Origin of the sequence: Marinobacter sp., from assembly GCF_048259445.1 — a bacterium.
Classification (GTDB): domain Bacteria; phylum Pseudomonadota; class Gammaproteobacteria; order Pseudomonadales; family Oleiphilaceae; genus Marinobacter.
The window spans coordinates 1-55997 of sequence record NZ_JBLXHQ010000002.1; the positions used below are offsets into that span (position 1 = coordinate 1).

The window sequence follows — 55997 nt, forward strand, 5'->3', positions numbered from 1 at the left end:
ACCCTACAGTGAAGAAGGCGCCAGCCGGGAGGTACGTTTCAGCGAGCGGGAACTCAACGGCATGCTGGCCAATAACACCGACCTGGCTCAGAGACTCGCCGTCGACCTTTCGGACAATCTGCTGAGCGCCCTCCTTCTGGTGCCTCTTGAAGAGGGCTTCCCTGTACTCGGCGGCAGAACCCTGCGAGTAAATGCCGGTGTGGAATTGTCCTTTGCCAACGGTCGCCCCCTGGTTAAGTTAAAGGGCGTCAGTCTCATGGGCGTGCCCATTCCGAATGCCTGGCTGGGTAACCTCAAAAATGTGGACCTGGTTAACGAGTTCGGCGCCAACCCGGGATTCTGGCAATCCTTTGCAGCGGGTGTGGATTATATCCAGGTTGAGGATGGCCGGTTGCTTGTCCGGCTTAAGGAATAAATAACCCAACAAGGAGACACCATGTCGTACACCAGCCGATATACACCCGAAACCCTGAGCCGTGATGAGCTGGACCAGAGCACGGGCCCAATGGTGATCGAATTCGGCACCAACTGGTGCGGGATCTGTCAGGGTGCTCAGGCGAACATCAAGGCAGCAATGGACAATCACCCAGACGTTCCGCATGTGAAGGCTGAGGATGGCAAAGGCCGCAGATTGGGGCGGACGTTTGGCGTTAAGCTCTGGCCGACCCTGATTTTTATGAAGGATGGTGAAGAAATAGCGCGGGTCGTCCGCCCGGAAGACAGCAGCGACATCGAAGATGCACTGCTAAAAATTCGCTGAGGCCAGCGCTGGCAGTTATCTCAATCGGTGCGCATCTCACGAACGCGCATTGGCATGGCATCGGTCCGGCGGAAAATTGCGTCGAGGTTTAGGCTGGATTCGCGGCTTTTGATCCCGCCGTCTTTTCCGATCAGCAGCACCCGCTCGTCAGAACGGACCTTTGCAAGCAGTTCGTTGACGTCATTCGCAACACCATCAGACACCCTTGCCTGATTTGAGACCAGACCGGACCCGGTGTTCACGAACCAGATAATGTCACGGTCATCGAGTTCGGCATGGGCATCTCTAAGGCTATCAACAGCACCCTCCGTTTCTGACGCTGCCTGAACCAGGATCACGCGGTTCTTCCATTGATAGTCGCCCAGATTGTTCATCTCCACTCCGTAAGCCGTTAGCGAAATAAGCACGAGCAGCATTGCCAAAAACCGTCGGCCATTGTTCAAATCAGATCCTCCGGAATGCATGAGAAAATAGATTTTCCCCGATTCTCCGTTGCATGCTTACCCTAACCGCCCGAAGAACGTCATGCGCGCCGGCTCCGAAAGCGATATACCAGGCTTGGTATTGTATGCAAGCACCACCAGCATGCGGGTACGGTTACCGACTACCGGAGTGACACGATGCATTGAGTTGCGTCCTCGAAACAATACGAGGGCGCCGGCGTCCATTGACAGTGTTTTCGTTGGCACCTCACCAGCGAGAATTTTTCCAGAAAGCTCGTAGTTCATATCGCCGCTATCGGCATCACGCACGTCCTTCACATATTCGAATGAACCTCCGCTTTCGGGGCTCTGAATCATTAACGTGATGGCGAAGGAAGAGTTGTCAAAATGCCAACCTAACTCCTGCCCCTCGCTCGCATAGTGGAGGTTAATGGATGACAAGGTATCGGCATATTCGTGTAGCTCTTCTTCACCAAGCACGGCGCACAAAAACTCACGAAACTCAGGTGCATCATAGAGCTCTTGTAGTGCTGACCCAGCCGGGATTTGATCCGTTGTGATACAACCTTTTGATGAAGAAACTTCCCGATTACGAGGATGGTCTGCCGGATATTCCGGATCAGATGTTGTCAGGTAAATATTGTGGCTATTGACCGTATAGAATGCGCGATGTTGGTTTTCTTCACCTTCGCGTTGAATAGACGCGATTGCCGCCGGCTTTAGAAAGTTGCGCATGACCAGCGCCCCATTTTCGTCCAGCGTGCGCTTACACTCAGTACGAAAAATGTCGTTATCTAAGGGATACTGCTCCAGATTGATTACCCCTGCTAATGATCCATTCATCCAAGATCTGCCTCGCAATTAATGTCTACCGGCGTTGTTCTAGAAAAGCCTGTGTCCATTATAAGGAAAATAAACCTGTCCCGGTTTTCGCTGTCACCGTAAAAACCGGGACAGGAAATCCAGCTGATCTTCGATGGACTGATCGAGAGCTTCGCCCCGATAGACATCAAAATGGCCGACCGGATAGTGCTTCACTTCCGCGTTCTGCATTCTCCCGGCCGCTTTGACCGCAGCACTCGGAGGTGCAACCGTATCGTGGTCGCAAATCAACACCAGTGCCGGGCAGACGACTTTACTGGCCAAACGGATAGGCCGGAAAAGAGGAATGGCATAACTCACACCCGCTGCGACGTAATTCGACGCGTTATCGGCCAGCAAAGGAACATACCCCTCCTGGCAGTCCTCAGCAGTCATCATGCCCAACTCGCCGGGGCGACCGGCCGACGCAATAAACCGGGGAGACATCCCCAGCCCACGACGAAGCCAGTCGACCGTTCCGTGCCAGGTCAGGCGCATCGCCTGCATGATGCCGGCATAACCGACAACCCCCAGCAAAGACGCCAAACCATCCATCATCGGGCATTGGGAGATGATGCATTGCACGTTTCCATCCTTTGCCGCGGCCGCAATCACAAGCCCGCCAGAAAACGACGTTCCCCACAGGCAAATTCGGCTACCATCGACACAATCGAGTTGCCGCGCAAAATTCAGTGCCGCCAGCCAATCTGCCACCTCCTTCCTAGGACTCAGCGTCTGCCGTGGCTGACCATCACTGTCACCGAAATGGCGGTAGTCAAAGGAAAAAACCGCGTAACCCGCATTACAGAAGGCTTCTTTAAACGGTGCCAGACCACTGGCGTGAGTCAACCCAAAACCATGGGCCATGACGACACACGGTAAACCTTTACTGTCGGCATCCGGCGTATAGAGAACACCGCGACAGGTCGTACCATCGCTCTGAAATTCCTTGGGCGTTTCGATCATTGTTTGGCTCTCATGCTTGAAGGTCGAGGGTCTCAGGATAGCTCATTGCTTCAAGATCTAACCCGCAGTTCAATAATCTCACCAACCACACCGTCTTCACTTACCTGCAACCGCCCCACAGTGATCCGTAGCGTAAATCGCCGGGGCCAGGCAGATAAGCGTTGCTATAGTGAAACAAACCCGCCTCATTCCCATAGTGGCGATATCCAGTGCAAACGTACAACCCATGGCAGGAGTTTCCCATGCCCACTTACACCGTCACGGTCGCGAACCTGTCTCTGTCGCCGCAGCAGAAATCACAGATCGCCGAGGCCATCACAGCGGCCCACAACGCCCAAACCGGCGCTCCACGGTTCTTTGCCCAGGTTCTGTTTTCTGCGGCCAATGAGGGCGACCACTTTGTGGGTGGCAGAGTGAACACTGCGCCTCAGGTGTATGTGCACGGCCTAGTGCGGAAGGGCAGAAGCATTGAGATTAAACAGGCCCTGATGAGCCAAATGCTTGAAGAAATCGCCCAAATAGTGGACATCACAGCTGAAGATGTCTGGATCTATCTGCAGGACATTCCGGCCACCCAGATGATCGAGTTTGGCCGGTTTTTGCCAGCGCCTGGAGAGGAAGCTGAATGGGAAAAGGGAATGAATCCGGAGAAGCGGGTCAACTTACCCAAATAGCCGCAATAATAGATCTGTACCGGTTTTGCAGAACAACCACCTTTACAGGATCAAGTCACCACCGGTCCTGCAGCCCGAGAAAACCGGGACAGATCTATTTTCATGAGAAAACCGGGACAGATCTATTTTCATTGGACAGCTACCAGATAAGCGGCCGCAAAGAATTCAACAAATCAAAGTCTAATTGCTGCCGCAAACTGGCCGCTTCCGGGGCGACAAGCAGCCAGCCAAGAGCGCCCAGATTAGCGAGAACCGCCAGCCAGAAAACGAACTGATAACTCACCTTTCGCGTTTTATGCCGAAACACCTGTTGCGCCATAAGTGCACCGGGCCAGCCACAGCAGAGTTCAAAGAAGTGCAGCCTGTTCTCGGGCGTACGCTGTGCTCCCCGTTGAGCCGCCCGCTTATCAAACCAGTACATCACAAATAACACCAGACTCACCCCACCATAAGCAGCCGGGATAGAAACAGGTATGTAACCTCGATGAAACAAGCCTGCCAGAGTGGTGAAAAACGCAAGCACAACAACAGCCGCCATCCAGACTCCCGGAGCAATACTGGCGCCAATCTTTGCTGCTCCCGCATACTGAAACCGCCCAGCCCTCATCCGGCCGTGATCATCCTTCGAGATGCTGTAAGTCACCTTGCGATCAGAAACAGGCCGCCCCCGGCCTGCATAACTGCTGATATGAGCAAAAACCCGCTCACCACCATCTTCCGGAGTAATAAATCCAAAACCCTTGGCATCATCCCAAACAGTGAGAAATCCTTTCTGATTCAATTCACTTCTCCTTGCAGGGCCTTATACCGGTCACACGCCTTATCCCTGTCCCTCAAAAGTCGCTGATCCTTATTTCCGATAGCGGCAGCAATAAGGGCGTTGCATTCCTGCCCTGCCAGAAACAGTTCAGAGGGCGGTTGGTGAATATTCGGAGTAACTATCCCTGAGGGGGACGCTTGCGTAACCGGACTCGAATCTATTTTGAGTTCGCTTTCTGGTTGACGTGGAGTGCGCTGCGATACGCCTTCGCCCCGTTGCTCAACGTTGCTTTTAGTGCCAGTTACCACCGCACTTGATACAAAATCCGAATACGCGTTCAATACAATCGTACCGGCGCCCAGCATCAATACTATAAGAACCAGAGGTCTGAGAAGCCCAGGTCCCCGGCTACGGGGCACACTACCACTACGCTCGGCCACCAACCCCCTCACGTAGCGGGCATGCGCCTGGTCGGTGGCGAATGATGCCTTTAGTCGGCCGGACGCGATCTTTTCTCTGACCTCTTCCACTTCCTGCTGGGTTAGAGCAGGATCCGTTTTCGACTTGATATAACGGACATACCCCAGACCTTGCGTGACATTTTCCGGCATGGGCGTTTTGAATGTGCTGCCCCCCACAAACACCACCAATGAATGTATCTGGTGATCGCCCAACCCAAGCAGGGTCTGCAGAGTTTTCACATGCTTGTAGTTCTGATGCAGCGGATTCTGGAATTTGTGATTGGAACGGTAAATCTTCTGAGTCCAGGAACGTTGATGAGAGCCACCGAAGATCCAGCCCTTCATGTTTTTGGTCTCGACAACGAATACGCCAAACTCCGAAACCAGAACATGGTCGATCTGCGTGGTGCCATCTTCGGTGGGGAGGGTCACATTCTTGATGAGATGGTAGCGGGATTTATCCAGGTACCTCCGCGCAGAGACGTTGACCAGGAACTCCCCAAACTTACCCTTTAGCCAGGGGGATCTGAGCAGGCCGGCAATGATGAATAAAGCTAACAGATAATAAAGTAGAGCAATAAGGGGCTGGAAAGCCGGGCTCAAATCCATTTCTCAGACATCCTAGTTGTGCAATCCTGAACCAACCCAGCGTGGAACATAAGCCAGTCTTCGGCTCGATGCCTTAGGATTTTTGTAACGGATTACAAGCTCTGCCCAAGCTGGCAAACAAATCTGATCCGGTTTCCCTATTGCTCCTTCAACTTGCGATAATTCTCACAAGCCTTATCGCGTTCTCTCGCCAAGCTGGGGTCGCTATTGCCCATAGCGCCCACCGTCGCTGCATTACACGCCTGCCGCGCTTCATCTAGCGGATCAAGCGTTGGCGCGGAACCTATATTGGCAACCGTTGGTTTGAAAGAGACAGCTGCATTGCAGTACATATTCTGGATTTTCGCTTGTTGCCAGTCGTCTGACCTCGACGTTCTCAATTGCGAACACAGCGCATTGAACAGCCGGGCAGCCGTAGTAGTGCATCTGGAAAACTGACTGAGGTTTTGCTGATGGTTGGCACAAACACTCTCAGAGCGCACCTTCCAAAGCTGATGCTGGAACGAAACCGATACCCCCTCGTATTCGATAACCACGGGAGTAACCTGAAGGTTTCTGGTTTCATTGAAATGATTCGATACCGTCGATTGCACGGTGTTGAGGTAAGCGGAAAACACGAAACTCACCGGGTCCAAAATTCCATACTCCAAAATAAACCATGGTTGAGGGCCGAATAATCAGGCCAAGTATTCGACACCGGTATCAGACACCTTGAGAAATTTGGCGTGCACCAGTTGGTTAAGGGCTTTTTGAATGGCCATTTCATTCCCCTGAAGGCGCAGTTGGGCGGCGATATGGTTACGAAGGCCAGTAACTTTTTGTGGACGCTTCTCTTTAGGCGTTGAAGACAGATTTTTGATCAACTTCTGAGTATCACCAGACGCCCCAGCAATTTTTACCTGCTTGCACACCCGTCCACTGGCCTTGATGTGGGCAATCAGCGGCGAAAAGCCCGAATCATTGCTAATCACCTCAAACGCAACATTCCGATCGGCCTGGGCATCGAATTTTCCGAGGTAGTAGGCAAGATGGAAATCAAGGTTATTCGCCTGAGTGGCCTTTAACTGAACGACCACTATATTGATCGGTTCATCGTACTTCGTGTCCGTGAAGTCCAGCTTGGGCTGCTTGGCACCAAGGAACACGATGACCCGCTCATACTCTGAGAGATTAACCTTTCCAAGATTTCCTACATTTTCGTAGTCGATGAAAGCCCATTTCATTACTCAACTTCCTATGTCGGTTCAAAAATAAATCTGTCCCTGTTTTCCTATGTTTCAACGGCATAAAGATTTCAGTTTAGAAAAATTACCTTCTACATCGGAAGTACTATGGACCGCCCGATGGCAATTGGCACAAACAACCGCTAGGTCCTCAAGCAATGTCTTCACTGGAGCAACCGCAGTGGCTAAAGGTATTCGATGATGGACTTCGAAAATTCGTTCGGCCATTTCATGGGGATAAGGTGGTGTGCCTTTCGTGCCGCAGAGCTCACAGCTCACATGGCCAAATTCATCAATGACGGCCTTAAATTTGGCCTTGGTCAAGAACCGACTTCGTTCACGCCGGAAATGCGCCCGCAGCTTTTTCTCTCCCTCTGTAGCATGAGCGCTAATCCGTGTTTTAGGATCGAGTCCCCAAAGCCTTTCCAGCTCTTGGTTGCCCTCCTCTGTAAGAGGAAAAACAGTGCCGCTTGGCATTTTCATAATCAGTGACTTAGATAGCTTTTCTGACGTCTTGGCGTTTTCACGCGTAACCATGCCCGCGGAGCCCGACAATCTGATCTCGTCAATATGAATTCCAGTCTGCGGATCTGTATAGTTTGGATTCCCTGACAGCCACAGTTCATCTCCAAGCGCATCGGGATGCTTTAGCTCGTCGACTGGCGCTGGCGCTTCAACGACGGTACCAACGGCAATTGCACCAGCGGCTCCTCCAGATCGCCATACATATGCCCTGTCACCAACTGCGATTCGATCAGCATATTTCGGCGTTCGCCAGTAGATTAGTTCTGGATAGGATTCCAGATATTCCTCTATGGCAAAGATTTTTGGATTACCTTGGAATATCCAACCCACACACGATCCTCCAGTATAATTCAACGCCCTGCCAAGAGCGTCCGATGGACGACCGATAGGGCGGGAACATGCTTAAGCGGCTTGTTAAGCATGAAGCTCCACAACGATACCTCCCATTCGCGCCTCGTCCGCATAACACTTGACACCCTCGATAAAGCAAATATGGCCTTCACGCTCCTCATTTGTATCTGCAAAGACAGACTTGAAACCACCATGCATACCAGTGTTGAAAAACTTCAAAGCGCGGCCACTTTCATCCGTCGCCTTGGCAACGCAGGAATCACAAACGTAATTCGGATATCGAGAAAAGAACGTGAGCTCAGCAGCGCAAATTGGGCAGGTGTATTCCGGCTCTCTCAATTGATCCTCCTTAGTGCTTAACGCCGCAATCACGCGCTCGTCGTGTGAATTTCTTTGCTATGCCGACTTCCTATACTGCTCGAGTGATGCCGCATTTTCTATATCAGTTTTGAACCACCTCAACATATTAAGAATCTCATCTGCTAACTCCCTGAAACCATCAGCCTCTACGTCGAGGTACTCGCCGTGGGCGATATAATTCCTACGCTTTAAAAGGCTTTCGTCGATCAAGTTAAACCTCGCTTCATAACCTTCGGTACCGAACCCGATCGAACTAAGGATATTCACGAAAACTTTTGAGCTAAGATTAAATTCTGTTCTGATGGCAGAATCTATTTTCATGTTTGCAGTCTGGCTCAGTTCATTCATAAGGAATTCGACAGCAGCGATCGAAGTTTCTGATGCCTTGGAGGAGTCAATATCATTGATCTTCTTCTTAAGACCAAAAACTACGAAACAACTTGCCAATTCAGAGTACTTCAGGGATTGCCCGTTGACGAACCGTAAATAGAATGTTGCAGAGTTTTTTATAAAACCTTCCCAGTGACCATACAGTAATGGGATTGCAGCCCTTACGGCTGTGGAGCTGGCTAGTTTCTCAGACCGCCTAACGAGCAACTTCAGGCTTGCGATTTCTTTGAACCTCCAAGACAGTTCCTGATCCAATAGGTTTTGTAGGTCGTTGATCGTTCTTATTTTGGTCATGGCCTAAAAAAGTCCTCGGCCATCGGCAATAGATTGGACAATCGTGATGTACCTCTTACACCCGCTCCAGAGTTCTTTTCAAAGATCGGATGTTCCCAAAGTTCCTGTGCTTTCTTTGCAATAGTATTTCGCCTTTCATCCGTCCCCATGGATTCGTAATCTGCAATATTTTGGGAAACTCCAAAGGCGATAGTTTCATACAAAGACATTAGAAATTTTCCGCCAAACGAGTTGCCATCCCACCTTTTAAAAGCATTTTCGCCTAGCGCATCATTAAGCAAGTCAAATGTCCCTTCAAAGCAGGATTGCTCTTTTCCCCAATCGATACTCTTGCTTTTGGATATTTCAATCAAAGCTTTGTCAAGATATTCGTGAACGTCTAACCCCTTCTCGTAGGGGCTGTTTCTGAAGGCGAAGAACCTTAAAACCAGTTCTAGTCCAGCCTACTTTTCCAAAGCGTTATTAGTCTGATTAGTTGTTGCAACGAAAGGTTCGTATCCAGAAAGCGCTTTAAGAAGCTTATAGAACTCCAAATTGACCATTACTGCCACACAATTGCGGACTTCTTGCTCAGACAGATGCGCTCCGCCCGTGTTTAGTCGTTGGAAGAGCTCGAACTTAGCGTTTTCATCGCTTTCTTTGAGGAGTATCTCGACTCGTAATCTCGCCCTCTTAATTTGGAGCTGCATCGGCTTATCTATGGCCTCGTCCCCTTCCGCCCAGACCTGCCAACGTTTGTTGGCGAGGCTCGGGAGAAAATTTGTGCCCTCCAGCGTACTGGGTTCCACGCTTTTCCCCTCAGGATCGATGAGTATTCCGACGAATTCCAATATCGTCGATAATCGCTGTAAACCATCAATCAGCTCCCAACCTCCATCCTCGCCTTGGAAAACGAATATCGGAGGAATTGGAATACCTAGCAAGATAGACTCAATGAACCGGGTCTTTCTAGTATCGTCCCACCGAAAGAGTCTCTGAAACTCGGGATTTATTTTTAGCTCGCTGTCTTTGTAGAGGTTGATCACCTCCCCCACAGACATATCGTATCCATCAGATACAATTTCTTTTCTTGCATTTTTAATCTCTGCTTCTAGCCCCATAGCTCCTCCCCGATTTTTCAGTTTTTTTGCGTAACATTGATTAGATAGCGCGCTTCGTGATTACCAAAAAACTGACCGTCGCGAAACCCGCATACCCCAACGTGCAAAAGTTTAAATTAAGCACTTAAAATCAGCCGACTAGAAACGAAGAAACCTTGCACGTCATGTAATAATTTGACGTCTTCATTATTGAAATAACGAAGCACTGACATCGCTTCCCCCCTTAACTCACCTGATTTTCTCCCGCAAAACCGGCTCGAAAAAACCCTAACGATCAAGCCTTCCGGATCGCCATTGAAGCAGCGCGCGTATAAGGTGATTGCCAGCAGAGTATGCATTATGAAAAATGAGAGATCGAATAAATGCGGTGTCAGTACTGATGTGTCCATCGGCCGTCATCCATAACAGTCAGAGCTTTTTCTTTGTTGTTCTACTACTGAAGATATACCATCTCAGCGCATTCTGTCTGCCCCTATTACAGAAACACATATTGTTATGCCAAAAAAAAGCTGTGCGGTCAGCCCGCACAGCTTCCTCTTTTGACTCTGTTTTCTAAATCAAAGCCATTACGCAGCAGCCAGAAAAGCTCCCGTAGCAGCAACCACACCACCCAGCACTCGGCCAAAGCGGTTATCGGTTTTCTGCATCAAAGCACCAAGCCCCCGGCCCACAAACGTAAGCGCCAGTGTGGCGATGGAGAACCCAGCCAGATAAGCCACTAGCGCGGCGCCTGCCGGCATTTCAGTGCCATGCGCAAATCCATGAAACACCATGAACGCTCCAACCAGTGAACCACCCACAGCGGTCGGCAGTTTGGCCATGGTGGCAATCAAAATCCCCACCAGCAGCACAGAGAAGGCAATGCCGGTTTCAACGCCCGGCAGGTTCAGTCCGCCCCAGGAAATGGCTGCGCCGAGGATCATGCCGCCGATGACGAACAGGGGTGTGCTGTTTTTCATGGTGGCGGACTGGCGCACGCTCCAGAAACCAATTGCGGCCATGGCCAACAGGTGGTCCAGGCCAAGCATGGGATGTAACAGGCCGCTGGCGAAGCCGGTGCCTGCGTCGTGGCCGGGGTGGGCAGAGGCGGCTGTTGCGGTAATCATCAGGCCGCTGGTGATGAGTAGTCGGGTGATTGCTTTCATGGTGTATCTCCAGGTTTTCAATTGGGTCTTTTTACTGAACCTTCAGGCGGTTTCAGCAAGCTTTGCAGGGCGTCGTTCCGGCAGCATTCCGCGTTCAAGGATGAAGCTGATGATGGTTTCCAGCCCTACCCCGTCGTACAGGTTGGTGAACACGAAGGGGCGTTCGCCACGCATTTTCTTACTGTCCCGCTCCATCACGTCGAGGGAGGCGTGCACCTGTTCGGCAATGTCGATCTTGTTGATGATCAGCAGGTCGGATTTGGTGATGCCGGGGCCGCCTTTGCGGGGGATCTTGTCGCCGGCGGATACGTCGATCACGTAAAGCGTGAGGTCGCTCAGTTCCGGGCTGAAGGTGGCCGAAAGGTTGTCGCCACCGGATTCCACCAGCACCAGTTCCAGGTTGGGGTGGCGGCTTTGCAGGTCGTCGATGGCTGCCAGGTTCATGGAGGCATCTTCGCGGATGGCGGTGTGCGGGCAACCGCCGGTTTCCACGCCTAGGATGCGGTCGGCTGGCAGGGCGTCGTGCTTCAGCAGGAAGTCGGCGTCTTCACGGGTGTAGATGTCGTTGGTGACTACGGCGATGTCGTAGTGGTCTTTCAGGGCCTTGCACAACTGGCGCAGCAAGGCGGTTTTGCCGGAGCCTACCGGGCCACCGACTCCAACTCTCAAACAATGTTTCATAGCTTTATCCTCTTTCGTAACACTCCGCGTCTGCGTCGATCATTAAGTCCTTCCGGGACACGCTGTAAATACATCCCTGTACGCTTGACTGCAGCATCCATGCTGCAGACAGTCCCGGAAGGACTTACTGACCGCCGCTCCTAAGTTCAGAGCAAATGTCTTTATGTTTCAGCTTCTGAAAAGCCGCGAATACTGGGTTTCGTGTAAGGCGCTGCCGAGAGCCAGGCCGGGCAGAATGGGGCCGAGTTCTTCATCATCCCGCTGCAGTGCAATTTCTACAGCAGTTACCAATAAGGGGCGCATGTGTTCGGTGACGCGCTGGGCGGCGGTGTGGCCAAGGGGCAGCGCTTTGCAGGCAACCGACAGCTGGTTTTCCAGCCAGGCCCAGGCAAAACCGAGCAGGGTCTGGCGCTCGGGTACATTCCGGTGATGGGCCACCCAGGCGAACATGGTGATGTAACCGGGCTCGCCTGGAATCAGGCTCGCATCCGGCAGCAGGCCAAGGTTGCGCAACAGGGTGACGAGCGCCGCGCCGAGGCGGGTGTCTTCGTCACTCAATTCTGCGGTTTCCCGGGTGGCGTGCAGCCAGTCGTTCCACTGGGCGATGGCTTCGGCGTCTCCGGCAGCCCAGGCACTTTGCAGGCGCACCAGCAAAGGCAACTCGCACCGGCTCAGGCCATCTTCCAGAACGCCTTCCAGCCATTTCTGTAAGCCGGCTTCGTTTTCTACCCAACCCAGCTCAAAGGCACTTTCCAGCCCTTGCGACCAGGCAAACGCCCCGATGGGCAGCGCGGGGCTGACCAGTTGCATCAGGCCCAGCAAGGCCAGGTCGCTCGATGCGGCAGCGGGGCTGTTAATGGGCGTGAGCATGGCCATGCCCATGATGGCCGGAAGCCCGCCCGGCCTGCGCGTAGGCGCCCGGTTCAGGATCAAAAGGCGCTGTATGGCGACTAAGCACGGCGCCCAGGTGCTCGGCCAGCTCTTCCAGCACGTGGTCTGGCGGAAAGCGAACCCAACCGCCCTGTTTATTCTCACCGATGGCGAGGGCAACGTGGCGGTTACCCAGGTGATAGCACAAACGCGCCAGCGGCAGGCCGGCTTTGATATGGGCGGTCACTACGGGCTCATCCGCTGCGCGGACACGGATAATCTCGCCGGTTCTGGCTTGCAGCAGGTCGCCATCGCGTAATACCGGGCCGCGATCCAGGAACAGGCCAACGTCCTGGCTGGTTTCCGTAGTGGCTCGCAACCGCCCCCGCATACGCAGTTCGTAGGGCAACGTCAGGTTGTCGTGGATTTCAGTGACGTCCACGTTTGTGATGCGTTTAATCAGTTCCAACATAAGGTTCTCCGGTTTCCGGCTCAGAACAGGTGGTAGCGCTGGGCCAGCGGCAGTTCAGTGGCCGGCTCGCAGGTCAGCAGTTCGCCGTCTGCATGCACTTCGTAGGTTTGCGGGTCTACGGTGATGTGCGGGCAGGCGTCGTTCAGTTTCATGTCGCTCTTGCGCACCTGCCGCACGTTCTTGCAGGCCGCCAGCGGGCTGTCCAGGCCCAGTTCTTTGCCAATGCCCGCATCCAGCGCGGCCTGGCTTACGAACGTCAGGCGCGTGGCACTGGCGGCTTTGCCGAAGGCGCCAAACATCAGCCGGTAATGCACCGGCTGTGGCGTGGGGATGGAGGCGTTGGGATCGCCCATGGGCGCAGCGGCAATCATGCCGCCTTTCAGGATCAGGGCGGGCTTTACGCCGAAAAACGCCGGGTTCCACAACACCAGGTCCGCCAGCTTGCCCACTTCTATCGAGCCCACTTCGTGGCCAATACCGTGGGTAATGGCGGGGTTGATGGTGTACTTGGCGATGTAGCGTTTGGCGCGGAAGTTGTCGGCACCCAGGCTTTCGTCCTCTGGCAGCAGGCCGCGCTGCTGTTTCATTTTATGGGCGGTTTGCCAGGTGCGGCACACCACTTCCCCCACCCGGCCCATGGCCTGGGAATCGGAGGCGATCATGGAGATCACGCCCAGGTCGTGCAGGATATCTTCAGCAGCAATGGTCTCGCGGCGAATGCGGGAGTCGGCGAAGGCGACGTCTTCAGGGATGTTCGGGTCCAGGTGGTGGCACACCATCAGCATGTCGAGGTGTTCGTCGATGGTGTTCACGGTGTAGGGTCGCGTGGGATTGGTAGACGACGGCAGTACGTAGGGTTTGGAGCAAGCAGTGATGATGTCCGGCGCGTGGCCGCCGCCTGCGCCTTCGGTGTGGTAGGTGTGGATGCAGCGGTCTTTGAACGCGGCAAGCGTGTCTTCCACGAAGCCGGATTCGTTCAGGGTGTCGGTGTGGATGGCGACCTGCACGTCGTATTTGTCGGCCACGGTGAGGCAGTTGTCGATGCTGGCCGGGGTGGTGCCCCAGTCTTCGTGCAGTTTCAGGCCGATGGCACCGGCTTTTATTTGAAGTTCCAGGGCCTCGGGCAGGCTGGCGTTGCCTTTACCCAGAAAGCCGATGTTCATGGGCAGGCTGTCCACCGCCTGCAGCATTTTACCCATGTGCCAGGCTCCTGGTGTACAGGTGGTGGCGTTGGTGCCGGTAGCCGGGCCGGTGCCGCCGCCTAGCATGGTAGTCACGCCGCTCATGAGGGCTTCTTCGACCTGTTGCGGGCAGATGAAGTGGATGTGGGAGTCGATACCTCCTGCAGTGAGGATTTTGCCTTCGCCGGCGATGATTTCGGTGCCGGGGCCGATCACGATAGTTACGTCTGGCTGGGTATCGGGGTTGCCGGCTTTGCCAATAGCGGCGATGCGGCCGTTTTGCAGGCCAACGTCAGCTTTAACGATGCCCCACCAGTCAAGAATCAGAGCGTTGGTGATAACGGTGTCCATCACACTGGCATCCGCGCGCTGGCTCTGGCCCATGCCATCTCGAATAACCTTGCCGCCGCCGAATTTTACTTCGTCGCCGTAGTGGGTGTGATCTTTCTCGACTTCAATCCAGAGTTCGGTATCGCCCAGCCGCACGCGGTCGCCAACGGTGGGGCCGTACATGTCGGCGTATGCCTGCCTTGTGATTTTCATGCTATCCCTCATTCGTTGGCTTGGGTGCAGGAGCAAGTAGGAATGACTTTCCAAAACACGCTCCTTGCGGCACATCCATGTGACGCTTGGGCTCCGCCATCCATGGCTCCGCACAGTTTTGGAAAGTCATTCCCACTTGCTCCCCCAGCATCATTTGGTGGCATCCAAGCTGCCCATCACTTCGGCTCGGAAGCCATAAATCTCCCGACTGCCGCTGAACGGAATAAGGGTGACTTCGCGGCTTTGGCCGGGCTCGAAGCGGATTGCGGTGCCGGCGGCGACGTCCAGGCGATAGCCCCTGGCCTTGGACCGATCGAAAACCAGCGCCGGGTTGGCTTCGGCGAAGTGGTAGTGAGAGCCAATCTGAACCGGGCGATCGCCGGTGTTGGCCACGTCAACGGTGATTCGTTCGCGGCCTTCGCAGAGTTCTATATCGCCGTCTTTAAGTTGGTATTCACCGGGAATCATGGGGCACACCTCATACAATCGGATTGTGAACGGTGACGAGCTTGGTGCCGTCCGGGAAGGTGGCTTCGACCTGCACTTCCGGGATCATGTCGGCGATGCCGTCCATCACGTCGGCGCGGGTCAGAATCTCTGCGCCACTGCTCATCAGTTCCGCAACGGAATGCCCTGCTCTGGCACCTTCCATGATTTCAGCGCTGATCAGGGCGATGGCCTCCGGGTAATTCAGTTTCAGGCCTCGGGCTTTGCGGCGTTCGGCCAGCAGCGCGGCGGTGAACAGCATCAATTTGTCTTTGTCTCTGGGCGTCAATTCCATGGTCTTTCACTCCGCTATCCAATTAGTGTTCAGGTCAGCCAGATGCGGGGAACGCTGGCTGGCTGGCCGGTGAGCCTTGGTCTGAGCAGTTCCCAGGCTTGCTGGCATAGCGCCCAGGCTTCGTTTCTTTCCTGCCCCAGATAGCGCAGCAGCAACACGCCACGGCGACAGGTGACGGCCCAGCGTTGGTTAGCTGGCAGGTTTTCTCTGAGTTCTTCGATAGCCGCGGCTTCGTCTTCCAGCCCCACAACCCACAGGGTGGCCTGTACGGTGGCGCCGCCCTGGCCCCAATGGCCTTTGAAGCGGCTGTGCGTGGGGTCCATGGGCTGGCGTTCGAGCCAGAGAGGACGACCATTCATCTGCAACCGGAAACTCTGCTCCAGATGACCGGACACAAACGGCAAATCGCTAGCCGGGCGCCCAAGGGCAAGGATTTCCCAGCCGATGCATTTGGCGCCGGTTTCCAGTTCGATGGTGGTGCTCTGTTTACCGCGGGAGCCGTCGAAGGCAATGGTTTCTTGTGGCAGGTATTCAAGAATGCCGTTTCTTGCCACCTGAAGGCGGGTGTGCTGCCCCCAGGCGACGCCGTGGCTGTCGGCTTTGTAGAGTTTGGCGGCGGCCGGTGTGGTTAGCAGTACATGAGCGCGCTCACCGACCGTGGCTTCAATGCGGAGTTCGTCACCGCTCACCAGCCCGCCGGGCGGGTGCAACAGGTAAACGTGGCAGCAGCCATTACGCCCTTCCGGATAAAAGGGCCGCTGCACTCTTAACGGGCCATGGTGTTTTCGGCGAACCAGACGGGTAACGGGCGCACCATTTACTGCGTCTCTCGCTTCAAATCCGAGTGACAAACCGGCGGCCCAGCGCCGCTCCAGATCAAAGCGGTGGCCCGACGTAGGCTCACGCTGGAGGAAAGGTTCTAGTCGTTGGAAAGCTGTCATACCACGAGATGCTTTTAAAAGTGGGTTGCGCCGTTCACCATGAACGCTTCCTACTTTGCATCAGTCGTTCCAGACCAGAAAAACCAGTATTAATTTCAGTTAGTTATGAAAAAAATGAACGAGTCATGATGATCTATTCCGGGCTGCAGAACCCCAAATCAGTGCGGACAAAACCGGAGTGCGCCGATATGGTGCGCTCAGATCAGTACAACATCGTCGCCAACACTTACCAGGCCCGAGTTCATAACGTTTCCGTATATCCCAAGGTTCTGGTCCGCGTGTCGAACAATACTCCGCAGCAAACCGGTATCTGCACCAAAGTCGCTCTGCTGCCGGGTAACCGCACCGCAACGTGGTGCAGGACCGTCGCATTCGATCCTGAGCTCGCCGATTTTCAGGGTTTTACCAATCCAGTCCTGTTCGGCCAGGCCCTCGATTCCCGGCAAGGTTTCAATCATCAGGTTGGGGCGAAAGCGCTCCAGATGCCAATCGGCCTCCGGATTCTGCTGCTTCATGTAAGCCAGGCTGGCTGTGGTCAGGATATGAAACGGCGACACCAGAAAGAACGTGCCCCTAACAGACACGAAGTCCTGCATGGACTGCGGCAGGTTGTCCAGATCAGGCAGTGGCTCGCCTTCTTCTCGTGCAAAGGTGGCTTTCAACTCATCAAGCCAGGTGTGATCATCGGCTTTGTAACGGCGATAAAAGTCATCACCTGCATCTGCGCGCAGTGACTGCAACAGGCTCTCATGGCCAATAAGGGCAGACACCCTGGCACTGGCCTGGGGGTGATCGCATCGAAGCGTTTGGCCATCAGGAAAGGCGATCTCAACATGCTCGCTCCGCGTGCGGGCACGGCACTGAAGGAGGTTCGGGCGGAACTTGCAACTCTGGATCTCCTGGCGCTTTACGTCCTGCACGGCCCAGGTGCGATCACCCGCTAAACCATGCGAATCAAGAGCACAGGTTCCCAGATTTTCACCAGCCATGCCCTTTACGGGGTAGCGCCAAATCGATTCGATCGTACCAATTTTCATTACAGTTACCTCTGAGAATACCGTTTAAAGGTATTGCCGAGGTGTACGGGCGTCTATACGTCGGAGAACGTAGGGCCGCTCAAAGCCTTGTTGCATCAATCGCTTTCTCGAAAGGTTGCGGTCGGGCAAACAGGTAACCCTGGGCCTGGTCACAGCCACGTTCGCGCAGCATCGCCAGCTGCTCTTCAGTCTCCACACCTTCCGCGATGACTTTCAGCCCAAGACTGTGAGCCATTGCAATAATGGTATTGACGATCACTTTGCTGCCCGGGTCGGTAGTGACTTCTGTAATAAAGGATTTATCGATCTTCAGCGTATCGATCGGGAAGCGCTTGAGATAGCTCAGGCTGGAATAGCCGGTACCAAAGTCGTCCAGGGATATACTCACGCCTATGCCGATTAACTCCATCATCGTGGCAATGGCGGCTTCAACGTCATACATCAGGGCGCTTTCTGTGATCTCCAGCTCCAAATCATTCGGTGGCATACCGGTTTCAACCAGAACTTCCCGAACAATGGCAACGATATTATTCTGGTGGAACTGCCGGGCAGACAGGTTTACTGCTATTTTCACGCCTGGCACGGCAGCCCCCTGGCGACAGGCTTCGCGAAGCACCCATTCGCCGATAGGTATGATTAACCCTGTCTTTTCAGCCAAAGGAATAAAGCGATCTGGAGCGACTATCCCTTGTGCAGGATGATGCCAGCGCAAAAGAGCTTCCAGCCCCACAATCTGCCCCGAGGCTATGTCGATCTGTTGCTGATAATACAGCTGGAACTGGTCCCGCCCGAGGGCGTGCCTTAGTGAGGTCTCCAGTGCCAATCTGTCGTCGGGGATTTCAGCATTTACAGGATTGAAGTGTTGATAATCATTACCCCCACGCTCCTTGATGGAAGCCATAGCGCTTCTCGCGCTGACGATCATCGCATCCATATCCCGCCCACTGCGCGGGTACTCCGCGATGCCCATGCTGCATGAGACAAACAGTTCACGGCCGTCTTTCATCGCAATCACTGAGTGCAATTCGACGGCTATGCAGGCGGCAATCTCAGAAACTTCTGCGGCACTCTTTCCAGGAAGCAGAACAATGAATTCATCGCCGCCCCAGCGGGATACCGTATCGGCCTTCTCTACGCATTTGCTTATCCTCTGCGCCACCTGCCGGAGCACGTCATCACCGCCGGTGTGCCCAAGGCTGTCGTTAACCTGTTTGAAGCGATCGATATCCACATACAGAATGCTGACAATGCCTTGATGGCTGTCGGCCTGAAAAATGGCCTGCTGAAGCCGGTCGGTCAGCAACAGGCGATTTGGAAGATCTGTAACACTGTCGAAGTGAGTCAGGTACTCCAGGCGTTGGTTTTTATCCAGATTATCGATCGCGAATGCGATATCGCCAGCAACCTCATGGAGCAGCTTCATTTCCACTTCATCGAAAGAGAACGGCTCATACCGATAGAGAACTAATGCCACCCCCTGAGCGCTGCCCCGCGCGGTCAGCGGAAAAGCGGCAAGCGCACGTACACCGAGCCCAGCCAGCCCCATACATTCGACGTTGTTGCAGTGCTCCGCCAAATCGCTACGAATAGCGACCCGGTGATCCTGCAGGCATTCGCAGATTGTGTTCACTTCAAACTCAGACAGCTCCCGAGCCTGGAGCTGCTCGTCGGCGGCATGCGCATACAGAACCTGGCACTCCCCGGATACCCTGTCGCGCTTCACTACCCAGGCGGCGGGCAGGTCACCCTCTTCCACCGTAATCCGGGTGGCTTCTTCGTACAGCGCATCCCTTGTCTGCACGCGCACGATCAGGGTGTTGATACCACTCAGAACTTTATGAATACGGTTGAGTCGCAATAATTTAAGCTCAGCCTCCACACGCTCCGTTATATCCACAATAGCCGCCATAACAAAGCGACCATCGGCTACCTGCACAGGGTTCAGTGCAATTTCCGCCGGAAACTCTGTGCCATCCTGGCGAACGGCAAATAAATCACGACCTGCTCCCATCATTCGCTGTTCCGGGCCACGCTGGAAGTCGCGGCGAAACCCTACATGGCCCTGGCGAAACCGTTCGGGAATCAACAGTTCTAACGATCTGCCCACCAACTGACCTTGCGGGTACAGGAACAACGAGTGCGAGAGTTGGTTTGCGATTCGGATAATGCCACTAGTGTCAACCATGATTGTGGCCACAGGTGAGGAATCAATCGTCAAGCGGAAACGTTCCTCCTCGCGGTTAAGCGCATCTGCGGCGCGCCAACCGACAAAACCAAGCACCAGGATGCTGGAGAGGCTGTTCAGTGCAAAGCCGAATGCCTCTGTATAGCAACCAGCTACAACGCCTTTCATACTCAGCCAGCCAGTAAGCAGGGGCGTAATCACGATATAGGGCAGCAGGCGCCTTAGGGAACGTCCACCAATGTAAGCACTCGCGGCGGAACTCATCATGCCTGCGTGAGGCCTTAGCAGGAGCACGCCGGCACCACAGATCACGAACATAGCTGCCGTGTGCAGAGCCATGGTGGAAAATAAAGGCAGCGTGAACCGCTGCACGCCAAAAATATATCCGATCAGCGCCACACCGCTGATTACGATCACGGCCAGGGCAAGGAGTTGCTGTACGATTATGGAGTGGCGTAACGACGTAACACTGACCAGCCACGCAACGCCCACCAGGCTGAAACAAAGCGCCGTGCCGGCCGACATGCGCCCCGGCCATTCTTCTGGAAGCGTATCCCTGTCCTGAACCACAAGATTATCAATGCCCAACTGCCAACCGGGCCAGTACTGCACCAGCGTGAGGCCTGACACTACAAGAAGAAAAAAACCCAGGCATGCAACCATGGAGTCCCACGCCGAATTCTCACCAAGCCGTGATTGACGCTGGAAAAGAAGGCCGCAGACGAGGAAGCAAAATGCAGTATTGAACTTCATTGATTGAAAAGCGGGGTGCAGGCGCTTCCCCACATCGATATCCAAACCCCATGACAGCATAACCAGGGAACTGATTATGATGAGCACCCAGCCAACACAACTGATGATACGTCTGTATGCGCCTTGTGAACCTATCGCAGGAATATTGTCTGGATAGCTTATCCTTGGCATAACGTTCGCCTCTTCGCTGGATGGGCTCGGAGTCTCTGCGCCAGTTAGCCGACCACTTTGCCGACTGTAACCAAGCATACACCTGAAGAGTGCAGGGTTAAAAGGTGAGTAAGGGGCAAAGCCCTTTAATAAAGCACTGCGCGCCGGAGCGCACCAAGGTGACACCAGTCTGACCAGTTTTTGCCCAAGCAAAAAACCGCTCTTCGACTCTCCCAATACCTTGTTTTTCCGCAACTAATCATAGAGCCCACACGACAAATCCAGACCTTTCGGCCAACACCCGGTACAAATCCTGCAAGCACCATGCATTAAAAGGAACAGCTCAGACAGGAGTGCACCATATGTTACTTGCCACCGATCTTGACGGAACCTTTCTTGCAGGTGATCCCGAAAACCGCCTGAGACTCTACCAGCTGATCTCCGCCCACCCGGAAATCCAGCTGGTGTTTGTGACCGGCCGAGGGTTGGAATCGGTATTGCCACTACTATCTGATCCGACCATCCCACAGCCCGATTACATCATCTGCGACGTGGGCTGCACCGTGGTGCACGGGAATTCCCAGCAGGCCATACAGCCCTTGCAGGGCGAAATCGACGATATCTGGCCCGGCGAACAGATCATCGAGGCGGCACTCACGTCGTTTGAAGGTTTGCAGCGCCAGGAAGTGCCTCAGGAACGCCGCGTGTCCTACTTCTGCCACAGCACTGCAGTGGGTGAGGAACTGAAAGCCAAAGCGGAGGCGCTATCTTGCGACGTGCTCTTCTCCGCCGGCAAGTATCTGGACATTCTGCCCCGGGGCATTAACAAGGGCAGCACTCTGACCCGTCTGGTTGAGCACCTGGGTGCCGATCCGGAAGCGGTTCTGGTGGCAGGCGATACCCTGAACGATTTGTCGATGTATCAGCAAAGTTTTAAAGGCGTTTGCGTAGGCGCCTCGGAGGCCAGCCTGCTGGAGGAAACCGAGCAACAGGCGCGGGTTTACCACGCCGAAGCGACCGGTTGTGGCGGTATCCTCGAAGCCTTCGAACATTTCGGCTTTCTGGGCCACGCCGGCATAGATGCAGAAATCCCCGATACCATGCGATCGGGCAAGTCAGACCTGGTCATCGTCTATCACCGACTACCCTATGAAGAAGTGGTGGAGAACGGGGAACTGATCCGGCGCAGGCCCCGGTCTCCGAACGGAATCATTCCGACCCTGCTGAGCTTTTTTGCCGATGGCAAAGCCGGCTCCTGGGTTGCCTGGTCAATTGATGATCCGGAGTTGGGGCCCTTCCAGACTCACACCGAAGTAGACACCAGCCGCTACGAAAAACTCGTAGCCGCGCGGGTGGGATTAACCGCCGAAGAGGTCGACATCTTCTACAAACGGTTCTCCAAGGAAGCTTTCTGGCCCACCCTGCACACCTTCTGGGAACGTGCCACTTTCCGGGATGATCACTGGCAGGTGTTCCTCAAGGTCAACAAGCTCTTTGCCGAACGCACGGCGGCGGAGGCGGCGGACAATGCCGTGGTGTGGATCCACGATTACAATTTATGGATGGTGCCCGCATTCCTGCGCGAGTTGCGCCCGGATCTGACCATCGCCTTTTTCCACCACACTTATTTTCCGTCTGCCGATGTATTCAACGTGCTGCCCTGGCGCCGGGAAATTATCAGCAGCCTGCTGCAGTGCGATCACATCGGGTTCCATATTCCCCGACAAGCCGAGAATTTTGTCGATGTGGCTCGGGGCGTTACCCCACTGGAAGTCACCAAAAAAGCCGGCTGCGCTCCGCGCTTCCTGACTTATGGCTGCGCCGTGGGTCTGGACGAGATGAGCACCGAGATCAAAGTCAACGACCGCCGGATAGGCCTTGGCGCACACCCGGTTGGTCTGGATCTGAGCCGTGTTCGCAACGCCCTTTCAGATACCGACGTTATTGCGCGCATGGAAACACTCCGGGAGGAACTGCAAGGAATCCGGTTGATTCTTTCTGTGGAGCGTCTCGATTTCACCAAGGGCATTCTGGAGAAATTACAGGCATACGAGCGCATGCTGACCGAGCATCCGGAACTGGAGACCAAAGTCACTCTGATGATGGTGTGCGTTCCCGCCGCAAAAGGCATGACCATCTACGAAGAGCTGCTGTCGCAGATTGAGCAGACCGTGGGTCGTATCAATGGCCAGTTTGCCCAGGTGGGCTGGACGCCGGTGCAGTTCTTCTTCCGCGCCCTGCCCTTTGAGGAACTGGTGGCTTATTACACCATGGCCGATGTGATGTGGATTACGCCCCTGCGGGATGGCCTGAACCTCGTCGCCAAGGAATACATTGCCACCCAGGGGCTCACCAAGGGCTGCGGCGTTCTGGTGCTTTCCGAGTTTGCAGGGGCTGCAGCCGAATTGCGGGGCGCTATCTTGGCCAACCCCCATCACCCGCAGGACCTGGCAGATACCTGCTATTACGCGCTGGCCATGAGCCCGGACGAAGCCAGAAACCGCTTGAGCGAGGCTTTCGAAACCGTGTGTCGCTATGACATAGGCTACTGGGGCGACGAATTTATCGAAACAGTTGAACAGCGACGCATCAGCAAACTGAAAAAAGTCGTATCGCTGGGCCAGAGCGCGGCCTGAGGAACTTCAACCGAAGATTGATGACGCAGGAGCCACGCCATGCTGCTCAAAAATGCCGTTCAACTGATCTGCTATCCGGATCGGATTGGCAAAGATCTGAAAGACCTTCACACCGTGGTAGAGAAGTACCTTTCGGAAGCCATCGGCGGGTTGCACATCCTGCCGTTTTTTCCGTCCAATGCGGACGGCGGCTTTTCGCCGCTCACACACAAGGAAGTTGACCCCGCTTTCGGAGACTGGGACGACATTGAAGCTTTCACGCAAAAGTACGACCTGTGCGTTGATCTGACAGTGAATCACATCTCTGATGAGTCACCGGAATTCCTGGATTTCATCGCCAAGGGTTTCGACTCAGAGTACGCGGACCTGTTCGTGCATGTGGACAAGTTCGGTGAGATTTCCCACGACGATATGGCCAAGATCCATATCCGCAAGGAAAAAGAGCCCTTTCGGGAAGTGACCTTCGCCGATGGCACCAAAACAAGGGTCTGGTGCACCTTCACCGAGCAGCAGGTAGATCTGAATTACGACGCCGACCTGGCCTACAAGCTCATGGAAAGCTACATCGGCTTCCTCACGTCCAAAGGCGTGAACCTGCTCAGGCTGGACGCCTTTGGTTACACCACCAAACGCATCGGCACGAGTTGTTTCCTGGTAGAACCTGAGGTGTATCGCATTCTCGACTGGATCAACGAGGTAGCCCTGAAGCACGGCGCCGAATGCCTGCCCGAGGTGCATGACCACACCAGTTACCAGTACGCCATCGGCCGGCGCAACATGCACCCTTATGGGTTTGCTCTGCCTCCCTTGCTGCTTTACTCATTGCTGGACGCGAACAGTGTCTACCTGAAGAACTGGCTGCGCATGTGCCCGCGCAACATGGTGACGGTGTTGGATACTCACGATGGTATCTGCATACCCGATGTTGAAGGGGTGCTGCCGGACGATAAGATCAAGGTGCTGATCGATAACATCGACGCGCGCAGTGCCGACCCTATTCTGCGCCGCTCAGCCGCCAATATTCATAGTGTGGGCGCCATCTACCAGCTTACCTGCACCTTTTACGACGCCCTGATGCAGAGCGACGATGCCTACATTGCCGCCAGGGCGATCCAGTTCTTCACCCCGGGCATTCCTCAGGTGTATTACGTGGGGCTGCTTGCCGGCTGTAATGACCAGGAACTCATGGAGCAGACCGGCGAATTGCGAGACATTAACCGACATTACTACACCCTGGAGGAAGTGGACCAGGAGATAGAGAAACCGGTTGTGCAGCGCCTGTTAACCCTGATGAAGTTCCGCAGCAACTACCCGGCCTTCGATGGTCACTTCGAGTTGAACTACTCCAACGATTCCAGCGTGGCCATGGCCTGGCGCCACGGCGAATACTACTGCCACCTGTTTGTGGATCTGAACTTCAAAACGGTAAAAGTTGATTACCTTGATATGGAAAGCGGAGAGACGAAGCGCTTGGATTGCTAGGCGCCAGCTCCGCTTGAAATGTCATGTGAGCTAAACATTCGCCTCACGCACCAAAACATATTTGTACTGACTGACTTCGCTCTGGTTCACCCAAAGCGTTGCGGCTACCCGTTGCCCCCTGCCAATCGATTTTCTGCATAAAATCAACTAAGCTCGATCGTCTCTCCCCATCTTCAGCGGGGGTGCATTTTTCGAACGCGTTATCGCCTGATTAATCAAGGAAAATTACAATGAAAAAACTCAGTCTGAATACGCTGACGCTAAGCGTTTCGCTGGCCCTGGCCAGCACGGCTTTTGCATCCGACTTTACCGATATGGACCCGGTCACTTTACGCCTGGCCCATGTGGTCAACGAGCAGGACGGTTTTCATATTGCCGCCGTCAAATTTCAGGATTTGGTCGCAGAACGTACTGAAGGTGCGGTGAGCATTGAGCTTTACCCCAACGCTTCACTGGGTGACGAGCGCACCTTGCTCGAAGGCATGCAGATCGGCACCGTTGATATGGGCGTGATCACCAACGGCCCGGTCGCCAACTTTGTTGAAGAGATGGCGGTTTTCGAACTGCCGTTTCTGTTTCCCTCACCGCAAGCCGCATATGAAGTGCTCGATGGACCCATTGGCCAGGAACTGCTGGACAAGCTTTCTGAGGTTAACCTGAAAGGCCTAGCCTATGCCGAACGTGGCTTTCGCAACCTGACCAACAGCGAGCGCCCGGTCAACACGCCGGCCGACATGGACGGCCTGCGCATTCGCGTGATGGAAAACCCGGTGTATGTGGACACCTTCCGCGCTTTGGGCGCCAATGCTATTCCAATGGCATGGACGGAAGCCTTGACCGCCATGCAGCAAGGCACTATTGATGGGCAGGAAAACCCGGTTAACGTGGTTCACTCCTTCAAGCTCAACGAAACCCAGAATTATATGACTCTCTCGCGGCATACCTATGCCCCGGCCATATTCGTGATGGGCATGCCCGCGTGGAACAAGCTGCCTGAAGCAGCCCAGGAAGTGCTGGAGCAAGCCGCCCAGGAAGCCGCTGAGCATGAGCGCCAGGTAAATGCCGAGATGGCGTCGAAGCAACTGGAAGAACTCAGGGAAGCTGGTATGCAGATCAACGACGAACCAGACATCAAAGCTTTCCAGTCTGCAGTAAAGCCGGTTTACGAACAGTACGGCAAAAAGTTTGGTGATTACCTGCCACGCATTCAGGAGGCGCTCAAGTAAGTGACCACAGCACTTCAATCGCTGCTGAAACCGCTGAAACGGATTGAACACGGGCTGGATATGATTCTCCAGCCCGTGGTCTTTGCGGCCATGGCGGGATTGATCGGGGTGATTACCCTGCAGATTGTATCCCGTGTGCTGTTCAGCGCGGTGGGCTGGACAGAAGAGGTCAGCCGCTTTCTGCTGGTGTGGATAACCTTTCTGGCAGGCACTCTGGCGTTTCAGCGTGGCCGGCATATTGCCGTGACCTTTGCTGTGGACGCCCTGCCCTTGCGTCTGCGACAAGCCGCACGCATCGCTGCCACACTGGCAGTGCTGGCCTTCACCGTGGCACTGGTGGTGATTGGCTATCGCTACATGCAAGTTCAGAGTTTTCAGAAATCCGCATCCTTACGACTCTCCATGACCTACGTTTACGCCGTGATCCCGCTTACCGCCGCCCTGATGAGTTGGTATACCTTCATCGACTTGCTGGAGTTAATAATCAACGGCGAGCGTGTTGAGGACTCTGCTCCATGACACTGCTTCTGTTCGGGCTGTTTTTCGGGCTTATGCTTCTGGGCGTGCCTATTGCGCTGGCAATAGGTGCCAGCACCATGGTCGCGCTGAGCCAGGCAGGGGTGCCACTGATGGTGGTCACCCAGCAGATGTTTCAGGGCATCAACTCGTTTGCTCTGGTGGCTATTCCCATGTTTATTCTGGCCGGCGACCTGATGGCGCAAGGCAAGGTGAGCGAGAGGCTGGTCAACTTCGCAGACTCCCTCTTCGGTTTTCTCCGGGGAGGCTTGTCTTTAGTGTCGGTAATGGCAGGTATGTTCTTCGCTGCGATTTCAGGCTCCGGGGCAGCGACCACGGCAGCTGTAGGATCAAGCCTGGTGCCGGAACTACGCAAGAAAGGCTATGACCCTGCATCCGCCGCCAGCCTGATTGCGGCAAGCGGCACCCTCGGGGTGGTGATTCCGCCTTCTGTGCCCATGATTATCTATGCTGTGATTGCCCAGCAATCGGTAACCGAGCTGTTCCTGAACGGCTTTCTGCCGGGGCTGGCCATGGGGTTGGGGTTGATGGCGATTGCTATTACCCAGGCCTACAAGCGCCAGTACCCCAAAGGCACGCCGCTCTCTCTGCGCACCATCTGGCGTACGCTGAAAAGCGCAAGCTGGGGGCTGATGACACCCGTTATCATTCTGGGCGGTATATTTTCAGGCATCTTCACGCCCAGCGAAGCAGCGGTGGTGGCGGTCAACTACGCATTGCTGGTCTCGCTATTCATCTACCGCGATCTCCAGCTGAAAGATGTGTATCGCATTCTGATTCGTTCAGCCATTACCACTTCAGTGATCATGCTGGTGATCGCCACTTCGGCAGTGCTGAGCTGGACGCTCTCCAGCTGGCAGGTGCCCGGTGCCATTGCTCAGGCCGTGCTGTCTATCTCCACTAATCCTTATGTAATCATGCTGCTGGTGGTAGGGGTAATCCTGCTGACCGGAGTATTCATCGAAACCGCCAGTGCCTTGATCATTCTGACACCGGTTTTGCTGCCGCTGGTGCTTCAGCTGGGAATCGACCCGATCCATTTCGGCATAGTTATCGTAGTGGGATTGGCGATAGGCATGATCACCCCGCCGGTGGCGATCAACCTTTATATCGCCTCTTCTATCACGCAACTTCCGCTGGAGCGCATCACCCGGGCAATCGTTCCCTACTTGCTGACCTTGATCAGCGTATTGCTATTGATCGTGTACGTGCCGATTCTCGCTGGCTGGTCAGGGTCCTGACCAGCCGGGTATGCCCGGATTACTCATATTTTCATACACCACGATTCATAGTTGGGGCCGGGGCCGCGCTGAAGAGCAGCGAGGATTTTACAGGCTTTCGATATGTGCAACCATCCGCTTGCGCAGTGCCTCATCGGGCAGAGCGCCCATGGCGCCGCCCATATTATCAATCATATGTCGGGCTTTGCTGGTAGCAGGCGTGGCCGCCGTCACCACGGGGTGCGAGAGTACAAACTTCAGGAAGAACTGGGCCCAGGAGTACGCATCAAATTCGGCCGCCCAATCCGGTAGTTCCTTGCCTCTTACCTTGTCCCACAGGCGAGATCGGCCAAACGGCGCGTATATAAGCACCGCGATACCCTTATCTTTGGCAAGGGGCAAAATGCGCTCTTCCATGGTCAGGTTGTCGACGGCGTAATCAACACCGATGAAATCAATGGGCTCGCTCTTCATCACCGCTTCCAGGCCTTCATATTGGCGCTGGAAGGTAGTCGTCACGCCGGTGTAGCGTACCCGACCGTCGGCCCTAAGCTCCTTTAACAGGCCAAGCTGGTTAGGGATGTCTGCCATGTTATGGACCTGAATCAGGTCAATAGGTTTTTTGCCGACCCGCTCGAAGGAAGTTTCCACCTGGGCCCGGGCGTCGTCCATGTTAGCGGTACGGCCACCCCAGCCGGCTACGTTCAGTTTGGTAGCCCAGAACAACTTGTCGACAATGCCCAGTTCGTTGGCGATTTGCCCGGCGACTTCTTCAGACGCACCGTAGCTCGGCGCCGTGTCAAATACCGAACCGCCCTCTTTGACCAGGGCAGACAGCACTTCCCTCAAGGCCTCAAAATCCTCGTTTCGGGCGGTGCTGGAAAAACTGGCAGAACTGCCCAGGCCGATACCCGGCAGGCGTTCTCCTGTGGAAGGAATGGGGCGGGTGATCAGTTCCAGTTTGCGGTCTTCTGCCCACAACATGCCAGGCCGCATAGCGAGGCTGGCACCGGCCGCCATAGCCAGTTTGAGATAAGTACGACGGGATATCATGATGACACTCTCCTTTCTTGCTCTGCACTGGCTGACTCATAGGCAAGCGCCTTTTGTTTCTGGGATCGACCAAGCCAGAAGGCCAGAACTGCCCACATCAGGGCAAGCGGAACAGCAACAGCGGCAATGCCCGCAAGGCCCATTCCCAAACGGGCCAGAAGGCCTTCTGTCTGGGCGCCCACCACATCACCAGAGCGATATACAAAGGTATCGATAAACGCCTTGGCCTTGTATTTTTCCTCACGACTGGCAACGGTATAGAGGGTTTCCCGAGCGGGACGCATCAGTGCGCGCTGCACAGCCCTGAAGGAAGCCTCGAATACCACCAGGGCCGCAAAGGAACCCACCATCGCAACGCCGACAAAGCCCAGCGCAGCCGTCAGCGGAAGCAACGCCAGGGTTACCGAGACCCCGAGGCGCTTCATCAGATGGCCCGCCACCAGCGCTTGCATCACCAGAGTGGCAACCTGGGTTATCAGATCAATCCGGGCAAACAGGGTTGTGCGCAGGTCGGTGCTTTCTCCTATGGCTGCCACCATGTGCAGCCTGGTGAAGTAGATGAAAGTGGCCATCACGGCAAGAATCACCACGTAAGCGGCAATACCCATAAGGTAGCGGGAGCGACATACCGCCCGCAAACCTTCCCAGGCACTGCCGCCGATGCGGGCATGCTCGTCCACAGGAATAGGGTCTTCCGGGCTTTGGCGTTGTGACGGCGAATGGGGTTGCAGGCGGGTGAGAACCAGGGCGGCAACCAGCGCCAGAACCAGAAAGCCCGTGGCTACCAACAGAAGGGCCGGCGTGCCCAGTGGCTGCGCCAGACGCCCCGCCAGCCAGGGCCCGAAAATGGCGCCCAGAGTGCCTCCAACCGCAATCAACCCGAAGAACCGCTTACCCTGCTCAAACGAAAAACGATCCGCCATCAACGCCCAGAACACCATGGTTACAAACAGATTGAACACGCTGAACCATACGTAGAACACCTGGCCGGTGGTTACACCGATCACATTTGGCGTCAGCGTCATCAGGCCGTAGAAAACCAGCAGGCTGGCACTGAAAAACAGATAAGTTGCAGAGATGAACAAACGCCGGGGTAATTTGCTGACCAGCCAGCCAAACACCGGATTAACCGCCAGAGTAACCACCGCAGTGCCAATGAACAGCCAGCGAACCGTGTCGATGCCGCCCTGAATACCCAGTGCTTCACGGGCGGGCCGAAGCACCATCAACGCGGTCAGCACACAGAAAAAATACAGCACTGCCACAAAGACAGGCAGGATTTCATGTCGATGAAGGTTGAAGGCATTCTGGAATGGGTGCCGCATAGAGGGGGCCCTGGTGCCGGAGTGTCGCTGAACACAGATATGGATGTTAGCTGAGCATTACAATAAGAATAGTACCCCGTCTGAGGCATACAACTCTCTCAGCACTATTTGCACAACATCCGACCCTATGCTTGTATTAGCGTGGCGGGGCAATTGAATGGCTCAGCCATTGGCTCTATTGTCCGAAGCGGGATCACCCGATTCCGATTTTCCCAGGGAGAATTAAATGGATAGTTTGTTCAGCAGCTTAGGAAATGTCTTCGGCGGCCTGCTGAGCCTGATCTGGCTGATCATCGTTATTCTCGCCATCATTAGCGTTTCCAAAAGTGGCGCAGGAACCTTCGCCAAAGTATTCTGGATTATCCTGCTGGTATTCTTCCCCCTGGTCGGCTTGATCATCTGGTATCTGTTCGGTCCCAGGAGCTAGTAGTTTCAACAAGGTCCACCGAATGACAGGCAAAACCGACGGCGAGCAGCCACCCACACGCCAGACTCAAAAGTTTCTGCAATTCTCCCAACGGGTTTTACGCAACTTTCTGCGCAATCACGGCGTATTGCTCGCGGGCGGGGTTGGCTATAACGTGCTGCTGTCGGCAGTGCCTATGCTTGCTCTGCTGGCGGTCCTGCTTACCCGCGTGGTGAACGAAGAGCAGCTATTGGAAGTCATGGCGGTGCAGGCACAACACTTTGCCCCGGGGAATGCCAGCTTGCTGCTGGATGCGGTCCGCGCGTTCATGGATTCAAGAGACATTATCGGTATTGTCGGTTTGCCAGTAATGCTGTTCTTCAGTTCGTTTGCTTTTCGAATGCTGGAAGACTCCATTGCGATCATCTTCCATCGGCCAGACAATCCCCACCGCAGCTTCTGGGTGTCTGCCTTTCTACCTTACGCATTCATCCTTGTACTGGGTGCCGGTCTGCTCGCCCTCACCCTGCTGTTCAGCGTAATCAACGCACTGTACGAAGCCCCGGGGCTAACTCTGTACCTGGTCAGTTTCCTTGGTGTGTTTGTTCTGTTCAGCGCTATCTACAAGGTTCTGCCCATTGTGCGCATCTCGCCCCGGAGAGCCTTGGTGGGCGGCCTGGTTGCGGCCATTCTCTGGGAAACTACGCGCTTGCTGCTGATGTATTACTTCCTCAATATATCTTTCGTAAACGCAATCTATGGGTCCCTGGCCACAATCATCGTGATACTGATCAGCCTGGAAATTGCCTCTATAATTCTGTTGCTTGGCGCTCAGGTGATCGCGGAGCTGGAGCGAAGCGAGCGGCTAGGCTTGCCCTGGTATGTCTCTCCGGACTGAATACAGTGTCCAGAGGGGATTGATTGCGATACAGTTTCATGTTGGAAGAGAAACCCACGAACTCCAGGGAGTTTAAAAATGTTAAGTTCATCGGAAGGTAAGAAAGTCCCCGAGGTTACGTTTCCTATTCGCGTTGATAACGAGTGGAAATCGGTAACCACCAACGAGTTATTCAATGATCAAACGGTCGTTTTGTTCGCTTTGCCGGGCGCGTTTACACCTACCTGTTCAAGCACGCATTTGCCGCGATACAACGAGCTGGCACCGGTTTTCAAAGAGCTGGGTGTAGACCGGGTTATCTGCCTGTCGGTGAACGACCCATTCGTCATGCAGGCCTGGGCTGAAGATCAGCACGCTGACAACATCGAGTTTATTCCAGACGGCAACGGCGACTTTACCCGTGAAATAGGCATGCTGGTCAGTAAGAGCGAAATAGGATTTGGTGATCGCAGCTGGCGTTATTCAATGCTCGTCAAAAACGGCACCATCGAAAAGATGTTCATTGAACCGGACAAGCCTGGCGACCCGTTTGAAGTATCAGATGCCGACACAATGCTTCATTACATGAAGCCGGATGTGACCCTACCTGCACGGGTAAGCATTTTTACAAAGCCCGGATGCCCGCACTGTACCCGCGCCAAAACGCTGCTACAGAGCAAGGGTTACAAGTATGAAGAGATCAAACTGGGCGGCGCTGGCCTGTCATACAGCACATTGCAGGCAGTGACTGGAAAAGGCACAACCCCGCAGGTATTTATCGACGGCAAACTGGTTGGTGGCGCCGACGAACTCGAAGCCGCGATGGCCTTGCGCTGATCGCCTGACCAAGCTGAACTGAACTGCGCCTGAACAGAGATCGTTCAGGTGCAGTGTTCTGACAACTCAGTCATTATCATTCACACCCCTTACCCTTTAGAATAGTCGCCCCTGTAAGACCGAAAGACGACCAAAAGTCTCTTTGCTACCTAACCTGTGCGCGATTATTTGATGACTCACACACCCTCAAACGCTGCCGGTGTTTCGCCGCCAAGGCTGCTACAGCTGCTGGCCCGATCCGGAGCGCCGGTTGCTGACGAGCGACTACCCTGTTGCGGTGAAATGCTGGGGCGCCTGTTCGGGCTTTCAGACACCCTCGCCCTGGATTCGGCGATCGGGTTTCGGACCCGTCAACCCGGCATGGACCAGGGGCCTGCTATTGAACGAGTCATTCAGGAGCTAACCAACACTCGCAGGGCCCTGATACGCAAAATCAGAAGCTACGGCAGCGAAGTTGAACCCACCGATAGCCTGGAGTTCGAGCCCTACCTGAATGCATGGACCACCCTGCAGCGCAGGGTTGTCGCAGCCAGCCGTCAGCTTCGGGACAAAACCCGCAAGGTGATGAAAGAGTACAACCAGAACCTGGCCCGGTTGGCAGAACTGGATTCAGCGTTTGACCACGCCATGGCCGGTTACACCAGCCAGTGTTTTTCCCATATTCCCAAGGTACTGGAACAGCGGTTCCAGGCACTGGCGCCGGCACCAAAGGATCTTTCTGAACTTTCTGATGAAACAGGCATTGCACCCGAAGATTGGCTCCATCGTTACTGCGAAGAAGCGCAGAATCTTTTACTTGCTGAACTGGATGTTCGGCTGGAGCCAGTACTGGGGTTGCTTGAGGCATGCCACAACGAGGTAGCGAACTCTCCATGAGCAGATTTTTCTTCTTTTGCGCTTTTGCCATAGGCCTGGCGGTGGTGGCCTGGATTGGCCAGCGATTTCTCGGCTCGGACCTTCTGGCTCTCTCCGTTACAGCAATTATTGCAGTGGTGTACGCCCTGGGCTTTGTCGAATTGACAGGGTTTCGCCGTACCACCCGGCAGCTCGCAGAGCGGCTTGATGATGTCCCGCAAAACCGTGAACAGCTGGAAGGCTGGCTCTCTGGCCTGCCCGAACAAGTTCAGTTCGCCGTACAGAAGCGGATTGATGGTCATTTTGCCGCGCTGCCCAGCCCGCAGTTAACGCCCTATCTGGTCGGCCTGCTGGTTATGCTCGGTTTGCTGGGTACCTTTGCCGGTATGATTGTAACCCTGAGCGGTGCGGCGTCTGCGCTGGATGGCAGCACTGACCTTGGTGTAATTCGGGGTGCGCTTGCCGCCCCCATTGCCGGGCTCAGCCTGGCGTTTGGTACCTCCATTGCCGGCGTTGCGGCTTCCGCTATGCTGGGGCTGGCCTCTACCCTGAGCCGGCGTGAACGCTTACAGGTATCCCGCCAGCTGGACAAAACCCTGCGCCAGCGGCTGCACCACCTGTCGGCGGACTATCAGCGCCAGCGGGCCTTCCTCGCACTGGAATCACAGGCCACCGCCCTGCCCCAAATGGCTACGGCCATGGAATCCATGACTGCCCGTATGGAACAGCTGGGCCAGCAACTTGAGCAATCCCTGACCCGCAACCAGCAGGAATTCCACAACACCGTTGGTAGCCACTACCAGACGCTGGCGGACTCTGTTGCTCAGTCCCTTGAGAAAGCGCTGGAATCAAGCTCGCGCCTGAGTGCTGAGCGTATAGAGCCGATCGTGACCGAAGCCATGACAACCCTGCAGTCCAATGCCGGAAAGCTCCATGAAAACTGGTCTTCCGCCACCAGACAACAACTGGAGAAGCTTGCCGAAAGCTTCCAGGAAACCACCAGGCATGCGGGCGAAAACTGGCAGCAAAACCTTCTGGCTCAACAACAAGCCTCGGAAGCGCTGATAACCAACCTGCAGAGTAACTTGCAGGAATACCAATCCAGTCTTCGGGAAGAAAACGCAAAGCTCACCACCAACCAGCAACAAGGCCTGGACGCTCTCATCAACCGCATCACCGAGCAGCTCACCAAACTGCATGAACAGGAAGCAGCCAGGGGCGAAGCCGCCAACGACCGACTGGCTCAACTGGAAGCTGCTGTCACCAAACACCTGAATGAACTGGGCTCCGGGTTGGAAGCCCCCATGACCCGCCTGATAGAAACCGCATCGGAAACGCCGAAAGCCGCAGCACAGGTGATCTCCCAACTGCAAGGCGAGATGGCGCGCAACAGCGAGCGGGAAAACGAATTGCTGGAAGAGCGCCAGCGCCTGGTGCAGGAACTGGATAGCCTGCTTGAATCCCAACGCAGCAATGCAGACAGACAGCGCCAAGCGGTGGATTCCCTGATCAGCGGCGCTGGCGACACCCTCACAGGCATTAGCGAACGCTTCAACGCATTGATTCAGGAGCAAAGCCAGCAACTCGGCAAACTGGGTGAAGATATCACCGGTAGCAGCCAGGAAGTGGGCGCCCTCAGCGAAGCGTTCCTTGCCGCTGTGGAGCTGTTCAGCACTTCCAATTCCCAGTTGCAGGAAAGCCTGACCAACATTCAGAAAGCATTGGATAGCGCTGGCAGCCGCCACGATGAGCAACTGGCCTATTACGTCGCCCAGGCCCGTGAAGTGATCGACCTCTCGGTTTCGTCCCAGAAAGACGTGATTGATGCTGCTGCGGCCTTGATCTCCAGCCATGATGAGAACGCCGGAGCCAGCTGATGGAACACCTGGAAGACGGCGAACAACAATCCACCCCCATCTGGGCGATTTTCTCCGATCTGATGGCCGCACTGGTGGGTATTCTCGTGCTGATACTGGTGTGGGTCATCGGTGTTCAGGTGGAACTCAGCCAGTCTCTGGAGGATGAAAAAGCCAAGCGGGAAGCCGAGGAACAACGGCGCATTGCGCTTGAGCAGGCACTGGAAGATCCACTGACCAAAGGCCTGGTAACCTTTCAGAATGGCCGCATTGGCATTAGCGGCAACGTGCTGTTCGAGCTGAACTCGGATCAGTTACAGGCAGACGGCCTGGATGTGCTGGAGGCCCTGATAACCCCTCTGCAAACCTATCTGACTCAGCACGAAGAACTCTTGATGATCAGCGGGTTTACCGACGATCTACCCATGCACAGCGGCAACCGGTACCAGGACAACTGGGGGCTATCAGCGCAACGGGCCCTGACCGTCACCCGAACCTTAATGGAGCTGGGCCTGCCCAACGACAGGGTATTCGCCGCCGCGTTCGGCCCACACCACCCGGCCGTGCCGAATACAGATGCAGAATCCCGGGCCCGGAACCGGCGGGTGGAGATCAGTACAGTGCCCCTGGCCCCGGAAGCACTCGCAAGCGAAGAGGCCGGGGATTTATGACCGCAGCGGTGGAAATAGGCCCTTTGCACCCGCAACTGGAAGAACTACGGAGCTGCGGTGCAGATCAGATGAACCCGGCCCGCTTCCGCTATCTGGAGGCTCTGGCCCTGCGCCTTAGTGCGAAAGGCCTGCAGAAAAGCCGGCATTGGCAGAAGCTGGCGCAGGCTATTGCAGATTATCAGGCCAGCTACGAATCAACAGCACAGCCTTCAAAAACCGTTGAAGCACACTCCCCCTCACCGCTGTCCGATCTTCTGGCAAGGCTGAACCAGTCCCCGGATACGGCTGCAACGACAACGGCAAGCCGGTCTACGCTGGAACAACTGGTTTTCGGAGCACCCGAAGAAGGTTCGAGCCCGATACAACGCATGCCAGATACCGGCACTCGCCAGCCATTAAAAGCCATGACCAGAGCATATGCCGACCATGGCAAGCAAGCGCTGCAGGATCGTATCCGTCACGCCATCGAGCACGCACCCAAAGACGCCGGCCCGATAAACGCCCACCGCCTGGTAAGCCGGGCGCTGGCTGAAATGCAGAAGCTGTCGCCGGATTACCTGAACCGGTTTGTGAACTATACGGACACGCTGATGGCTTTGGAGCGGCTGAGGCGAAAGGGGTAGAACACCCGTTGGGTCTGCCAACCCTGAAGCAGGCTGAACTGCAGCAAGGGATTTGGACGCAGCTTTCGGCAAGCTCTGATTCAGTAAAGCCGTAATCGGGGGCTTCGACATCCCCCGATTACCGCCCGGCCCAATCTACAGTTATTGCGTTTCATTCACCAAAATGACTTTTCGATGCGGGAACGGAATCTCTATTCCAGCCTCATCGAGAGCTTTCTTGATTTGTTCGGGTACTGAGTAAAGCACAGCGAAATAATGCTCACCCTCGCAAAAAGGCCTGACCAGAAAGTCCACGGAACTGTTATTCAGGGTTTCAACTTCAACAAACGGTGCTGGGTCGGCGAGGACGTGCGGATGGTTCGCCAGTACACTGTCGATTACCTTGCGGGCCTCATCGATGCTTTCGTTGTAGGCAATACCAAAATGCATATCCACACCCCTCACAGGGTGGTGGGAATGGTTGGTAATCTGCTGCCCCCAGATCTGACTGTTGGGGATGATGATCTGCTGGTTATCGAACGTTTGCAGGATGGTGGTGAACATATCCACTTCCCTGACCTTTCCGAATTTACCTGCCGCGTCGATAAAGTCACCAACCTTGTAAGGGCGGAATATCAGTAGCATTACGCCAGCAGCAAGATTGGAAAGCGTGCCTTGCAATGCCAACCCTATGGCCAGACCGGCAGCACCAAGCAGAGCGATAATGGAGGCCGTCTGAACACCGAACCGATTCAGTACGGCGATACCCACAAAAGCCAGAATGGTATAACGCACAACACTGCCAAAGAACTTGAACAGGGTGTCGTCCAACTGATCGTAACTCATAGAAATACGAACAACTGATTTGTAGGCCTTACCAGCAAACCAGAAACCAATTATGAGAATGACCAGAGCCAACAGGATGTTGGTTGCCCAATCCAGAGCGGTGGGAAGGTACTGGTTGATATCCAGTTGATCGAGATAGTCCGTCATCATCTTGAGCTTCCTGTATGTTGAAGCTCATTAAAATAAATTAACTCTCAGGCACGCGCAACATGTCTTTCCCGGCCACTAGAGCAACACGCTAACCATACCCACACTGCTGACAACCAACAGCACTACGCCCAGCAGGCGGAAAAATACCGGTGTTTCGGCTTTCAGAATGCGCTCGTGAAAACGCAGCCCGACCACATGGCCTATGGCGGCGCAGGGTAACAACCACAGGTGATGAATCAACTGCAGATCAAGGCCCACCCAGATGAACGCCGCCAGCTTGATCAGTACCAGGATGAACCAAAGGCCAAACAGCGTATCGCGCAGCTTTTCCCGCGCCAGGTGCTGCGCCGCAACGGCAATAATCAGCGGCGCGCCTATCAGCGAGGTGCCGCTGATATAGCCACCAGCCATCAACAGGGCCACATCCACGCCTTTACTGTTACTGCGAAACGGCCGGTTAATGATGTACGACACCGAGTAGATGGCCACAATCACGAAAATAATCGCACTCAGTACATTGGGCGGCAGCGTAAACAGACCGAACACACCAATCAGCTTTGGCACCAGCATGATGCGCAGCATTCGCCACAGGTAGGGCCAGTCAACCGTACCTTCCGACGCGGTTGCGGCAACATCAGGCCCGAACCCGGTTAATTTCTGGCGACTCTTGCTATCTTTTTTGTCAGGACTGCGGCGATTGTTCGTCCAGATAGTCAGCGATGAAAACACCAACAGGTGCACGGCGATGATGGGCAGAAATACCAGCGGGTCGTCCTTCACCAGCAACAGGAATGGCAACGACAGCACTGCCCCACCGAAGCCCAGACCGGAGCGCACGAAACCACTCCAGATAAAAATGAGTGCGATCAGGGCATACTGAATAAGGGAAAGATCTGACATAACATCCCGAGCAGTGAAAAAACCCGCCCAAGTTTAACGATTTTCTCACGGCTACGCAGGAACTATTCATTCGCCCGAATAAAGACTCAGTTGGTCCCAACGTTGTCACATACGACGACGTCGCGATCGATGGTTACACAGCGACAGGATTCCGTGCCAACAGCGTAGCAAACTGCAACTGGGCACCGTTATGCATAGTGCCCAAATCCTCGTTGTACTTAACCAGTTCCCATCCCTCGTAGGCCGTTCGCAGCTGCCCCGATTCAAGGGTAAACGGGAAGGGCACGGGGCATGGGTATTCCTGGGTGTTCATGGCGCAAACAATCAGATTATAGCCACCGGGCAGAGTGCGCTCTTGCATGTCCGTAATCACAGCGTCCACACGAGCCGGATCGAGAAACATCAAGGTTACTGTGCAGGCGATCAACCCATAATCTGCATCAAGCGCAGCATTATTGATGTCGTACACCTTCGCCTCAACATTTTCTATTTCCTCTTTGCTGACAATTTGCTTCAGCATATTGATAGCGCCAGGGTTGTTGTCAACGGCGGTTACGTCAAAGCCAAGCTGGCTCATGTATAACGCGTTACGACCGTTGGAACAGCCCATGTCGAGGGCTTTGCATGGCTCAATAACCTTGCACGCATCTACCAGTTCACTATGTGCAGGATTCAAGCCGTGCCGGCTATTCAGATCTGTTGACATGATATTCACTCGACTTTTAATTGAGGTATTAATTATACTTGTTTATGAGCTTACACCTCAATAATTCTGTCTGAGACAAACAGTGGTGGGTCGTATTCTTTCGGATAGGCACCCGGGTTGGCGAATACGCGAGTGCCTTCAACCTGAAGATCAACAGGCTCATGAACGTGGCCGTGAACCCATAGATCCATCTTTCCCATCAGTGCCCGCAAGTTCGAAGCGAAGGCTGGCGACAAGGCGTCTCCCTGATACTTTGGCGGAATACACTCAGGTAACGGCGCATGGTGGCTGATCACCACTCGCGGACCTGGGCTGGGTTCGCTTAGCGCCACCTCAAGCCAGGCAATGGCTTCTGCATGCAACATCTGGCTTTCCGCAGGACTGAATACCTCTCCCGCTGGTTGTTGGATGATGCGAAAATCCGGCATAAACGCCAGTGCGCGCCGCTCCGTCTCCACCGGGTCACAATTTGGTTGGCCATGATACAAACCGAAATCCGTCCACAGAGTGGTGCCGTGAAAACGCACGCCACCGATATCAACCGTCGCGTTATCAAGCAGATGAATACCGAAGTGCCTGGCTTCGGCAAGCAAAGCTTTGCGCGCCTCTGGCATGCTGGTTCCGTAGAACTCATGATTGCCGGGAACGTAGATAATCTCCTGCCCGGCAAATCGTTCCGCCGCCCAGGCAAGACCCTCCGCTGTACGATGGATGTCTCCGGCAAGGATAACTACATCCGCTGCCACTTCAGGCAGGTCGCGCCCCTCCTGAAAACACTCAACGTGCAAATCCGACAGTATTCGTAAGCGCAATCCTATCTCCTCGTGAAACTGGCGCTAACAACTCTCAGTTTTTTCAGCCCTTCAACTCGGGAAAATCCGTTTCGGCATAGGCATACTCGCCCTGCTCGCTGCTCGCAGCATGGGTGCGTAGCTCAACACGACGAATCTTGCCCGAGATGGTTTTGGGCAACTCGGCAAATTCTATCTGTCGAATCCGCATGTACGGCGCCATGCGTTCGCGGATGAACGCAAACAGAGCCTTTGCCGAATCCGGGCCTGGCTCGTAGTCCCTGCGCAGCACGATATAAGCCTTGGGCACGCTCAGCCGCACATCGTCGGGTGCGGGCACCACTGCCGCCTCGGCCACGGATTCGTGCTCGATGAGAATAGATTCCAGCTCAAACGGGCTGACGCGATAATCCGAACTCTTGAACACGTCGTCTGCGCGGCCGACGTACCAGTAATAACCATCGTCGTCGCGGCTGGCCACATCACCGGTGCGATAAAAGCCGCTGTGCAGTGCCTGAGCCATGCGCTCGGGGTCGTCGCGGTACTCTTTCATCAGCCCGAGTGGGCGCTGGTTGCGCACATCAATGGCGATTTCGCCTTCGGTGACTTCTTTGTCTTGCGGATCAAGCAATGTGATCTTGTAACCAGGCAAGGGCCGGCCCATGGAGCCGGATTTCATTTTCTGTGCCGGCGGATTGCCGATCTGGGCGGTGGTTTCAGTCTGGCCATAGCCGTCGCGAATGGTGAGGCCCCAGAGTTTTTCTACCCGTGCGATCACTTCCGGATTAAGCGGTTCACCCGCGCCGACCAGGCTCTTTAGCTTCACATCATAAGCCGCCAGATCTTCCTGGATAAGCATGCGCCATACAGTGGGGGGCGCACACAGGGAGGTCACGCCCTTGTCGGCGATCACTTTCAACGTAGCGACCGGATCGAAGCGTTCCTGGCGATAGATGAACACCGTGCAGCCGGCATCCCAGGGCGCAAAAAGGTTGGACCAGGCGTGCTTGGCCCAGCCGGGCGAACTGATATTGAAATGGATATCATCGGGCTGCAAACCGAGCCAGTACATGGTCGACAGCGAACCGACCGGATAACTTTGATGCGTGTGTAACACAAGCTTCGGCAGCGAGGTGGTACCCGACGTGAAATACAGCAGCATCGGGTCGGTGGCGTTGGTTACGCCTTCCGGCTTGAAACTCTTCTCGTAACCATAGGCGTCCTGGTAATTAACCCACTGTTCGCAAGGTTCACCAGCGACGATGCGGGTCAGCCCTTCTGCAACGCCCTCAAATTTCGGAACATGCTCATTGGTGGTTAGCACATGACTGACGCCGCCACGCCCCAACCGGTCGCCGAGATCCTTCTTCGATAGCAGCGTGCTGGCTGGAATAACGACAGCACCCAGCTTGATCGCCGCCAGCATCGTTTCCCAGAGTTCGATCACGTTATCGAGCATGATCAGCAGGGTGTCGCCGCGCCCCAACCCCTTATCACGCAGAAAGTTTGCTACCTGGTTGGAGTTCTGTCGCATCTGTTCGAAGCTGTAACGGAATTCGCTGCCGTCTTCATCTACCAGCCAGAGCGCGATCTTCTCATTGTCTTTGGCGTAATCATCGAACCAATCGAGCGCCCAATTAAACTCATTCAGCTCGGGCCAGTTAAAGGTTTCGTAGGCGCGGTCATAGTCTTCGCGCAGGTCCAGCAGTTGCTGACGAGCCGTCTTGAATGCGTCTGCCGATTGCATCGCTCTCTCCTTTTTCCTTAGTCGGCGGTCCGGGACCGGCCGTTATAATTGTTGTGTTGGGGTTTTCTGTTCCGTCTTGCAGAAAGCTTTAGTCTATCGATCCATAAAACAAAAGTTTAGCGGAGTATCTGACCAACTGCCACGAACGCAGAGAAGCCACGCTGTGAAGATTACGCCATGACGTGCGCCATCTACCGCATCGCTCGCGTCGTACTTATCGGGTTTTTGATTACCGTAGTCTGCGCGACCGGGTTACTGGTGCGCCAGCGCATAGTCGATCCCGGCACACACTGCGGCAACCTGCGCAGCATTGCACTGCTCAGGAGTTGCACGGGGGCTGTCGGGATACACCTCAGTGGTGGTCCTGTAACGGGCGCTGGTGATACTGGCACACAGCCCCAGCTGTTTAAGCGGATACCGGATAACGCCCCGGGCGGTCATCGGTGAGCCAAGAATCTCCCCATTGTTGTCTGCAGGAGCGATATGGGTGACCTTCTCCACCGCCTCAACCACCGCCTGCTGAAATTCAGAATGCGGTTTTTCACTGTCATCAACCAGATAGAAGCCATCAGGAATCTCACACGGCTCGAACGGCTTGCCGTCGCGTGCCGACAGCGCGGGACGAAATTCGCTTTCATCCGTATCAGTGGTTTCATGCAGGTCCATATGCATCAGTACACAGTCGCTGATGGGCGCCACCAGTCGCATCAATGCCGCCGACTCCTCAGCCGCACTGTCGGGCCGGAATGAGCGGTTCGGGTCTACCGCGTGCGGGTTCCAGCGATGGATGCGCTCGTAAGCCCAGGGGCTGACACAGGGCGCGACCAGCAAGTTCACGCGGCCTGCATAATCCTCGGCATGCCTATCGACGAACTGCAACGCGCCTTGCACACCACTGGTTTCATAGCCGTGCACTCCGCCTGTTATCAGCACGACCGGGAGATCGTCACGCCAGTCCCGGCTGCGGATCGCCATCAGCGGATAACCCTCTGAGCCATAGTCCAGATGGCCGTACTCTTCCACATCAAAGCGCGAACGCAGGTTCTCTATCACGCTCAACACCTCGGACTCGTAACTGCGCTGATGAGACTGTCGTGACAACCACTCGGCGCGCTCCGCGTCGCCCCAGGGAATGCCTGGCGTACCGATGGGATAGAAGGCGGGAGCCATGTTCATCTTGATTTCCTCCGGATTGCTTTCATATCACCTCTCTCTGATGCATTAAAGCGCTTATGCCAACCCCTGAGCTTTGCGGCAATATATGGTGCCAGAACTGTCGTCGCGAGAACGACAAGCCAGAGGTTGCCATCTTCGAATGTATAGGACCCAAGAAGCTCAGCCCACGACTTGCCTTGCAGCAGCCCAAATGAAAACTCGAAAATGAGCGTGAGTGCGAGCCACGCCAAGCCAATACCCCAAACCTGCAACGGTTGGCTGGGGTGCAGCCAAGGTAACAACAAGTACACCACACCAACTATCAAAACCGAGAGTAGCAGGCCACTCAACATGAGAGCCGCCTGAGTGCCCAGTACAGGTACAAGTAAAAACTCGCGCAGTGATCCATTGGCAATTGCCAGAACGACGATTGCTAACCAGATAACGAGTGCCTTAAATGCGACTGTTATAAACATTGGCTGGCCTGGGCCCGTTGCGAGTCAGTCTTTTTTGTCGATCGTTATCTCTATCGATTTGCTGTCACCCGCGAACCACTTCTGAACATACAAAGTGCCCACTATAGGAGCCGTGCCTTCATCAGGGACTTCCTTATAGCGCACACTGTTTTTTGTTTCCTTCTCGTACTCAAACATGACAATTTTTTTTGACATGAAATGCTCCTAATGGCGAACGAAGAATAGCCTTCAGGGCGCCGATCGAATTTGCCAAGACTTTGCTAATTTTCGTAATCAATGAACGCCCATTTCATTCGCTAACGTCCTTTGTTTTAAGGCGAGTGGTGCCAAGTAATGTAACCAAAAACTTTTCGACCTTTTCTTCAATATGGCTTTCAACCGTTTTCAGGCGAAGCAAAGGCAAGCCCCCTTTATGGAGGATGCTATTCTTCAGGGCATCCCATTGCTTCTGTTGGGGCTTTTCGTGATCACCTCCGTCTACCTCAATGATCGCCATTGGCTTCTTACCCACCTTGAAGTAGAGCACAAAATCGCAGCAGCTTCGGCCTTTCATAAACCCGCGTTCTCTTGCGGTCAGAGCTTCATTTCCTGGTGACACCAACTGATTCAGGGCTATCTGTGTATGGAAGGTTACCGCTTGGTTCGAAAAAAGAGAAAGGCGTTCGCGCAGTATCTGGGCGACTATCTGTTCCGACCTGAATTGTGAATCGCTCGCCCTTAAAGCAGACCTCAGCTTTTCCAGAGATTGGTCATACTCGGCGTAGAGCAGATCGAAAGCCGACACAACGGGTGAACGATGGACCTGTGCCGTTTCATTCGCGTAATACTCAATGTAGCGAATCAGCGCCGAAACTGGCCCATTCGCTGCACTGAAGACATCATCACCGGTTACAAGCGTAAACCGATTTTTTGCCCTGGACACAGCTACATTAATCAAATGAGGATCATCCACAAACTTCAGATTTTTCTGGTTGCTGGCCTTCTTGTCCAATACGGTTGAAAACACAATTTCATCACACTCCCTGCCCTGAAATTTGTGGGTAGTATCCTTGACGAAACTGGCGGGCAGGTGCGAGTGCGACAGCGCAACCTGTGCATTGTATGGCGCAATAAATCCGCGCTTGGAGGTCTCATCCCACTGGCTGCTTTCGCCCCGATCCAGCACGTGAAGCAACGAATCCAGCTCTCGCTGGTTTTTGTAGAGTCGGGTGTGATTCCCTTTGGCGGTTACGATAAGTCGCAAGGCATCTTCGCCCGCATCCCGTGTCATCGGAATAAGCTCGTTGTCGTAAAACTGCTGATTACAGAACTGGATGATTCTGGGGTGGCACCGATAATGCTCCTTCAGCAGGGTCACCGGAACGGCGTCGCCAAAAACACTGAGGCAAGAGTCCAGCAGGCTGTGTTTTTCGCAGTCATACCTTTCATCAGGCGCTGCTTTGCCAACCTTCGCGAAAATTGGGGGCAACTGTTTTCCGTCACCAACGATAACGAGGTTCCGCGCACAACCCAGCGCCAATATTCCCGGAATAATATCCTGCTGGGACGCTTCATCAATGATGGCGTAGTCGAGAACCGTCCCAGACTTAAGCGAGTTGATGATGGAGTGCGTGCTGCTGCCGATGATTGGATAGCGCTTCAAAAACGCATCGATCCGGTCTCGGTACCCTTCCGAAGTAAAGACTTCCTCAGACCGTTTTCGTTGTTGAAGCTGATCTTTCAGGTAGGCCATCGAGGAAGTGGTTACCCCCGCCAAAAGTGCGTCGAAATCACCTTTCCTCAAAGTGTCCTGACAGGAAGCCAGCTCAGCTTCTTTTTCCTGCAATGCCTTGTCGTAGTAGCCCAGTTGCAAAGTATGGATCGTGGCGTCGCGCTTATCGGAGGTGCTAAAAGGCTTGGTGCGAAAAATCCGGAAGTTCAACCACAGCTCTATTCTGTTCCTCAGGCTGATGGGTTTGCCATCCAGCATAGTCAGATAAGCCATCAGATCTGTGATCTTTTGCTTGGATAACCGGTATTTTTCCAATGAGTCAGTTTTGAGCAAGTTCGGGGCAGCTTCCAGGTTTTCCTGCCGCCATTTAAGTAGATACTTCCGTTCGATGTTCAGTTCATCAACTTCAGCTTGCAGTTTCGCCACTTCGTTCCGTGCATGTAGAAACTGCTTCAAATGATCTACATCTCCCTCGATATCCTGCAATAACGGCGCAGGTGGAAACTTTGCTGTTGGAATCGCCGGTGTGTTGGCAAAGAAATTTTTACGATTCTCACTGTTGCCGAGTTTGGCGACAAGAAATTCCAACCCTTCTTTGCCCAGCTTCTCATAGACGTTTTCAACGGCGGTATTGTTATTGGAAAGAAGGGCAACGGTTTCGTTCCGCAGCAGAATGTTGGCGAGGATATTCAATATCGTCTGGGTCTTTCCTGTGCCGGGAGGGCCCTTGATGATACTGACCTGTGAGGAGAAAGCGCCCGCGACTGCTTCTAGCTGGCTCTCATTGATACCAAAGGGGAAAATAAGGTTTTCTTGAGGTTCCCTTGGCTGACTGAATCCTGTGCAGTATGAATTCAATACCATCTCTGGATTTGAAGGCAGGGCCTTCAGCTGACGGAGCACATTGTCAGCAATCGCTGCACCTTTTATAGAATTATCCCTCGCCTTTTCCAGCCGACCCTCAGCCACAGAAATAAAGTAACGAAAGACCTCTCCATCCTTGAGCTTTGTTTTTCTAACCAGCCGAATGTTGTCCATATTCATAACGTAGGGTTTAGCGTTCTCCGCATACTGGACAACTGCTTGCTTGTTACCATAAACCACCACTTTGTCGACGTGGCCGAACACGCTGCCGTTTTTCTTCACAAGGAGCGCGTCTTCTACTACTTCGGTGGGCGTGATCTCACATTCACTGAGCGGACGAGTGTAGGATTTTCCTGAGGGGAAAAAGCAGGTCAGCTCCAGGCCTTGGCGAGAATCCCGTATTTTCCAATCATTGATCTGCTTGGTCTTGTCCTGGCCGTTTACATGGATGCTGACCATGGCCCTCTCGATATTATTTGCTCTGAAAAAACTGATTGGAGCGCCTTGCAAGGTATGAAATGAACCAGGCAAGCAGCCATGCAACCACTACCCAAAAGATTACAAGCACAATGTAACCAAAAACAGTTGGGCTACACCAACCCCATCCACAGTGGCCATTATTCTGGAGCAACCAGGGCACTCCTGCACCATTGAGAATGTAAACCGGGGTTACCTGGATAAACCCCCAAACTGCATAGGGTGAGCTCAGCCAGGCCGGCAAATTGCCCTGCCAAAGAACATAGGGAAGCCAGACCCCTGCATAGGCTACAGCGATTACCAAAAGCACCTTTACTGTTGTGCGTTCAAACATCTGTACTCTACCTGCCCCTGCTCTTGTGCCAGGAATGGGTTAGACTTCAAACAGCCGTCCGGACACCCCGATAAAAGGAACAGAATGAGTAAACCTGGCATCATCAGACCCGAAACCCGATACCTTCTTTACTTCGCTGTTTTCTGGATTGTGTTCCTCTCCGCTGCGACCTATTTACTCGGTAGCTGGGACGCCCGCAAAACCAATCCCAACCAGCAACTGGTCAGTCACACCCGCGACGGCGCCACCGAAATCAAACTGCAGGCAAACCGCCAGGGCCATTATCTGGCAAATGGCACCATCAACAATCAAAACGTCACCTTCATTCTGGATACCGGCGCGACAACCGTGGCAGTCTCAGAACACATCGCCCAAAAAGCAGGCCTTGTCCGGATGCAGCCCAGCCTTGCACGCACTGCAGCTGGTACCGTACGTGTGTGGGATACAACCATTCCAGAACTCCGCATGGGCGATATCACATTCAATAACGTACCCGGCACCATCAACCCGGACATGGACCCAGACATGGTTCTGCTGGGCATGAGTGTGCTTGGACAGCTGAACTTCTCTCAACAATCGGGCGTTTTAACCCTTAGCCAGAGAACACATTGAGATAGAGGGGAGCCTCTCTATCTCCATAACCTGGCAGCCTGTCAGTGTCCGAGCCGTTTCAGAAGATGAGGGCGCACGGTGGAGGCAGCAAGTGCAGCACGAACTACAGCTACTGGTTATGTGGTTGGGCTAATGAACACAAGGTTGCAGCGAAAACAAAAATAGCCCAAACCAAACATTACCTAACAATATCTGAAGCTTGATCGCATCCCGAGCAAATGCCGGAATATTTTGATAGCGGTATAGATAACCAATAACTACCCACTGCACTGCCAGCCATATGACAGAGAAATACAAAAAGCCTTTATGGCACTCCGTGTTGGGGGTCGTGTAATAGGCGTACCACCAAACCGATACGGCACCCGTAGCGATCAACACGAGAATCGCACACGATAAAAGATTGCGCCAACGCGGGTACTCCGTGCTTAAAAGCTTGTCCTTCGCTTCGGTCAAATTTTTCGGCATTCAAATCCCTTCTCGAACTGCCACATACGCTCCGTTAATGTTCGCCGCCTGCGGCGTCACCATTGAGCGGCTTGTTAGCAGATTCTGCCTGAAGACGCTCCACCAGCCACACCTTGATAATCGATTGGCGTGTAACGCCAATGCGCGCAGCCTCACGATCCAACGACTCGACCACCCAAGCCGGGAAATCGACGTTGATTCGCTTTTGTTGCTGATTAACACGGCGAGCAGAGGACAGATCCAGGTCATCAACAATATCTTCCTGACCTTGCTCAAACTTTTTATCGAAGTCTTTAGCTTTCATAGAGCTCAACCTCCTTCTTACGGGAACGCCTGACTGAAATCAGGCGAATACGAGAATCCCTATGTGTGACGACAGCCGACCAGTGTGTTTCACCAATCTTGCCTATCAGCAAAAACCTCTGCTCATCCTCTGATTTTGCGCGGATCTCCAGCAGATACGGATCTTTCCACAGCCCTTGGGCAGTAACGAAATCAATACCGTGCTTATCCAAGTTCGCCTGGCTTTTGGCGTCGTCGAATTCAAACTCATCCATGAGTACAAATTATTCCTTTTTTACTCAACCCGCAAGATATGGAAGGAAGCTGTGGCAGCGAACATTTGTCCGGTGGACCCGTTTGTTAGGTGACCATGGCCGCATTAAAGAGCCACCGCAAAAAGGAGAGAAACGCCCAATACAAAGAACACGAACCGAACTCCCGTTTCTCGAAGTCGCTCTGCCTGTTTGACCTCTGGAATAAGGTCTGCGCCTGCAATATAAAGGAAGTTCCCGGCCCCCAATGCCACAAGAAAATACACGTTCATACTCTGTCCAACGCCGTAAGCAATAACACCACCAAGCGGGAAAGTTAGCGCAGAGATAAAGTTATAAAGTAAAGCTTTGCGGCGTGAATACCCGGCATGAACCATCGCCCCGAAGTCACCGATTTCCTGAGGGAGTTCGTGTAGAGCTGCGGCGATCCATGCTGCGATTCCAGCCCGAATATCCACAAGGAAGATAGCGCCAATGGCAAGCCCCCCGAGTAGGTTGTGAACTCCATCAGCAATCAACAGTAAAGGACCTAAGGGCTGTACATGCTCGGAAGGCGCACGATGGCAATGGTGCCACTCGAGTAGCTGATCAAGTGCAAAGAAAGCTGTGAAGCCGATGACCACCCATAGCATTACGAAAATTCGCGATTCTGAAGCACCTAGCGCATGTGGAAGCATGTGAAAAAAAGCGCCTCCGAGCAACGACCCCGCAGCGAAAGCAACGATAGGCTTCAACCAGCGTTTCAAAACTTTCTCGGGCAAAAATATAAATAACCCACCGACTATGGCAATCAGGCTCATCAAGAGCCCAAAAACCAGAATGGTCAGTAGTGTTGTATCCAAATTCGTATCCTTTCAAAGTAACCTAGTCGAGGCTCAACCCCTTCAACTTGTCACAGATTGCCTGATGACGCTTTTTTAGTTGCTCATGATTACGGGCAAAATCCTCGTGGGCTTGATGTTGCATGTCATGCTTCAGCTGAGCGGCCTCGTGCCCAGCTCCATCACCCGTGCGCTCATGTTCACTGATTTGCTTTTCGTGACGCGCGATATTGGCCTCGTGAGCCGCGATGGCTTGTCCATGTTCATGCATGTGGGCCTCATGTTCGTGAATTTCGGCCTCAATGCGGTGCAGGGTGGCGAGCAGCTTACTGTTCTCAATACGCCAGCTGTGATGGTCAGCTAGCCAGTTTTCGTGATCCGAGTGGTCATGCTTGTGGTCACTATGATCATGTTTATGTTCGTTACTCATGTTGTACTCCTTTTGGATAAGTAGTCAGCAGTAGGTGACTTTTTGATGTGATTCAACCTAACGCCGGCAATAAAAGGCGCCTTGGCCAGGGCGTCCGGTGGAGGGCCATCGGCCCGGAACAACCTTAATGGCCTGGTTACGTATTACTGTCTTGGTTCTGACCATGATTCGACTTTCCCACGCATGAAGACAACTTCTGCCCGATTTGGATAATACCAACGTGCCAAGTTACCTCCGTCCACTCGCTCAGGCGTGCCGAGTATCCGTTCAACATCATCGTAGCCCATTGCTGTTGTCAGCTTTCTCCAGTTTGCGAGCGATTCCCAACCATCCCCATTCGCGACGAATTTCTGGACTTCACCTTGATCATTGAGCTGAGATTCTAGATCCGATAGCCGAACCTTCAGTTCTTGGACTTGCTTCTCCAGTCGATCAATCCTTGCGCTGTCATCTGCATGCACATTGAGGGCAACGCTGAACGCGAGAAATCCTATAAAGGTAATGGTTTTCAACATCGTCTCCCTCTCAGAAACATAACGCAGAGCGCACAGGCGACCTTGACGCAGCGAAACGGAGACAAGGGCGTCCAAGTGCCGCGTTTTGTTAACTAGTTTGTTCGATATTGGCACGGCGCTTCCGCTCCTGCTCAGTCATTTGCTCCTGGCGCTCCTCGATGGAGTTCAGCCCAAGACGCGCACGGCGTTCATTAACCGTAGCAGAATCCTCAATAGGAAACGGTGTTGGCCAACCGTTTTCATCAACATCAAACTGGGTGCCGTAGTATTGAGTCTTGCCAGATAGCGTACGCACCCGATCTTGGAGGAATGCAAACTGCCAGCCCGGTACATCCTTCCTCGCGACGGCATCTTCTAGTAGGGAGACACACTCACCCATGAACTCGGGATCTGAAACAGAATGCTGAACGACCAGCCACGCAGCTTTGGCAGCCTCTTCCCCAACTAACGAAATGCCGGGCCAACTGTGAGCACCAATAATCTCCTTCAGGCGAGATCCATTCTGCTCATGCAGGGCTTTCATTCGGGGATGATAAGACTCAGATGGCAGTTCTCCCGAATTGAAGAGTTGCTGCAACAACCGCTGGTCTTCCGTCATCATCGTGACCAGCTCATTCGCAAGAATCTGATTCATGGGCTCCTTCCCAGTTAACGCCTGGCTCATGCGCCGGTTCGGAGCCGCCAAGCGGCGAAAAACAGGTCGCTGTGCAGCCAATGGTTAGACGAGTTCCCGCTCCTAGAACGGTATATCGTCGTGCTTTTCCTCAATATCCACCAAATAAATGATCTGTGAAGCGCACACACTTAGAACATACTCCGCGACTTCTACTGTAGCGGTTCCACCTTGTGCTCCGCCATGCCCTACTCCATTGCCGCCACTTCGATAGGCATAGATGCCTTCGATTGTTTTTACCAGTGCTTTCGGAATGTCATAGTCATTCGCAGTTACAAGCCATTTTGCGAGATTTCCCAATGTTGTTGCCTTTGCTTCGGGAAACAATGCTTTGCCTGCCGCTTCTACTGCACAAACACTTTCTTTAACGCAATTCTCATAGTCTGGGTTGGTTGGATGACGAAAAAAATGAAGCGCTTTTGTGTAATGCTTCCTGGAATCAGCCAGCCGATTATCACCTAGAACAAGATGTGCTCGAGCTGCTTGATCTTCAGTATGTCGCCGTCCGCGCCTGCGGACGAGGCCTTCTGAGAATTCAAAAACCAAATTCTCTTCTAAAAAAAGGCGCTCAAGTTCTTCCGAAATAAAAAACTGAACCTCACTTTTTGGAGTGGAAACCCTAGATACATCGAATTCCATCCATTCCAGAACATCCTGTGAAAGATAGCTATATAGCCGCTCACAAAAATCGTAAAGCTTATCCCAATTTAAAGAAGACAAGGTTTCTTCTGCTTCATTCCTAGCTTTTACCAAATCTGTTACTGAATTAGATTGATAAGAGGTAGGCGCCTGTCGGCTAATGCGTTGTAGCTCACGGGCAATTGCTGGCCAACCAGCTACGAATTCTTTCTCTTCCAGATCGTAAAGGAGGTGGAGTAAACCTACTCGAGCGCTCTCTGGGAAGTCATTGTCTATATGCTGACGCTTTCCGCGATGGCGGGCTGAGAATGGAGCCTTAAATTCAGTCACAGAATTCCTCTTTCTATCTAACGCTGGAGTTAAGCATTTGATTTACCCACGGAGTTTGCACTAGGTTGCAATCTGCCAATTAGATAGTCTTCTAATGCAGGTGAAAGGTAGCTGAACTCGGGAGGGAACCCTATCGTTGCGAGCCGGTTTACCCCGAGCTTTTTCCACTTTTCTTGTGGAACGTAACCGTACCTGCCACCTTCGCCACTAATTGCAAGAACATGGCTCTCTAATCTAGCACTGATACCACGAGCTACACTGCTGCGCCCCAGCCCGATATATACGAGAGATTCATCGGAAAATAGCGCGTACAAACCACCGAGCAAGTAATTTGGTACTGGCCCCTTCCAATTCCAATCAAAGTTCCACTCCGGAACTGGCAACTCTCCGTACCAGTGTCGATTGAAAAACTCTGAAGTTTCCTGAATTAAGTTATCCATACTCTCATCCGTGTGTGCTTAACGCCCGCAGCATGCGCGGCTTTGGAGTGTAGGCGAAGCCGAAATAGAAAAGGCGTCGCCGTGCCTGCGATTGCTAAATCCTCAGTGTATGATTTTTCTGATAACTTGTTTTTTAGAAGATATAATCTCTTGTAAGAAATCCCGATAGTCGTTGTCCCCAACAAACTCCAGTATTCCCCTCATAAATGATTCACTATCGAGTAACTCTTCATATTCCATTTTATCGACATACTCACATAATATTTTTAATTGCTCCAAATGATGCGTGAGCTCTAAAGTTGGAGTGGACGAGTACTCTGTGTCAATTCTAGTATTAATCAACTGTTCTAGCTGATCGCGGTTAGCAGGAATTGATTCAGTTCCACTTCGTACATACGCAACGTTAGATTGAATGCCGGAGCCTTCTTTGAGAGCCAGCAAAGGCAAAATTTTCTCAGAATACTCAACCATGATGACCTGGAAATTCTTTCCTTCTAACGACGGTTCTGTTTTATCGTATGTAAAATTGAATAGTTCGTAATTCAGCTGGTCGGGGACGAATTTCCTTAGCTTTTTGTTCAGGTCAGCTCTATCTTGTAGTTTCTCTAACCCTGTAGAATTGAATTCACCACTTTGCTCCTCTGTGACACCGAGGACAATGGCCCCTCCGCCAGTATTACCCATGGCTAGTATATGCTTTGCCACATGCTCAAATTTAGGCCATTCCGCCTTGAAATCTAAATAATCAGTCTCACCAATATTTTCCTTGAGCACCTGACTCAAAAAAGCACGAGTTGGTTTTTCAAAAAACTGCCGGAATAGCTCATGCTGATTTTTCTTCAAGCTCATATTTATTCTCGATATCCGAAAGTTTTGTACCTATTTAACAGCGTATTAGATAGAACCCTTCATTATTGCAAAAACGTGACTTCCACATTTTATGCAACCTTCCACGTTCCAAATATATATTTTTACCTTAAAAATCAGAACGTTAAAAAATCAAACCGCTCACATCCTGTAATCGCGTGACATCTTCATTATTGCAATAACACCGAATCCTCAGCACCTTGCCATAAGCCGTTAGTCGCGCGAATTTCTTTCCAACGGCAACGCATCACCCACAACCAGAGCCACGTACATAGCTTACTACTCTCAACATTAGCCTATTTAGAGGCTATCTGCCGTGGCCCTTTGCAAAAGCTTGTTCATTCGCGTGAATAAAAGTGTTTTGTAGTCTGTTTATGTAGTAATCGGAACGTAAGTGGAGCTATAGAGAAGGGAATTCAGAGGGGAATTCACAACCCCGGGCAAAGCGCCCGGGGTTGTTTACTGCGGTTTTATTTAACTTTAGGATCCAGCTCACCAGCCTCATAACGCTCAAACATGCGCTCGAGGTTGATTGGCTTGATCTTGCTGGCTTGGCCAGCGCAGCCGAAAGCTTCGTAGCGTGCGATGCACACTTCGGTCATGGCAACCATGGTGGCTTTCAGGAATTTGCGCGGATCGAACTCGGCCGGGTTCTGGGCCAGGAAGCGACGTACTGCACCTGTGCTGGCGAGGCGCAGGTCGGTGTCGATGTTTACTTTACGCACACCGTGCTTGATGCCTTCCACGATTTCTTCAACCGGTACACCGTAGGTTTCGGGAATCTCACCACCGTATTCGTTGATGATTTTCAACCATTCCTGGGGTACGGAACTGGAGCCGTGCATTACCAGGTGGGTGTCTGGAATACGGGCGTGGATGGCTTTGATCTGGTTGATGGCCAGAATGTCGCCCGTAGGTGGACGGGTGAACTTGTAGGCGCCGTGGCTGGTGCCAATGGCGATGGCCAATGCATCTACGTGGGTTTTCTTCACGAAGTCGGCTGCTTCTTCCGGGTCGGTCAGCATCTGGCTCATGTCCAGGGTGCCTTCTGCACCGATGCCGTCTTCCTCACCGGCCTGGCCGGTTTCCAGGGAACCCAGGCAACCCAGCTCGCCTTCTACGGATACGCCACAGGCGTGGGCCATTTCTACGGTGCGACGGGTTACGTCTACGTTGTACTCGTAGTCCATGGGCGTTTTGCCGTCTTCACCCAGGGAGCCGTCCATCATCACGGAGCTGAAGCCAAGCTGGATGGAACGCTGGCACACTGAAGGGCTGGTGCCGTGGTCCTGATGCATGACCACCGGGATGTGTGGCCATTCTTCAATAGCGGCAAGGATCAGGTGACGCAGGAAAGGGGCGCCGGCGTATTTCCGGGCGCCCGCCGAAGCCTGAACAATCACCGGGGAGTCGGTTTTGTCGGCGGCTTCCATGATGGCGCGCATCTGTTCCAGGTTGTTTACGTTAAAGGCTGGCACACCGTAACCATGCTCGGCGGCGTGGTCCAGCATTTGCCGCATCGAAATCAGGGCCATTTGGTTGTCTCCTTGGTTTAAAAAAGTCACACATTAGTTTGAAATCTGGCTCGGCAGGCGGGAGCTTCTTTTCGGGACACGCTGTAAATACATCCCTGTACGCTTGACGGCAGCATCCATGCTGCCGACAGTCCCAAAAAGAAGCTCCCACCTGCCTATGAGTCTTTTCCCGGCTCAGAGGCCTACGCGCCGCGCTCTTCCAGTACGGCTACGGCTGGCAGCACTTTGCCTTCCACAAACTCCAGGAAGGCGCCACCGCCGGTGGAAATATACGAGATCTTGTCAGCTATGCCGTATTTGTCAACGGCAGCCACTGTGTCTCCGCCGCCCGCCAGTGAGAAGGCATCGCTTTCGGCTATGGCTTCGGCCAGGGTTTTGGTACCGTTACCAAACTGGTCAAACTCGAACACGCCCACAGGGCCGTTCCACAGAATGGTTTTGGCACTCTTGAGCAGTTCAGCAAACTGGCCAGCGGTTTCCGGGCCTACGTCAAGAATCATGTCGTCTTCGGTAACGTCGGAAATGTTCCGGGTGGTGGCCGTGGCGTCTTCCGCAAATTCACTGGCAACCACTACGTCGACCGGCAGCGGGATGTTAACGCGGGAGGCGATGTCTCTGGCGGTATCCAGCAGGTCGTGCTCGCACAGGGATTTGCCCACCGGATGGCCGGCTGCGGCCAGGAAGGTGTTGGCTATGCCGCCGCCTACAATGATTTGGTCACACACTTTCTCGAGGGCATTGAGCACGTCGAGCTTGGTGGAAACTTTGGCGCCACCAACAATGGCAACGACGGGCTTGGCCGGGTTATCCAGGGCTTTGCCCAGGGCTTCCAGTTCCGCCGCCAGCAACGGGCCTGCACAGGCTTCAGGTGCGAAGCGCGCAACGCCGTGAGTTGAGGCCTGGGCGCGATGGGCTGTTCCGAAGGCGTCCATCACGTAGATATCGCACAGGGCTGCGTATTGCTTTGCGAGGGTTTCGTCGTCTTTCTTTTCGCCTTTATTGAAGCGAACGTTCTCGAACAACACCACTTCGCCGTCGGCCACTTCAACGCCATCGAGGTAGTCTTTGATCAGGCGCACTTCCTGGCCCAGCACTTTGGTGAGGTGCTCAGCCACCGGCTTCATGGAAGAGGCTTCGTCGTACACGCCTTCTTCCGGGCGGCCCAGGTGAGACATCAGCATGACTTTGGCGCCAGCATCTTTTGCTGCCTTTATAGTCGGCAGGGATGCACGGATGCGCGCATCGCTGGAAATCACGCCGTTCTTTACCGGTACGTTGAGGTCTTCGCGAATCAGAACCCGCTTGCCGGCGAGGTTCAGGTCAGTCATTTTTTTGATGGCCATGATCTGGTTTCCGTTGTTTCGGGTTATGGGTAAAGAGTTCGGGGTTCGGAGCTAGCCCACTTGCCGCAGCCAGCTCTGGCTTACATCCAGCATCCGGTTCGCAAAGCCCCATTCGTTATCAAACCAGCACAGAACTTTCACCATGGTGCCCCGGGTTACCCGGGTCTGGCCGCCGTCTACTACGCCGGAATGGGAATCGTGATTGAAGTCGGAGCTGGCCAGCAATTCGTCGGTATAACCGAGGATACCCTTTAACGGGCCGCCTGCTGCTTCTTTAAGCACCCGGTTTACCGCCAGCACATCCGTGTCTTTTCGCACGTTGAACACCATATCGATAGCGGACACGTTCATGGTGGGCACCCGCAGAGCCACAGAACTGAAGCGACCCTCCATATGAGGTAACAGCCTTTCAACGCCCCGCGCCAGCCCGGTATCTACCGGCACTATGTTATGGAGTGCACTGCGAGTAAGGCGAAGATCCTGTTGGTGGTAGGCATCAATCACCGGCTGGTCATTC

At 53.8% G+C, this 55997-nt stretch carries 63 protein-coding genes and 1 pseudogene (1 of these 64 running past the window's edge); 16 read left to right on the top strand and 48 right to left on the bottom strand.

The annotated features are described in order from the left end of the window. A pseudogene (locus tag ACN0RL_RS01360) lies at positions 1 to 415 on the top strand (arginine N-succinyltransferase); the annotation flags it as partial. Between the two features lie 21 nt (positions 416 to 436). After that, entirely contained in the window at positions 437 to 760 is a 324-nt protein-coding gene (locus ACN0RL_RS01365; RefSeq protein WP_417512916.1) for a thioredoxin family protein, read from the top strand. Between the two features lie 20 nt (positions 761 to 780). Here ACN0RL_RS01365 and ACN0RL_RS01370 read toward each other — a convergent pair whose 3' ends face one another. The 3 genes from ACN0RL_RS01370 to ACN0RL_RS01380 form a co-directional block, all read right to left on the bottom strand. Then, positions 781 to 1203: a DUF4174 domain-containing protein gene (locus tag ACN0RL_RS01370; protein ID WP_417512918.1), complete on the bottom strand. Its 423-nt coding sequence runs from the start codon at positions 1201 to 1203 to the stop codon at positions 781 to 783. A 57-nt stretch (positions 1204 to 1260) separates the two neighbouring features. Further along, entirely contained in the window at positions 1261 to 2046 is a 786-nt protein-coding gene (locus ACN0RL_RS01375; RefSeq protein WP_417512920.1) for a hypothetical protein, read from the bottom strand. A 93-nt stretch (positions 2047 to 2139) separates the two neighbouring features. After that, complete coding sequence (locus ACN0RL_RS01380; RefSeq protein ID WP_417512922.1) at positions 2140 to 3030, bottom strand: alpha/beta hydrolase; 891 nt, start codon at positions 3028 to 3030, stop codon at positions 2140 to 2142. A gap of 242 nt (positions 3031 to 3272) precedes the next feature. On the opposite strand from ACN0RL_RS01380, the gene ACN0RL_RS01385 reads away from it, so the two are divergent. After that, complete coding sequence (locus ACN0RL_RS01385; protein ID WP_417512924.1) at positions 3273 to 3704, top strand: tautomerase family protein; 432 nt, start codon at positions 3273 to 3275, stop codon at positions 3702 to 3704. Between the two features lie 139 nt (positions 3705 to 3843). On the opposite strand, the gene ACN0RL_RS01390 is transcribed toward ACN0RL_RS01385, so the two are convergent. From ACN0RL_RS01390 to ACN0RL_RS01485, 20 genes are all read right to left on the bottom strand, one after another. After that, complete coding sequence (locus ACN0RL_RS01390) at positions 3844 to 4485, bottom strand: DUF1294 domain-containing protein (RefSeq protein ID WP_417512926.1); 642 nt, start codon at positions 4483 to 4485, stop codon at positions 3844 to 3846. Then, entirely contained in the window at positions 4482 to 5534 is a 1053-nt protein-coding gene (locus tag ACN0RL_RS01395; RefSeq protein WP_417512928.1) for a nuclease-related domain-containing protein, read from the bottom strand. The genes ACN0RL_RS01390 and ACN0RL_RS01395 overlap by 4 nt, the downstream gene beginning before the upstream one ends. A gap of 137 nt (positions 5535 to 5671) precedes the next feature. After that, positions 5672 to 6151, bottom strand: a complete 480-nt coding sequence (locus tag ACN0RL_RS01400) for a hypothetical protein (RefSeq protein ID WP_417512930.1) — start codon at positions 6149 to 6151, stop codon at positions 5672 to 5674. A 60-nt stretch (positions 6152 to 6211) separates the two neighbouring features. Beyond that, positions 6212 to 6757 carry a PIN domain-containing protein gene (locus ACN0RL_RS01405; protein ID WP_417512932.1) on the bottom strand — a complete coding sequence of 182 codons (546 nt, stop codon included), beginning with the start codon at positions 6755 to 6757 and terminating at the stop codon, positions 6212 to 6214. Between the two features lie 54 nt (positions 6758 to 6811). Next, complete coding sequence (locus tag ACN0RL_RS01410) at positions 6812 to 7612, bottom strand: HNH endonuclease (RefSeq protein WP_417512934.1); 801 nt, start codon at positions 7610 to 7612, stop codon at positions 6812 to 6814. An 84-nt stretch (positions 7613 to 7696) separates the two neighbouring features. Continuing rightward, a complete protein-coding gene (locus tag ACN0RL_RS01415; RefSeq protein ID WP_417512936.1) occupies positions 7697 to 8005 on the bottom strand; it encodes a hypothetical protein in 309 nt (102 codons plus the stop codon). A gap of 24 nt (positions 8006 to 8029) precedes the next feature. Then, positions 8030 to 8677 (bottom strand): MAE_28990/MAE_18760 family HEPN-like nuclease, encoded by a 648-nt coding sequence (locus tag ACN0RL_RS01420; protein WP_417512938.1) that lies wholly within the window; start codon positions 8675 to 8677, stop codon positions 8030 to 8032. Then, positions 8674 to 9030: a hypothetical protein gene (locus tag ACN0RL_RS01425; RefSeq protein ID WP_417512940.1), complete on the bottom strand. Its 357-nt coding sequence runs from the start codon at positions 9028 to 9030 to the stop codon at positions 8674 to 8676. The genes ACN0RL_RS01420 and ACN0RL_RS01425 overlap by 4 nt, the downstream gene beginning before the upstream one ends. 90 nt (positions 9031 to 9120) lie before the next feature. Beyond that, on the bottom strand, positions 9121 to 9777 hold the full coding sequence (locus ACN0RL_RS01430; protein ID WP_417512942.1) for a DUF262 domain-containing protein: 657 nt from the start codon (positions 9775 to 9777) through the stop codon (positions 9121 to 9123). Between the two features lie 116 nt (positions 9778 to 9893). Then, positions 9894 to 10166: a hypothetical protein gene (locus tag ACN0RL_RS01435; RefSeq protein ID WP_417512944.1), complete on the bottom strand. Its 273-nt coding sequence runs from the start codon at positions 10164 to 10166 to the stop codon at positions 9894 to 9896. Positions 10167 to 10343: 177 nt separating this feature from the next. Next, positions 10344 to 10922: a HupE/UreJ family protein gene (locus ACN0RL_RS01440; RefSeq protein ID WP_417512946.1), complete on the bottom strand. Its 579-nt coding sequence runs from the start codon at positions 10920 to 10922 to the stop codon at positions 10344 to 10346. Between the two features lie 42 nt (positions 10923 to 10964). Beyond that, on the bottom strand, positions 10965 to 11603 hold the full coding sequence (ureG, locus tag ACN0RL_RS01445) for an urease accessory protein UreG (protein ID WP_417512948.1): 639 nt from the start codon (positions 11601 to 11603) through the stop codon (positions 10965 to 10967). Between the two features lie 168 nt (positions 11604 to 11771). Further along, positions 11772 to 12473: an urease accessory protein UreF gene (locus ACN0RL_RS01450; protein WP_417512950.1), complete on the bottom strand. Its 702-nt coding sequence runs from the start codon at positions 12471 to 12473 to the stop codon at positions 11772 to 11774. After that, positions 12457 to 12945: an urease accessory protein UreE gene (gene ureE / locus ACN0RL_RS01455; RefSeq protein WP_417512952.1), complete on the bottom strand. Its 489-nt coding sequence runs from the start codon at positions 12943 to 12945 to the stop codon at positions 12457 to 12459. Before ureE ends, ACN0RL_RS01450 begins: the two co-directional genes overlap by 17 nt. Before the next feature lie 20 nt (positions 12946 to 12965). Next, the gene (gene ureC, locus ACN0RL_RS01460; protein WP_417512954.1) at positions 12966 to 14669 is read right to left on the bottom strand and encodes an urease subunit alpha; all 1704 of its coding nucleotides are present in this window, start codon (positions 14667 to 14669) and stop codon (positions 12966 to 12968) included. 150 nt (positions 14670 to 14819) lie between these two features. Further along, a complete protein-coding gene (locus tag ACN0RL_RS01465) occupies positions 14820 to 15137 on the bottom strand; it encodes an urease subunit beta (RefSeq protein WP_417512956.1) in 318 nt (105 codons plus the stop codon). Positions 15138 to 15147: 10 nt separating this feature from the next. After that, positions 15148 to 15450 carry an urease subunit gamma gene (gene ureA, locus ACN0RL_RS01470; RefSeq protein WP_417512958.1) on the bottom strand — a complete coding sequence of 101 codons (303 nt, stop codon included), beginning with the start codon at positions 15448 to 15450 and terminating at the stop codon, positions 15148 to 15150. A gap of 29 nt (positions 15451 to 15479) precedes the next feature. Then, a complete protein-coding gene (locus tag ACN0RL_RS01475; RefSeq protein WP_417512960.1) occupies positions 15480 to 16391 on the bottom strand; it encodes an urease accessory protein UreD in 912 nt (303 codons plus the stop codon). Between the two features lie 197 nt (positions 16392 to 16588). Continuing rightward, positions 16589 to 17428, bottom strand: a complete 840-nt coding sequence (locus ACN0RL_RS01480; protein ID WP_417512962.1) for an MOSC domain-containing protein — start codon at positions 17426 to 17428, stop codon at positions 16589 to 16591. Between the two features lie 79 nt (positions 17429 to 17507). Then, the gene (locus ACN0RL_RS01485; protein ID WP_417512964.1) at positions 17508 to 20537 is read right to left on the bottom strand and encodes an EAL domain-containing protein; all 3030 of its coding nucleotides are present in this window, start codon (positions 20535 to 20537) and stop codon (positions 17508 to 17510) included. Positions 20538 to 20878: 341 nt separating this feature from the next. On the opposite strand from ACN0RL_RS01485, the gene ggpS reads away from it, so the two are divergent. The 5 genes from ggpS to ACN0RL_RS01510 all read left to right on the top strand — a co-directional run bounded on the left by ggpS (position 20879) and on the right by ACN0RL_RS01510 (position 27638). After that, entirely contained in the window at positions 20879 to 23152 is a 2274-nt protein-coding gene (gene ggpS / locus ACN0RL_RS01490) for a glucosylglycerol-phosphate synthase (RefSeq protein ID WP_417512966.1), read from the top strand. Between the two features lie 39 nt (positions 23153 to 23191). Then, complete coding sequence (gene gtfA, locus ACN0RL_RS01495) at positions 23192 to 24634, top strand: sucrose phosphorylase (RefSeq protein ID WP_417512968.1); 1443 nt, start codon at positions 23192 to 23194, stop codon at positions 24632 to 24634. Positions 24635 to 24864: 230 nt separating this feature from the next. Then, a complete protein-coding gene (locus ACN0RL_RS01500; protein WP_417512970.1) occupies positions 24865 to 25860 on the top strand; it encodes a TRAP transporter substrate-binding protein in 996 nt (331 codons plus the stop codon). Continuing rightward, on the top strand, positions 25861 to 26379 hold the full coding sequence (locus ACN0RL_RS01505; RefSeq protein ID WP_417512972.1) for a TRAP transporter small permease: 519 nt from the start codon (positions 25861 to 25863) through the stop codon (positions 26377 to 26379). It begins immediately after the preceding gene. Continuing rightward, entirely contained in the window at positions 26376 to 27638 is a 1263-nt protein-coding gene (locus ACN0RL_RS01510; RefSeq protein ID WP_417512974.1) for a TRAP transporter large permease, read from the top strand. Before ACN0RL_RS01505 ends, ACN0RL_RS01510 begins: the two co-directional genes overlap by 4 nt. 87 nt (positions 27639 to 27725) lie before the next feature. Here the strand turns inward: ACN0RL_RS01510 and ACN0RL_RS01515 are convergent, their stop codons facing one another. Further along, the gene (locus ACN0RL_RS01515) at positions 27726 to 28670 is read right to left on the bottom strand and encodes an aldo/keto reductase (protein ID WP_417512976.1); all 945 of its coding nucleotides are present in this window, start codon (positions 28668 to 28670) and stop codon (positions 27726 to 27728) included. Continuing rightward, positions 28667 to 29995 carry an NTP/NDP exchange transporter gene (locus ACN0RL_RS01520; RefSeq protein ID WP_417512978.1) on the bottom strand — a complete coding sequence of 443 codons (1329 nt, stop codon included), beginning with the start codon at positions 29993 to 29995 and terminating at the stop codon, positions 28667 to 28669. Before ACN0RL_RS01520 ends, ACN0RL_RS01515 begins: the two co-directional genes overlap by 4 nt. 226 nt (positions 29996 to 30221) lie before the next feature. Between ACN0RL_RS01520 and ACN0RL_RS01525 the strand changes: the two genes are divergently transcribed. The 7 genes from ACN0RL_RS01525 (at position 30222) to ACN0RL_RS01555 (ending at position 36120) form a co-directional block, all read left to right on the top strand. Next, positions 30222 to 30422 (top strand): PLDc N-terminal domain-containing protein, encoded by a 201-nt coding sequence (locus ACN0RL_RS01525; protein WP_417512980.1) that lies wholly within the window; start codon positions 30222 to 30224, stop codon positions 30420 to 30422. Positions 30423 to 30444: 22 nt separating this feature from the next. Next, positions 30445 to 31299: a YihY/virulence factor BrkB family protein gene (locus tag ACN0RL_RS01530; RefSeq protein ID WP_417512982.1), complete on the top strand. Its 855-nt coding sequence runs from the start codon at positions 30445 to 30447 to the stop codon at positions 31297 to 31299. A 78-nt stretch (positions 31300 to 31377) separates the two neighbouring features. Beyond that, positions 31378 to 32115, top strand: a complete 738-nt coding sequence (locus ACN0RL_RS01535) for a glutathione peroxidase (RefSeq protein WP_417512984.1) — start codon at positions 31378 to 31380, stop codon at positions 32113 to 32115. Between the two features lie 171 nt (positions 32116 to 32286). After that, positions 32287 to 32991: a DUF3348 family protein gene (locus ACN0RL_RS01540; RefSeq protein ID WP_417512986.1), complete on the top strand. Its 705-nt coding sequence runs from the start codon at positions 32287 to 32289 to the stop codon at positions 32989 to 32991. Continuing rightward, entirely contained in the window at positions 32988 to 34847 is a 1860-nt protein-coding gene (locus ACN0RL_RS01545; protein WP_417512988.1) for a DUF802 domain-containing protein, read from the top strand. The genes ACN0RL_RS01540 and ACN0RL_RS01545 overlap by 4 nt, the downstream gene beginning before the upstream one ends. Further along, positions 34847 to 35497 (top strand): OmpA family protein, encoded by a 651-nt coding sequence (locus ACN0RL_RS01550; protein WP_417512990.1) that lies wholly within the window; start codon positions 34847 to 34849, stop codon positions 35495 to 35497. The genes ACN0RL_RS01545 and ACN0RL_RS01550 overlap by 1 nt, the downstream gene beginning before the upstream one ends. Then, positions 35494 to 36120: a DUF2894 domain-containing protein gene (locus ACN0RL_RS01555; protein ID WP_417512992.1), complete on the top strand. Its 627-nt coding sequence runs from the start codon at positions 35494 to 35496 to the stop codon at positions 36118 to 36120. The genes ACN0RL_RS01550 and ACN0RL_RS01555 overlap by 4 nt, the downstream gene beginning before the upstream one ends. A gap of 141 nt (positions 36121 to 36261) precedes the next feature. On the opposite strand, the gene ACN0RL_RS01560 is transcribed toward ACN0RL_RS01555, so the two are convergent. From ACN0RL_RS01560 to ACN0RL_RS01605, 10 genes are all read right to left on the bottom strand, one after another. Beyond that, a complete protein-coding gene (locus ACN0RL_RS01560) occupies positions 36262 to 37095 on the bottom strand; it encodes a mechanosensitive ion channel family protein (RefSeq protein ID WP_417512994.1) in 834 nt (277 codons plus the stop codon). Positions 37096 to 37170: 75 nt separating this feature from the next. Then, complete coding sequence (locus ACN0RL_RS01565; protein WP_417512996.1) at positions 37171 to 37995, bottom strand: TSUP family transporter; 825 nt, start codon at positions 37993 to 37995, stop codon at positions 37171 to 37173. 133 nt (positions 37996 to 38128) lie between these two features. Continuing rightward, positions 38129 to 38701 (bottom strand): tellurite resistance methyltransferase TehB, encoded by a 573-nt coding sequence (gene tehB / locus ACN0RL_RS01570; protein WP_417512998.1) that lies wholly within the window; start codon positions 38699 to 38701, stop codon positions 38129 to 38131. 50 nt (positions 38702 to 38751) lie between these two features. After that, positions 38752 to 39513: a metallophosphoesterase family protein gene (locus tag ACN0RL_RS01575; RefSeq protein WP_417513000.1), complete on the bottom strand. Its 762-nt coding sequence runs from the start codon at positions 39511 to 39513 to the stop codon at positions 38752 to 38754. Positions 39514 to 39556: 43 nt separating this feature from the next. Further along, positions 39557 to 41239 (bottom strand): AMP-binding protein, encoded by a 1683-nt coding sequence (locus ACN0RL_RS01580; protein WP_417513002.1) that lies wholly within the window; start codon positions 41237 to 41239, stop codon positions 39557 to 39559. A 252-nt stretch (positions 41240 to 41491) separates the two neighbouring features. Further along, a complete protein-coding gene (locus ACN0RL_RS01585; RefSeq protein WP_417513004.1) occupies positions 41492 to 42415 on the bottom strand; it encodes a M14 family metallocarboxypeptidase in 924 nt (307 codons plus the stop codon). Beyond that, a complete protein-coding gene (locus ACN0RL_RS01590) occupies positions 42412 to 42870 on the bottom strand; it encodes a hypothetical protein (protein ID WP_417513006.1) in 459 nt (152 codons plus the stop codon). The genes ACN0RL_RS01585 and ACN0RL_RS01590 overlap by 4 nt, the downstream gene beginning before the upstream one ends. A gap of 24 nt (positions 42871 to 42894) precedes the next feature. Continuing rightward, entirely contained in the window at positions 42895 to 43065 is a 171-nt protein-coding gene (locus tag ACN0RL_RS01595; RefSeq protein WP_417513008.1) for a hypothetical protein, read from the bottom strand. 94 nt (positions 43066 to 43159) lie between these two features. Continuing rightward, positions 43160 to 45904 carry an AAA domain-containing protein gene (locus ACN0RL_RS01600; protein ID WP_417513010.1) on the bottom strand — a complete coding sequence of 915 codons (2745 nt, stop codon included), beginning with the start codon at positions 45902 to 45904 and terminating at the stop codon, positions 43160 to 43162. Between the two features lie 13 nt (positions 45905 to 45917). After that, the gene (locus ACN0RL_RS01605; RefSeq protein ID WP_417513012.1) at positions 45918 to 46256 is read right to left on the bottom strand and encodes a hypothetical protein; all 339 of its coding nucleotides are present in this window, start codon (positions 46254 to 46256) and stop codon (positions 45918 to 45920) included. Between the two features lie 84 nt (positions 46257 to 46340). Here ACN0RL_RS01605 and ACN0RL_RS01610 point away from each other — a divergent pair, with 84 nt between their 5' ends. Continuing rightward, the gene (locus ACN0RL_RS01610) at positions 46341 to 46868 is read left to right on the top strand and encodes a retropepsin-like aspartic protease family protein (protein WP_417513014.1); all 528 of its coding nucleotides are present in this window, start codon (positions 46341 to 46343) and stop codon (positions 46866 to 46868) included. Positions 46869 to 46997: 129 nt separating this feature from the next. Here ACN0RL_RS01610 and ACN0RL_RS01615 read toward each other — a convergent pair whose 3' ends face one another. From ACN0RL_RS01615 to ACN0RL_RS01675, 13 genes are all read right to left on the bottom strand, one after another. Then, positions 46998 to 47333, bottom strand: coding sequence for a hypothetical protein (locus tag ACN0RL_RS01615; protein ID WP_417513016.1), 336 nt, complete (start codon positions 47331 to 47333; stop codon positions 46998 to 47000). A gap of 34 nt (positions 47334 to 47367) precedes the next feature. Continuing rightward, a complete protein-coding gene (brnA, locus tag ACN0RL_RS01620; protein ID WP_417513018.1) occupies positions 47368 to 47637 on the bottom strand; it encodes a type II toxin-antitoxin system BrnA family antitoxin in 270 nt (89 codons plus the stop codon). Next, entirely contained in the window at positions 47627 to 47890 is a 264-nt protein-coding gene (locus tag ACN0RL_RS01625; RefSeq protein ID WP_417513020.1) for a BrnT family toxin, read from the bottom strand. Before ACN0RL_RS01625 ends, brnA begins: the two co-directional genes overlap by 11 nt. A 104-nt stretch (positions 47891 to 47994) precedes the next feature. Further along, the gene (locus tag ACN0RL_RS01630) at positions 47995 to 48729 is read right to left on the bottom strand and encodes a ZIP family metal transporter (protein ID WP_417513022.1); all 735 of its coding nucleotides are present in this window, start codon (positions 48727 to 48729) and stop codon (positions 47995 to 47997) included. Positions 48730 to 48751: 22 nt separating this feature from the next. Then, complete coding sequence (locus ACN0RL_RS01635) at positions 48752 to 49138, bottom strand: hypothetical protein (protein ID WP_417513024.1); 387 nt, start codon at positions 49136 to 49138, stop codon at positions 48752 to 48754. 143 nt (positions 49139 to 49281) lie between these two features. Next, entirely contained in the window at positions 49282 to 49653 is a 372-nt protein-coding gene (locus ACN0RL_RS01640) for a hypothetical protein (protein WP_417513026.1), read from the bottom strand. An 88-nt stretch (positions 49654 to 49741) separates the two neighbouring features. Further along, a complete protein-coding gene (locus ACN0RL_RS01645; RefSeq protein ID WP_417513028.1) occupies positions 49742 to 50287 on the bottom strand; it encodes a DUF6624 domain-containing protein in 546 nt (181 codons plus the stop codon). Positions 50288 to 50389: 102 nt separating this feature from the next. Then, positions 50390 to 51295 carry an AbiJ-NTD4 domain-containing protein gene (locus tag ACN0RL_RS01650; RefSeq protein WP_417513030.1) on the bottom strand — a complete coding sequence of 302 codons (906 nt, stop codon included), beginning with the start codon at positions 51293 to 51295 and terminating at the stop codon, positions 50390 to 50392. 29 nt (positions 51296 to 51324) lie between these two features. Next, positions 51325 to 51735: a hypothetical protein gene (locus ACN0RL_RS01655; protein ID WP_417513032.1), complete on the bottom strand. Its 411-nt coding sequence runs from the start codon at positions 51733 to 51735 to the stop codon at positions 51325 to 51327. A 102-nt stretch (positions 51736 to 51837) separates the two neighbouring features. Continuing rightward, positions 51838 to 52584 carry a helix-turn-helix domain-containing protein gene (locus tag ACN0RL_RS01660; RefSeq protein ID WP_417513034.1) on the bottom strand — a complete coding sequence of 249 codons (747 nt, stop codon included), beginning with the start codon at positions 52582 to 52584 and terminating at the stop codon, positions 51838 to 51840. A 488-nt stretch (positions 52585 to 53072) separates the two neighbouring features. Then, positions 53073 to 54137, bottom strand: a complete 1065-nt coding sequence (gene fba / locus ACN0RL_RS01665; RefSeq protein ID WP_417513036.1) for a class II fructose-bisphosphate aldolase — start codon at positions 54135 to 54137, stop codon at positions 53073 to 53075. A 182-nt stretch (positions 54138 to 54319) separates the two neighbouring features. Beyond that, a complete protein-coding gene (locus ACN0RL_RS01670) occupies positions 54320 to 55480 on the bottom strand; it encodes a phosphoglycerate kinase (protein ID WP_417513038.1) in 1161 nt (386 codons plus the stop codon). A gap of 51 nt (positions 55481 to 55531) precedes the next feature. Next, positions 55532 to 55997, bottom strand: the 3' portion of a protein-coding gene (locus tag ACN0RL_RS01675; RefSeq protein WP_417513040.1) for a type I glyceraldehyde-3-phosphate dehydrogenase. Its footprint extends 566 nt past the window's final position; the window shows 466 of its 1032 coding nt (coding positions 567–1032); its start codon lies beyond the right edge, outside the window; it ends in the stop codon at positions 55532 to 55534.

What these genes read in the sequence shown, in the direction of transcription:
- ACN0RL_RS01435 (WP_417512944.1), bottom strand. Translation starts at nt 10,166, where the DNA reads ATGGACACATCAGTACTGACACCGCATTTATTCGATCTCTCATTTTTC.
- ACN0RL_RS01560 (WP_417512994.1), bottom strand. Translation starts at nt 37,095, where the DNA reads ATGATGACGGACTATCTCGATCAACTGGATATCAACCAGTACCTTCCC.
- ACN0RL_RS01485 (WP_417512964.1), bottom strand. Translation starts at nt 20,537, where the DNA reads ATGCCAAGGATAAGCTATCCAGACAATATTCCTGCGATAGGTTCACAA.
- ACN0RL_RS01545 (WP_417512988.1), top strand. Translation starts at nt 32,988, where the DNA reads ATGAGCAGATTTTTCTTCTTTTGCGCTTTTGCCATAGGCCTGGCGGTG.
- ureE (WP_417512952.1), bottom strand. Translation starts at nt 12,945, where the DNA reads ATGTTGGAACTGATTAAACGCATCACAAACGTGGACGTCACTGAAATC.
- ACN0RL_RS01380 (WP_417512922.1), bottom strand. Translation starts at nt 3,030, where the DNA reads ATGATCGAAACGCCCAAGGAATTTCAGAGCGATGGTACGACCTGTCGC.
- ACN0RL_RS01465 (WP_417512956.1), bottom strand. Translation starts at nt 15,137, where the DNA reads ATGATTCCCGGTGAATACCAACTTAAAGACGGCGATATAGAACTCTGC.
- ACN0RL_RS01480 (WP_417512962.1), bottom strand. Translation starts at nt 17,428, where the DNA reads ATGAAAATTGGTACGATCGAATCGATTTGGCGCTACCCCGTAAAGGGC.
- ACN0RL_RS01440 (WP_417512946.1), bottom strand. Translation starts at nt 10,922, where the DNA reads ATGAAAGCAATCACCCGACTACTCATCACCAGCGGCCTGATGATTACC.
- ureG (WP_417512948.1), bottom strand. Translation starts at nt 11,603, where the DNA reads ATGAAACATTGTTTGAGAGTTGGAGTCGGTGGCCCGGTAGGCTCCGGC.
- ACN0RL_RS01590 (WP_417513006.1), bottom strand. Translation starts at nt 42,870, where the DNA reads ATGTTTATAACAGTCGCATTTAAGGCACTCGTTATCTGGTTAGCAATC.
- ACN0RL_RS01500 (WP_417512970.1), top strand. Translation starts at nt 24,865, where the DNA reads ATGAAAAAACTCAGTCTGAATACGCTGACGCTAAGCGTTTCGCTGGCC.
- ACN0RL_RS01530 (WP_417512982.1), top strand. Translation starts at nt 30,445, where the DNA reads ATGACAGGCAAAACCGACGGCGAGCAGCCACCCACACGCCAGACTCAA.
- ureC (WP_417512954.1), bottom strand. Translation starts at nt 14,669, where the DNA reads ATGAAAATCACAAGGCAGGCATACGCCGACATGTACGGCCCCACCGTT.
- ACN0RL_RS01420 (WP_417512938.1), bottom strand. Translation starts at nt 8,677, where the DNA reads ATGACCAAAATAAGAACGATCAACGACCTACAAAACCTATTGGATCAG.
- ACN0RL_RS01625 (WP_417513020.1), bottom strand. Translation starts at nt 47,890, where the DNA reads ATGGATGAGTTTGAATTCGACGACGCCAAAAGCCAGGCGAACTTGGAT.
- ACN0RL_RS01520 (WP_417512978.1), bottom strand. Translation starts at nt 29,995, where the DNA reads ATGCGGCACCCATTCCAGAATGCCTTCAACCTTCATCGACATGAAATC.
- ggpS (WP_417512966.1), top strand. Translation starts at nt 20,879, where the DNA reads ATGTTACTTGCCACCGATCTTGACGGAACCTTTCTTGCAGGTGATCCC.
- fba (WP_417513036.1), bottom strand. Translation starts at nt 54,137, where the DNA reads ATGGCCCTGATTTCGATGCGGCAAATGCTGGACCACGCCGCCGAGCAT.
- ACN0RL_RS01655 (WP_417513032.1), bottom strand. Translation starts at nt 51,735, where the DNA reads ATGGATAACTTAATTCAGGAAACTTCAGAGTTTTTCAATCGACACTGG.
- ACN0RL_RS01640 (WP_417513026.1), bottom strand. Translation starts at nt 49,653, where the DNA reads ATGTTGAAAACCATTACCTTTATAGGATTTCTCGCGTTCAGCGTTGCC.
- ACN0RL_RS01375 (WP_417512920.1), bottom strand. Translation starts at nt 2,046, where the DNA reads ATGAATGGATCATTAGCAGGGGTAATCAATCTGGAGCAGTATCCCTTA.
- ACN0RL_RS01540 (WP_417512986.1), top strand. Translation starts at nt 32,287, where the DNA reads ATGACTCACACACCCTCAAACGCTGCCGGTGTTTCGCCGCCAAGGCTG.
- ACN0RL_RS01515 (WP_417512976.1), bottom strand. Translation starts at nt 28,670, where the DNA reads ATGATATCCCGTCGTACTTATCTCAAACTGGCTATGGCGGCCGGTGCC.
- brnA (WP_417513018.1), bottom strand. Translation starts at nt 47,637, where the DNA reads ATGAAAGCTAAAGACTTCGATAAAAAGTTTGAGCAAGGTCAGGAAGAT.
- ACN0RL_RS01535 (WP_417512984.1), top strand. Translation starts at nt 31,378, where the DNA reads ATGTTAAGTTCATCGGAAGGTAAGAAAGTCCCCGAGGTTACGTTTCCT.
- ACN0RL_RS01600 (WP_417513010.1), bottom strand. Translation starts at nt 45,904, where the DNA reads ATGGTCAGCATCCATGTAAACGGCCAGGACAAGACCAAGCAGATCAAT.
- ACN0RL_RS01525 (WP_417512980.1), top strand. Translation starts at nt 30,222, where the DNA reads ATGGATAGTTTGTTCAGCAGCTTAGGAAATGTCTTCGGCGGCCTGCTG.
- ACN0RL_RS01615 (WP_417513016.1), bottom strand. Translation starts at nt 47,333, where the DNA reads ATGCCGAAAAATTTGACCGAAGCGAAGGACAAGCTTTTAAGCACGGAG.
- ACN0RL_RS01610 (WP_417513014.1), top strand. Translation starts at nt 46,341, where the DNA reads ATGAGTAAACCTGGCATCATCAGACCCGAAACCCGATACCTTCTTTAC.
- ureA (WP_417512958.1), bottom strand. Translation starts at nt 15,450, where the DNA reads ATGGAATTGACGCCCAGAGACAAAGACAAATTGATGCTGTTCACCGCC.
- ACN0RL_RS01365 (WP_417512916.1), top strand. Translation starts at nt 437, where the DNA reads ATGTCGTACACCAGCCGATATACACCCGAAACCCTGAGCCGTGATGAG.
- ACN0RL_RS01635 (WP_417513024.1), bottom strand. Translation starts at nt 49,138, where the DNA reads ATGAGTAACGAACATAAACATGATCATAGTGACCACAAGCATGACCAC.
- ACN0RL_RS01670 (WP_417513038.1), bottom strand. Translation starts at nt 55,480, where the DNA reads ATGGCCATCAAAAAAATGACTGACCTGAACCTCGCCGGCAAGCGGGTT.
- ACN0RL_RS01385 (WP_417512924.1), top strand. Translation starts at nt 3,273, where the DNA reads ATGCCCACTTACACCGTCACGGTCGCGAACCTGTCTCTGTCGCCGCAG.
- ACN0RL_RS01565 (WP_417512996.1), bottom strand. Translation starts at nt 37,995, where the DNA reads ATGTCAGATCTTTCCCTTATTCAGTATGCCCTGATCGCACTCATTTTT.
- ACN0RL_RS01660 (WP_417513034.1), bottom strand. Translation starts at nt 52,584, where the DNA reads ATGAGCTTGAAGAAAAATCAGCATGAGCTATTCCGGCAGTTTTTTGAA.
- ACN0RL_RS01430 (WP_417512942.1), bottom strand. Translation starts at nt 9,777, where the DNA reads ATGGGGCTAGAAGCAGAGATTAAAAATGCAAGAAAAGAAATTGTATCT.
- ACN0RL_RS01585 (WP_417513004.1), bottom strand. Translation starts at nt 42,415, where the DNA reads ATGAACATGGCTCCCGCCTTCTATCCCATCGGTACGCCAGGCATTCCC.
- ACN0RL_RS01550 (WP_417512990.1), top strand. Translation starts at nt 34,847, where the DNA reads ATGGAACACCTGGAAGACGGCGAACAACAATCCACCCCCATCTGGGCG.
- ACN0RL_RS01405 (WP_417512932.1), bottom strand. Translation starts at nt 6,757, where the DNA reads ATGAAATGGGCTTTCATCGACTACGAAAATGTAGGAAATCTTGGAAAG.
- ACN0RL_RS01450 (WP_417512950.1), bottom strand. Translation starts at nt 12,473, where the DNA reads ATGCTCACGCCCATTAACAGCCCCGCTGCCGCATCGAGCGACCTGGCC.
- ACN0RL_RS01555 (WP_417512992.1), top strand. Translation starts at nt 35,494, where the DNA reads ATGACCGCAGCGGTGGAAATAGGCCCTTTGCACCCGCAACTGGAAGAA.
- tehB (WP_417512998.1), bottom strand. Translation starts at nt 38,701, where the DNA reads ATGTCAACAGATCTGAATAGCCGGCACGGCTTGAATCCTGCACATAGT.
- ACN0RL_RS01475 (WP_417512960.1), bottom strand. Translation starts at nt 16,391, where the DNA reads ATGACAGCTTTCCAACGACTAGAACCTTTCCTCCAGCGTGAGCCTACG.
- ACN0RL_RS01510 (WP_417512974.1), top strand. Translation starts at nt 26,376, where the DNA reads ATGACACTGCTTCTGTTCGGGCTGTTTTTCGGGCTTATGCTTCTGGGC.
- ACN0RL_RS01605 (WP_417513012.1), bottom strand. Translation starts at nt 46,256, where the DNA reads ATGTTTGAACGCACAACAGTAAAGGTGCTTTTGGTAATCGCTGTAGCC.
- ACN0RL_RS01395 (WP_417512928.1), bottom strand. Translation starts at nt 5,534, where the DNA reads ATGGATTTGAGCCCGGCTTTCCAGCCCCTTATTGCTCTACTTTATTAT.
- gtfA (WP_417512968.1), top strand. Translation starts at nt 23,192, where the DNA reads ATGCTGCTCAAAAATGCCGTTCAACTGATCTGCTATCCGGATCGGATT.
- ACN0RL_RS01595 (WP_417513008.1), bottom strand. Translation starts at nt 43,065, where the DNA reads ATGTCAAAAAAAATTGTCATGTTTGAGTACGAGAAGGAAACAAAAAAC.
- ACN0RL_RS01580 (WP_417513002.1), bottom strand. Translation starts at nt 41,239, where the DNA reads ATGCAATCGGCAGACGCATTCAAGACGGCTCGTCAGCAACTGCTGGAC.
- ACN0RL_RS01645 (WP_417513028.1), bottom strand. Translation starts at nt 50,287, where the DNA reads ATGAATCAGATTCTTGCGAATGAGCTGGTCACGATGATGACGGAAGAC.